This window comes from Pandoraea pneumonica (assembly GCF_902459645.1).
Lineage (GTDB): Bacteria > Pseudomonadota > Gammaproteobacteria > Burkholderiales > Burkholderiaceae > Pandoraea > Pandoraea pneumonica.
This window is the reverse complement of the sequence record NZ_CABPSK010000001.1, coordinates 1,380,261-1,437,603: the sequence shown is the minus strand read 5'-3', so window position 1 is coordinate 1,437,603 and position 57,343 is coordinate 1,380,261. Positions and strand designations below refer to the sequence as shown.

The window sequence follows — 57,343 nt, the reverse complement described above, 5'->3', positions numbered from 1 at the left end:
CGTGTCGGTCAGCGGGACTGGCGCGCCGGTGGCGGCCTATGCGACCTCGGGCTCACCCGCAGGCGGTGCGGTCAGTGCACCGGCCGGTGGTACGGCGGGCTACGCCGGAGCGAACGGCGCGAACGGGATGTCGGGCATCTCGGGCGTGAACGGTGGGGTAGGCGCTCCGCAAAACGGCGCGGGAGCACCGCAAGTTTCGAGCGATGCAATGGGCGCGGAAAGCTGGGAACCCATCCTTCGGCGCGAAGTGGCGCGGCTGTTGCGCTCAGCGTCGCCGGACGTCATGGACCAGTTGACGCGGCGTTTCGAGACGGCGCTGATCAACGAGGCGCTCGACTTCACGCGCGGTCGCAAGGTCGAAGCGGCAAGCCGTCTAGGGATTGGTCGCAACACCATTACCCGCAAGATTCAGGAGTTGGGACTGGAAACCTGACGGTAATCGCGGTAGGCTCCCCTGTTTCACCGATTGGGTCGCGTTGGCCAATTTGATCGGTCTGATTGATTCGATTCGAAACAAGGGAGTCGCACTATGACAAGACGGATCCTGCTGACAGGTGCCACCGGACAGGTGGGCTGGGAGTTGGCGCGTTGCCTGCAAGGCATGGGCGAAGTCTACGCGCCGTCGCGCAGCGAGATGGACCTGCTCGACACCGACAGCGTAGTGCGCACGATCCGCGATTTTTCGCCTGATCTGATCGTCAATCCGGCGGCTTACACGGCAGTCGACCGTGCAGAAACGGAAGAAGCTGCGGCCTTTCAGGTCAACGCCGTCGTGCCCGGCGTGATGGCTGAGCAGGCGAAGCGCCTTGGGGCGCTCGTCGTCCACTATTCCACCGACTATGTTTTCGACGGCACCGGCACCGCCCCTTACCGCGAAGACGAACCCACCAATCCGCAAAACGCCTACGGCCGCACCAAGCTGGCCGGTGAGGCGGCCATTGCGGCGAGCGGTGCCAACCACCTTGTGCTGCGTACGAGTTGGGTCTATGGCACGCGCGGCGCCAACTTCTTGTTGACGGTGCAACGTCTGGCACGCGAGCGCGACGAACTGCGTATCGTGGCCGATCAGCATGGCGCGCCGACGTGGTGCCGCACGATTGCGGAGCTCACCGCACAGACGCTGGCGCAAGGCGCAAGCGAAGCGGGCTTCGATGCCGACTTCTGGCGCGAGCGCAGCGGCGTGTACCACCTGACCGCGGCAGGGCAGACGACGTGGCACGGTTTCACCGAGGCAATTCTGGCGTTGAGCGCGGTGGAGAAGCGTCCGAATGTGGTGCCGATTCCCACTTCGGCGTATCCGTTGCCGGCCAAGCGCCCGGCCTATTCGGTACTCGACAATGACAAGCTCGCGCGCACGTTCGGTGTGCGGGCCCCTGACTGGCACGACGCCCTCGCGCTCTGCCTGGGCTAAATCAGCACCACAGTAAGCACCACGGCAACCAGCCAAAGCGGGCGGCACGGCGAATTTCAACGCCGTGCCGCCCGTTGCGTTTACCGGCCCCTGCTGCCGGCGGTTCGTCTGCGCGTAGATCGCTCACGGCTTCGATCGACTGTCACGCCAAGGCCGCATGTCACGTGATGGCCCACTAATTCGGAAATTGCCCAACGCGCTGCCGGGTTTTCCTTGGGCACCATGATCGCTTTTTGTTCGCGCCGTGCATCCACGTGCGCGACGAGGAGTGCTACATGGTCTTGCTTTGCAACGCGTCGAACCGTTCGCCACGCCTGCCTGCGGGCGGGGAATTTTCCTACCACGATCTCAAGCAAGTGAGTGCGGCACCCCCCGAGGCGCTGAGGTGGCTGATTCTGCGCGCCGGAGAAGACGAACGTCGTGTGTTGGGGCAGCAAGTCGCTTGGTTGATACATGTGCTTGCGCGCGATGCCGACGGTTCGAACGCGTCTCTGGCCTCGTATGATTCGGCGGAACTGACGAGCGGCGGCCTTGCCCACGGGGCGTTGCCGTTCGACAAGTCAGCATTGACGGCTGCTTGGCGCTTGCGTTTCGCGCACTTGGTGCCCGAAGGCAACGTCGTCCCCGTGTTAAGTGCGCTGCTTCGATGGTGCGATGGTTCGCGGGGAACAGAGGCGGCAGCAAAACTGGCGCAGTGGCATTGGCTACCGGCGGTCGATGCGGGGGCGTTCGATATGTCTCTCTGCGATGGGGTGCCGGTGCGCGAGTGGCCGTCCGCAGTGCTGGGTGTCGCGTTGACGATGGCGAATCTACGCAATGCCGCTTTGCCCGATTTGTCGGTGCCGATGGCGGATTTGCGGGGGGTGCGGGCCGCAGGGGCGACGCTCAGTCATGGATGTTTCGATGGCGTGCAGTGGGCGGTGGCGGTACTCAAGGGCGCGAAGCTCGATCGCACGCGCAACGTAGGTGCCGATTTCGAGCACGCCGACTTGCGAGGTGCCTCCTTTCACTCCGCAGATTTGAGCGGTGCCCGGCTCGTGAAAGTGCGCGCGAAGGGGGCCGACTTTCAATTCGCCACCCTGCGCGGCGCAGACTTCAGCGATGCCGATTGCGCTTCGGTGACGTTCGCGGATAGCCCCCTCGATGACGCCTCGATGCAGCGCACCCGATTGCGCAATGCGCGCTTTGTCGACTGCCGCGCCAATGGCTTGCGTTTGACGAGCGCGAACGCAGCAAAGTCACGCTGGGAGCGCGTGACGATGAAAGGCGCTTGCATCGCGGGGGCCGATATGCGCCGCGTGGTGATGCAGGAATGCGACCTCACCCGCATGAACGCTCGCGAGGCAAAGCTCGACGGCGCGCAATTCGTGGCTTGCGATTTGCGCGGGACACAATTCGGCAGTGCGAGCCTTCGCGATGTGCGCATGGGCCCGCAGTGCAAACTGGACGGCACGCAATGGCAAGGGGCGCAGATTCGACTCGACGCCGCTTGGCTGCGCGAACTCTCCCCGGGTTTTTTGAGCGATGTTGTCGAGTCGTGGATGACGCTGCCGCTCGACCAGCCGTCGGTGCGGGCCGATGTCTTCGGGCAGGTGCTTCGCGCCTTGGCGGGCGGTTCGGTCTCGATGCCCTTATCGCTAAGTGAAACCTCTGCGTCGTTACCCCGACTGGCAAAGCTGCCCATCGACGTGCAACGGAGCCTATGGCTGGGCCGCCTTCTGGGTGCCGAACCCGGTATTGGCGGCGTAGGCACGCTCGACGGTTTCTCGGCGCTGCGCGCGCAGTGGCTCGCTCGCCTGGTCGGCGATCTAAAGGGCATGCCGTTGAGCCGCGAGCAGGCGGCGTGGATTCTGCCGTCACTCGTCAACACGTTGCTGGAATGCTGCCTGACGCAGTCGCCCGAGAGCGTATGGCCGCTCGCGGGTGCGGTTTGCCAGACGATGTACTGGGCGGAGTCGGACTTGCGATGCGTGAGCAGCGCGCAAGCCGGGGCGTTGCGAAATGCGTGGCACGCCGTGTTGCCTGCCCACTTGCAGAGCGCGCTGTCCGAAGACGGCACGGACGCATTTGGGCCGAAGCATTTCGTGTTGATTAGCGCCGATGGGCGCATTGCCGCGCGCTTGCCGAGACACCTGTTGGCGACATGTCTTGAAGACGATCGCCGCGATACGGGCGACGCTCGCAGCGATGCCTCTGTCGATCAACCCATCGAGCAAGGCGGGTCGCTCGCCCCACCGGGTGGTGGCGCATCAAGCCATGCCGGAAACACGGCGCGCCGAATGCGTGCGGGCTGGCAATGGCTGGGGGTTCGCGTCGTCACGAGCGAGGGGAGTGGCGATGGTAGGTACGCAGCGGGCGGCACATCGCAGCTTCATGCGCTGATTCGCGACTTCAACAGCCTGCGCGAGGTCTGGCCGACAGAACGCCCGCTGAACGAATTCACGCGCTTGCTTCGCGGTTGGCTAGGGGAGGTGGGCAGCGATGTCGCGCGCGCCTTACTCCATAGCGATGCAGTGCCCAGCGAACCGTGGTGCGGCCCGGCATTGCCGCCGAGAGATCGTGCCGAGGCACTGATGACAACCGCCGAGAGCGCCCGCTATGTCAGATTGCTCAAGAACGCTCATCTCGATATCAACGATGTGTTTCGGTCGATGACGGCTGAAAAGCCTGCTGCCGAGCCGGTCGGTTCGGGTGCCCGCCGAGCGATGCAGGCGCGGCAACGTCCGCGGTTGCTCGCGATCGCTGCCGGTCTGACGTGGCTCGCCGTTCAGCCTGAAACGCAACTTGGCCAAGCTACGCTGGCCCTGCGCGAAGCCCGTCGAGCGCCACCGGGCGAAGGCATGCTTGACCCGTTGGTCGATTGGCTCAAGCGCTTCGCGTTAGCGGCGCTCAACGATGCTTTGAGCGACGAACGTGAGTGGCGAGAACTTCCGCAGAGTCGGATTTTGCGGTCGTGCCTTGCCGATCCCGCTGGCGATCCCGAAACGCTGGCGGGGCGCTCGCCGGATGGCTTGCCCATCCGACGATGCAAGGCGCATCGGGGCTCGCGGCGGCATTGGCGCAGACGCTGCCGTGGTTTTGGGCCGTCAAGCTGCCGCTCACGCCTGCCGATACGGCGGCTCTGGTGTCTGGCCTGAGGCCGGATGATGAGACCGAATTGACGTCATCTTCCCTCGATAATGGATCGTAAGGATCCGTCCGCTTTCGTGGTACAAAGATGAACGCGCAAGGCGCTGTCCGCGAGGGCGGCGCTTCCGGCCGGCCGGAGGCGCGACGTTTGTGTAGGTTGGCGACATTTGTGGGGTGTTGGCCACGGATAACGGTGCGAAGAGGGCCGCCCAAGACGCGGCCCCGTGCGCCGGAATGCGGGGAAGGCCAATGCCTTGTTCCCAGGCTCTCAAGGGGTTAGAAACCCTCCCAGGCATCATGCATTCGACTTGTATTGCGTCAGGCTATCCGGGGTTCGTGGCGGTCAACCGCCGCGAGCTTGACGCACATGTTCCACTCTCCTGGCCTTTGTTCGACGCTGACGGCACGCCATTACTGGCGGCCGGCGAGCGTTTGCCGTCAGAGGCCGATCTCGACTGGCTGTTCACTATGTTTGCGCCGCATCGGCCGCTGCCCGAAGGGGCAAGCACGGGCGAGGCGGCCGGGCGCACCGAAGCGGCGAACTCGGCGTCGCCGCTCGATACGGCTACATCCAGCGCATCCACGGTGTATCTGCATGGCTTGCCTGTGCCGTTGCCGATTGGCGCCTGGTTGCAGGTGCGGGTCGCGCCCGACGCGGAGACCACGCGGGTGCGCGCGCGTTTGATCGGCCGGGCACCGAACGGCATGTTGATCATCACCCCGCCCTCGGCGGGGGAAACGCGGCTGCCGCTCTCGGCAGGCGACAGACTGGCGCTGTGGACCTTTCCCGGCGACAACCTGTACGAGTTCACGTGCGAGGTGCACAGCGTGCATCACGGCCCGTTCGACTACGTGGTGTTGTCGCGGCCGTCGCAGGTGCGCGAAACGCCGGTGCGGCGCACGCCGCGCGTCGATACGCGGCTAGTGGCACGGTTGTCGCCGCTTGACGAGACATCGCGTGCGTCGTTCACGCGCATGCTGGCCGACCCGGAAGACACGCCCGAGTGGTTGGTGCTCGTGCGTGATATCAGCGCCGACGGCGCCGGTATTGTCGCCAAGACGGCGCTGCCTGAGGGGTGTGCCCACGTGGCGTTGCAGTTCCGTGTGCCGATCGGCGCGGATGTCGTGCCGATTCTCGGCATGGCGGCTGTGCGTGGGGCCGAAGGGCCGCGCGCCGATGGCACATGGACCTACGGGCTGGAGTTCATGCAGATGGATACGCGCAACAAGGCGGCAATTCGCTGCTTCGTGTACGAATCGCGTTTGACCGACCCGCGCGCGACGCACTAGCGCTGAACGTGAAGCCAGCGTTGCGGACATAAAAAAACAGCACCGGGTTCCGGTGCTGTTTTCGTTGGCGGTGCGTGAAACGCTCAGTCCTTGAACGTGGCGACGACCGGCGTGTGATCCGAGGGCTGCTCCCACGTGCGCGGCTCGCGATCGATTTCACAGCCCGTGCAGCGCTCGGCGAGCGGCGCGGTCACGAGAATGTGGTCGATGCGCAGGCCCGCGTTGCGGCGGAACGCGCCCATACGGTAATCCCACCAACTGAACGACTTTTCCGGTTGATCGAACATGCGGAACGTGTCGCGCAGGCCGAGCCCTTGCAGGCGGGCAAACGCCTGACGCTCTTGCGGCGAGACGAGATTCTGCCCGACCCACTTCGCCGGATCGTGCACATCGCGGTCTTCCGGCGCGATGTTGTAGTCGCCGAGCAAGGCGAGCTGCGGATGGCGCGAAAGTTCGTCGGAGAGCCAGTGGGTGAGGGCGTCGAGCCAGTTGAGCTTGTACTCGAACTTGTCGGAGTCGACGGCCTGACCGTTCGGGAAGTAACCGCAGACCACGCGCACGCCACCGACGGTGGCGGCGATCAGCCGCCGCTGTTCGTCGGCGAAGTTCGGCAGGTTCATCACGATATCGGTGGCTTCGCCGACCTTGGCGTGATTCACCAACAACGCGACGCCGTTATAGGTCTTTTGGCCCGTGAAGTGCGAGGTGTAGCCCAGCGAGGCGATTTCCGCGATCGGAAAATTCTCGTCCGTGAGCTTGAGCTCTTGCAGGCAGAGCACGTCGACCGGGTTGCTGCGCAGCCAGTCTTGCACGTGGCCCACGCGGACCTTGAGCGAGTTGACGTTCCAGGTGGCTAATTGCATGAATGTCCTTGGGGGTGTCTGGGGGCTGTGGCGGCCTTAGTCGGCATTAGTCGGCGTAAGTCGGCCTTAAGCCTTGGTGTCTGCCGCCGGCAACTTCGGCACCGAAACGAAATCGTCGAGCGACAGCCCCTTTTCCTTGAGCAGGGCTTCGAGCACCGGCTGCAAACGGCCGAGGCTTTCCTGCACGGCTTCGCGCACGGTGTCGACCACCACCTGCGTGCTGCGCTCGATTTCGATATTCAAGCGGGCGCCTTCGAGCTTGTCTTCGAACGTGGTTATGCGGCGCGTTTCCGGAATCAGCCAGACTTCGAACCACCCCTCCTGACGGTTGACTTCCGAGACCGTGAGGCTCGCGCCGTTGATCGCGATATAGCCCTTGGCGAACACGTATTTGCGGAAGGGTTCCGGAATCGCGATACGCAACACGCGATTCGTGTCCGAGGTGCGCACGCTCAGAATCTCGGTCGAGAAGTCGATGTGACCCGAGAGCGGATGGCCGCCGATTTCCGCACCGTCTTTCGCGGCGCGCTCGACGTTGACCTTTGCGCCCACGCCGAAGCTGCCGAGCGTGGTCACATTCAGGCTTTGCAGAATGACGTCGAACGACGCGCCGGTGGGCGAAAGCAGTTGCGTGACGGTGAGGCAAACGCCGTCGACCGAGACGCTGGCGCCCAGGGTGAGGTCTTCGCAAAAGCCCTCGGGAAACGCCAGCGCGAGGGTGCGCATGCCGTCGCGATCTTCGATGGACGACAGCGTGGCCGTGCCTTGAACAATTCCAGTGAACATCGTGATGTCGGTATGAGAGTTGTGGGTTGCTGTGCCGCAGTATTCTACTGCCTGACGACGGTATGCCGCGCGTCGTGCTACGATGCCGCCTTTTTGCGGGATCGACATGGGTTTCGAAGGCTGCCTGCTGGCGGGCGATTTTTACTACTGGGCGGAAACCGCGCCCTTGCCTGATGGGCAGTTTCAGGGGGTGGTGCATTTCACCGGCTGGCGCGACGTGGACGACGTGATCGAGACGCTCGACCCGCCACAAACGCACACCACGCCCGACACGTATCGTTGGGCCGGCGACGCCCTCGAAGCCGCCCATGCATTGGCAAAGACGCTCGTAGAAGACGGCGCGCTCGGCATTGATCTCTAAAGGTCTCCGAGCAACCCCCGTAAAGCTGCACAGGCCTCTGAAGAGAAGGTCACAAGGACATCATCATGACGCTGAAAAAATTCGACCTCGCTAAGCAACAAGGCCTCAAGATCAACTCCGGCGTGCGCCGCGGCCCGCCCACGGGCAATGGCGTCGGCACGCAAGGTAAGCGCAATGCCGCTGGCAGCAAGCTGCTCGGCTCGCTGCTGGGCAAAGCCCCGGCACAGACGGAAGCGGAGGGTGGGGAAGCGGGCGGAGATGCTGGCAAGGCAGCACCTGCCAAGGGCGCGTCGAAGAAAGCGTAAATTCCCAAGGACTGAGGGCCCAGGGGCCCTCAGTTAACACGAATACGACGCACGCTACGTACGGGCACGCGATTACGGCACGATCGCCAGGAACAGGAACGCCGCGAACAGCACGAGGTGCACGGCACCTTGCAGCACTGTCGTGCGGCCCGTGCCGAGCGAGATCACGCTCACCAGCAGTGTGACCGCCAGCAACACCGTTTCCTTGGGCGCCAGGCCCAGCTCGATCTGCTGATCGAGAAACAACGAGACGGCAGCCACCGTAGGAATCGTCAGGCCGATACTGGCGAGTGCCGAGCCGAGCGCCAAATTCAAACTCGTTTGCAGTTTGTTGGCGCGAGCGGCGCGCAACGCGGCCAGCCCTTCGGGCAACAACACCAGCGCTGCAATCACAATCCCGACGACCGCTTTCGGCGCACCGGCTTCGGCCACCGCCTGCTCGACGGCAGGCGAGAGCTTCTTCGCGAGCCCGACGACGGCGAGCAACCCCACGACCAACAAGCCGAGACTCAGCACGGCGGTGCGGCGCGAAGGCGGCGGCACGTGCACTTCTTCACTAGGCGCCTTCGCAAGGAAGTAGTCGCGATGGCTCACCGTCTGCACGAAGACGAACACCATATAAAGCACCAGCGAGATCATGCCCTCGAAGGCCAACTGCGAGGCCGTGAGGCCCGGGCCGATCACCGAACTGGTGTAGTTCGGCAGCACCAGCGTGAGCACCGACAGCGCGCACAGCACGGCGAGTGCGGCGCTTGCCCCTTCCACATGAAAGCCTTGCGTGTGATGGCGCACGCCACCAAAGAGCAGACACAACCCCACGATCCCGGTCGACACGATCATGATGGCCGCGAACACCGTATCGCGCGCCAGCCCCGCTTTATCGGGCCCGCTCGAGAGCATCACCGAGACGATCAGCGCCACTTCGATAATCGTCACGGCCACGGCAAGCACCAGCGTACCGAACGGCTCGCCCACTTTGTGGGCCACGGTTTCGGCGTGATGCACGGCAGAGAACACGGCCCCGGCGAGCGCAATGGCACACACCGTGAGCGAGACACCGTAGGGCATGAGGCCGGCAACAGCCCATACGAGAACGGCCACGATTGGCATGTACATCGTCCAGTGGCCCAGCTTGGCGGTCTTTGAGGAGGACATCGTCGGAGACTCCAGAATTCGGGGGATTCGAGGGATACGGCGGGAACGTTGCCCCGGCAGGAACCCCGAGGCGGCGAATCATGGTCGCAGAAAAGCGACACCCAGACAACAGAAAGGGCGAGTTCGAGAACTTCCACCGGCCGAACGGACGTTCGACGCGAAACGCGCATGGCCAAACGATTTGCGGCCAACCATGCTTTTGACTCGGAGTGCGAAACCAGCGAGAAATTCCATAGGATGAACAACTTTTGGTAGCGAGTTGACATCCGATGGGTGCCAGCCGTATTTTTACGTTCATTGGTCTTACCACTGAACGAATCACTCATGTCATTCGACCCCATCGTGCAGGTCTCCATCTCGGAGCAAGTCGCGCAGCGGCTGCTCACGATGATTCGCACCAGGCGTCTCAAGCCCGGCGAGCAGTTACCGCCCGAGCGCGAGCTTGCCACGATGCTTGGCGTTGGGCGGCCCGCCGTGCGCGAGGCGATTCGCGGTCTCGCGCTACTGGGGCTGCTCCGCATACGGCAGGGCGAAGGGACGTTCGTCGGCACACTCGAGACACGCGAGTTGCTCGAACCGCTCGGCATGGTCATCGAACTCAACGCCGGCACGCTCGAAGCCTTGTTCGACGCGCGGCTGGTCATCGAGCCGGGCGTCGCAGCGCTCGCGGCCAGCCAGATCAGCGATGCCGAACTCGCCCGCCTGCACGCGCTAGTCGATGACGAACAGGCACTGCTAGGCGACCCCGAGACCTTCTCGGCCGCCGACATGGCGTTTCACGAGACGATCATCGACGCGTGCGATAACCCGTTTTTGCAAAGCATTGCCAACAGCCTCTATCTGCTCGGCAAGAAGAGCCGGCGCGTCACGTCGCAAGTCGACGGCGTGCTAGCGCGCAGCTTGCAGGATCACCGCGACATCATGGCGGCCTTGCAGGCCCGCGACCCCGCGCGTGCGGCCGAGGCGATGCGTCGTCACCTATGCCGGGTGCGCGACGCGTATGCAGGCAGCATCGAAGCCACCACCGAACACGACGATGGCGATCAATCAGGAGACACCGATGGCAGGGCGACTGGCGGGTAAGACCGCACTCATTACCGCCGCAGCGCAGGGCATTGGACGCGCGAGCGTCGAAGCGTACTTGCGTGAAGGGGCGCGCGTCATTGCGACGGACTTGAATGCCGACGCGCTGCGTGTGCTCGACGATCATCCGAACCTCGAACGCCGTGCGCTCGATGTCACCGATGCGGCCGCCGTCGAGGCGCTAGCGAGTGAATTGGGGCGCATCGACGTGTTGTTCAACTGCGCCGGGTTCGTGCATCACGGCTCGATTCTCGAGTGCGACGACGCGGCGTGGGACTTCTCGTTCGATCTGAACGTGAAGAGCATGTACCGCACCACGCGCGCTTTTCTCCCGGCCATGCTGGCGGCCGGGGGCGGCGCGATCATCAATATGTCGTCGGCGGCGTCGAGCGTGAAGGGCGTTGCCAATCGTTGCGTGTACGGCGCGAGCAAGGCGGCGGTGATTGGGTTGACGAAATCGGTCGCGGCCGATTTTGTGGCGCGCGGCATTCGCTGCAACGCCATTTGCCCCGGTACGGTCGAGTCGCCGTCGCTGCGCCAACGCATTGCGACGCAGGCCGATACGGCGGGCACGAGCGAAGCGGCGGTGCGTGCGCAGTTCGTCGCGCGTCAGCCGATGGGGCGCGTGGGCTCGCCTGACGAAATTGCTTCGCTTGCTGTGTATCTGGGTTCCGACGAAGCCGCCTTCACCACGGGGGCGATTCATGTGATCGACGGTGGCTGGTCGAACTGAAGCATCGACCCTGCGCCGTCACGGCTCCACTCTGCTCCAATTGGGAGAACTGCTTTGAAACTGCTGCGTTACGGCCCGAAGGGCCAGGAAAAGCCCGGCCTGCTCGATGCGGCCGGCAAGGTGCGCGATCTGTCGAACGTGCTCACCGACATCACCGCTGAAACGCTCAGTCCGGAAGGGCTGGCGGCGCTGCGTGCGCTCGATATCGAGTCGCTGCCGATCGTGGCGGCGCCGGGGCGTCTGGGGGTGCCGTTCGCGGGGCTCGGCAAGTTCCTCGCTGTGGGCCTGAATTACAGCGATCACGCCGCCGAAGCCGGGCTGGCCGCGCCTGCCGAGCCGGTGCTCTTCACCAAGTGGGACAACTGCCTGAACGGTCCCAACGACCCTGTGGTGCTGCCGAAGGACTCGGTCAAAGGCGATTGGGAAGTCGAACTTGGCTTCGTCATCGGTACGACGGCGCGCTATGTGCCGCTCGACAAGGCGCTCGACTACGTGGCGGGCTACTGCATCGTGAACGACGTCTCCGAGCGCGAATATCAGATCGAGCGGGGCGGCACGTGGGACAAGGGCAAGGGTTTCGACACCTTTGGCCCGGTCGGTCCGTGGCTGGTGACGACCGACGAGATTCGCGATCCGCAGCAACTCGGCATGTGGCTCGACGTGAATGGCGTGCGCCGTCAAACCGGCCATACGTCGACGATGATCTTCAACGTTGCGTATCTCGTGCATTACATGAGCCAGTTCGCAACGCTCAAACCGGGCGATCTCATCACCACCGGAACGCCGCCAGGCGTGGGCATGGGGCAGAAGCCGCCGGTGTATCTGAAGGCGGGCGACGTAATGCGTTTGGGTATCGAGGGGCTGGGCGAGCAAGAGCAGCACGTCTACGCTTACGACACGCGCTGGCTCGACTGAATCGACGGTATTGGAGAGATTCGCGATGGAAGATCTAAAGGGCAAGTTCGTTCTGATTACCGGGGCGAGCACGGGCATCGGCGCGGCGGCCGCGACGGCATTTGCTGCGCAGGGTGCGCACGTGGCCGTGCATTACAACCGCTCGCGCGAGAAGGCCGAAGCGGTTGCCGAGGCGGTGCGCGCTTACGGCGTGAAGTCGATGACCGTGGCCGCCGACGTGGCCGACACGGGCGCGATCGATGCGGCGGTAGCGCACGTGCTCGATGGCTTCGGGCGTATCGATGTGCTGATCAACAACGCGGGCAGTTTGGTCAAACGCACGCCGTTCACCGAAGTGACCGACGCGTATTTCGACGACGTGCTCAACGTTAATGCACGCTCGGTGGTGGCGTTCTCGCGCGCGGTGGTGCCAAGCATGCGCAAGCAGGGCGGGGGTGCCATCGTCAACGTGACGTCGATTGCGGCGCGTCATGGCGGCGGCCCGGGGGCGCTGATTTATGCGGCGGCCAAGGGGTTCGTGAGCACGCTCACGCGGGGCATGGCCAAGGAGTTGATGCCGGATCGTATTCGCGTGAATGCCGTGTCGCCGGGCGTGATCATGACGCCGTTTCACGAGCAGTTCAGCACCGAGGCACAGATCGAGGCGTTCCGCCAGAGCATTCCGATGGGGCGTTTGGGCGCGCCTGACGAATGCTCGGGCGCGTTCCTCTATCTGGCGTCGGAACGGCTGGCGAGCTACGTCACCGGCCAGATCATCGAGGTCAACGGCGGGCAGTTGATGCTGTAACCGGTGCGCTGACCGGTGCCCTGAACGGCGCGCTGGCCAGCAGGCGCGGCTCGGAAATTTCCGGGCCGCACCCACCGCCACACTTAAAGCGAGGCCACGTGTGCCTCGTGCAGTACGCATCCTCGCCAAATGCTGGCACACTTGCCCCATTCCAACGAATGTCTCTGCGGCGTCACAGCGCCCGGAGCGCGATGACACGAGGGGCAAATGGAACGATGTCCGTGGAGCGAGGGCTTCGAGCAGTACCGGCAATATCACGATGAAGAGTGGGGCGTGCCGCTGCGCGATTCGCGCGCGTTGTTCGAGTTGCTGATGCTCGAAGGGGCGCAGGCAGGGTTGTCGTGGTCGACGATTCTCAAGAAGCGCGATAACTATCGCAAGGCGTTCGACGGTTTCGATCCGGTGCGCATTGCGGCCTACGGTGAAGCGGACGTCGAGCGGTTGATGGCTGACGCGGGCATTGTGCGCAACCGTTTGAAGGTCAACGGCGTCATCAAGGGCGCGCGCGCCTATCTGGCGATGGAAGCGGCGGGCACGCGTTTCGCCGATTTCGTCTGGCAGTTTGTGGGGGGCGAGCCCTTGCAGAATCAGTGGAAGACGCTAAGCGAGGTGCCAGCGAGTACGGCGGTGTCCGACGCGATGAGCAAGGCGCTCAAGAAAGCGGGGTTCACTTTTGTTGGGTCGACCATCTGTTATTCGTTCATGCAGGCGGCGGGCTTGATCAACGACCATCTGGTCGCGTGCCCGCGCCACAAGGCGGTCAAAGCGCTTGGCGGCAAGGCGGCTCACGCGCTTACCAAGGACGGCCAAAAGTCGCGCAAACGCGCCTGAGGCCGCCGCGTCGGCTACAATCGCGCCTGACGAATCAGGAACTGCCTAATGTTCAGCTACCGCCATGCCTTCCACGCCGGCAATCACGCCGACGTACTGAAACACTTCATCGCCGTCGAATGTATCGATTACATGCGCCAGAAAGACACGGCGTTCTGGTATATCGACACGCACGCTGGCGCGGGTGGCTACGCGCTTGACGGCAAGTGGGCCGACAAGACGGGCGAGTATCACACGGGCATTAGCCGGTTGTGGGACCGCAACGATCTGCCACCGGCGTTGGCCGACTACGTGGCGCTCGTGCGCGAGTTCAATCCGGATGGCAATTTGCGCTACTACCCGGGCTCGCCGTATTTCGCGCTGCAATTGTTGGGCGATCGCGATCGTTTGCGTTTGTTCGAGGCTCACCCGACCGAGCAGGAAGTGTTGCGCGAGAACTTTGAAGCCCAGGGCCGAGAAGTGGCGCGTCGCACGATGATTTTCGGTGCTGACGGCTTTGCGGGCCTGAAGACGATTTTGCCGCCGGCCTCGCGTCGTGGTTTCACGCTGATCGATCCGTCGTATGAAGACAAGCGCGATTACACGCGCACGACGCAAACGGTGCAGGAAGGGCTCGACCGTTTCCCGACGGGGATGTATGCGGTGTGGTATCCGCTGGTGCAGCGTCGTGAAGCCGGTCAATTGCCGGAGCGTATGAAGCGCCTGACGATCAATGGCCAGCCGATCAAGAGCTGGGTGCATGTGGCGTTGACCGTGTGCAACCCGGTGCCGGGCGGCTTGGGGTTGCACGGCAGCGGCATGTTTATCGTGAATCCGCCGTATCAGCTGTACGAAACGCTGAAAACGACGATGCCGTATCTCACCAAAGCGTTGGGTCAGGACAAGGGCGCGCAGTTCTTGCTCGAAGACGACAGTCACCGCGTGACCCAGCCGCGTGGCGGTGCATCGCGCCCGTCGGCGTCGTCCATGGCGCGCACCTCGACGCCGGAGTCGGCAACGCCGGCGCGTCCGGGCGGCCGCACACCGGGACCGCGACGCGGCGGCCGGTAATGTTGGCGTGGTGACATCGCCGCATAAGTCACCCGGCCACTCCGTCGTAAATTCGCCGCGCGGACACTGCGCGGCGATATCCATCGCTCGCTAGCGCCTTTCCTTCCGTTGACCTATCGCTGATCTGTCGCTGGTACTTCGTACGGCAGCGACAGCAATTCATCTGGCGAGAGGTAGCGCCATTCTCCTTCGGCGAGCGTGCCCATCGGCAGGCCGCCGATGGCCGTTCTGACCAGACCTTCCACACGATTGCCCGCGGCGGCCACCATGCGTTTGACTTGGTGGTATTTGCCTTGCGTGATCGTGAGCGCGATTTCGTGCGACGAGGGGCTCATCACGTCGGTCGCCGCTAACGGTTCCGTTTCATCGCGCAGCAGCACACCTTCGCGCAACGCTTGGAGCATCTCGTCGGTCACCGGATGTTTCGTTGTCGCGATGTAGCGCTTGGGCACGTGCCGGCGTGGCGACATCATGGCGTGCAGAAAGGGGCCGTCATCCGAGAGGAGCAGCATGCCCGTGGTGTCCTGATCGAGGCGTCCGGCGGGTTGCACGCCGCGTACGGCCAAGGGCAGGGGCAGCAGCGAGTGCACGCCTTCGTGGTGCGTGGGGCTGGTGGAGCACTCGAAACCGGCGGGCTTGTTGAGCAACACATAGACGTGCTCGCGGTACTCCCAGGTTTCGCCGTCCAGCGTGAATTGCAGGCCGCGCGGGTCGATCGACTCGCGCGGATTGTCGTGCACCACGCCGTCGATGGCGAATGCGCCGGTGGCAACAAGCTTGCGGCACATCTTGCGACTGCCGAAGCCCTGCGATTGCAAAATACGTTCTAGCTCGATGATGCGTTCTCCGTCGGGCGTCGTGAATTCAGGCCGCTATTGTAGCGGCCTGAGCGCACGATGGTCCGGCGGGCGAAACGAATGTCAGAACGTGTACTTCAGCGAGGCAAAGCCTGCGAGCGACGTCGCACCGCGCTCGCCGCCGCCGACCGCGCCACGCAACTCGGCAGTCACCGGGCCGCGCGTGGCTTGCAGACTGAGTTCAGCGGAACCGAACAGACGCGAGTTGTACGCCGCCGTCTGACTGATGCCATACCCCTGAAGCGTGCCAAAGCTGCTCACGGCTGCCGAGTTGAGCGTCTGTTCGACGCCGAGCGTCAGTACCGGGCGAATCGTCCATGCCCCGAGGCTGCGATCTTGGAAGTTGAGATCGACGCGTGCACGGGCGGCGAGCACATGCTGCTTGTTGCCTTGCATATTGAGGGCGAGTTCGCTGCCCGTTTCCTCGAAGCCGGACAAACTGGCCTGCGTGTAGCGCAGACCGATTTGCGGCGTGAGCGTCAGGCCGGGCACGTCGAACGATTTCCCTACCATACCGATGGCGCTGTACAGCCAGCTTTTTGTCGAGCCAGTGGCGGTGCCGAGCCCACTACCAAGACCGCGCGTGCTGTCGTAGTTGCCGCGGCTGCCCATGAGCATGCCATCGACGAAGAGGCTGTTTTTCTCCGGTGCGAAGGCATAGCGAGCGCCTGCGACGAGTTGCATGCTATTGAGCGTCGCCGTGGCATCAGCGGCTTCGGGCCGTTGGTTCTCGTTACCGATCGCGCCGTACACACTCAACTGCGGCGTCAGCGGCTGCGTAATGCCCACCATCACGCCGTTCTCGCGGCTCTTGCTGCTGGCGCTGCCGGCCGAACCACTCGCGCGCGAGGTATTCGTCCACACCGACACCCATACCGGGTCCGGCGCGGGGGCGCCGAACGGTGTTGCCGTGTGGCCACGCAGGGCCGATTCCACGGCGAGCGGTTGCGTGAGCAGATAGGCCACGGCGTCGGCGTGCACTTGCCCACCGATGCGGTTGGCGACGCCGCCGAGCGTGCCGGAATCGATCGCCGATTGAAGATAGTTGTTGAAGGCCGTGTAGTGGCCGGAGAGCGGACTGTTTTGCAGGTTGACCAGCAGCGCAGCGCCGAGGGCGGCGTTGCCGGTGAGTGCGGCTTGGCCCGGCAGCGCGTTGTAGTAGACCATTTTGGCGCGCAGCACGTAGATGTCGGCTTGCGTGAGTCCGAGGCCTTGAATCAGGTAATTCTGCATCGAGCCGTATTGGCTCACGACCGAGTCGAGCGAAGCTTGCAACCAGCCGGACGACACGCCCATGAGCGCGCTGTAGGTATTGGCCATTTGTTGCGCGCCAGCGGCGCCGAGGGTTGGCGTGTACTGGGCGAGGATGGCCTGTTTCATCCCTGCGATGGTGGCGGCCGAGTACGTATTGGTGGCGAGGTAGTCGGTCATGATTTGGTTGGACGACACGCCAGCGATGCTCTCGAGAATGGCGGACGTCCAGCCGGTGCGGTCTTTGCCGGAGGTGCAGTGAAAGAGCACGGCGCCGTTGGCGCTGGCCAGATCGAGCAGGAGGGATTTGAATTGGCTGCGCACCGAGGCGTCGGTGACGAAGCTTTGGTACATCCCGGTCATGTAGGTGTTCACGGCGGCGACGGAGGTGAGCGACGTAGCGCTGCCGGTCACGTTGGCGTTACCGAGGATATCGATGTTGCGATAGGTCGCACCGCTCACCGTTCTGTCGGGACTCGAGGCGATTTCGCTGGCGGTGCGAAGGTCGACGATTTGCGTGATGCCGAGCGAAGTGAGTGTGGCGCTATCGGAGGACGAGAGGCTGGAGAGTGCGTTGGCGCGATAGAACACGCCGGTACGCATGACGCCGTTGTTGGCGACGGTGTTGCTGGTGCCCGTGCCGCCGAGCGAGGCGGCGAGTCCTGCGACATCGCGGAAATTGTCGACCGAGGCGAGTCGCGGCGTGGTGATCGGATACGAGACATCGGCGTATGCAGCGGCGCTGGCGAGGGTGCAGAGCGAGGCGGCGAGTGCGATGTCGCGGAGATTCTTATGCATGTTTTTGGTGTGCCCGATGGAAAAATTGACGACCTGCCGTCGATCGATGTCGATGGAAATGCGAAGAAAGATCGACGGGCAGGCGGGCGCAATAAAAACATACGTAAATGTATGTTTTGTGAAAACGTACGAACTTGTATGTTTTGTGGCGGAGCGACAAGAGAGCCGCCAGACGTGCGAGAGGTCGGTATGGGGGGATTACTGCCCGCTGTCGAAGCGCTGGCTAGCGCGAGCGTGGAGGAGTTTGTCGAGCATCGCGGTCACGCTCGGGGGAACGGGCAGATGGCTGAGCAGCCAGTCGAGTGAAGCGCCGAGTGCTTTGGCGTCGAAATCGCGCCGTATGCTGCTGAGGCTTGCCCCGACGAGGATGTTGAAGAGCGCGAGGACTTCTGGGTCGCGCTCCCCGTCAGGCATGCCGAGCACTTGACCGTCCGCACCATCGAAAAATGGCTGAATGACCGATTGCAGGCGAGTGTCGCCGCGCGATGCCATCCAAATTTCGAGCATGGCGACCGTGGTTGGCGAGGGCGGGCGATAGCGCAGGCTGGCGATGACCAGATACAGGCGCTCTCGTGCCGAGAGCCGTTGCATGGCCTGCATGACGCCCGCATCTTGATTGAGCGCGAACGACACGAAGGCCGGAAACAGGTCGTACTTGCCTTGCGGAAACTGATAACGCAGTGTGCCCCGGCTGCATTCGCAAAGGGCGCACAGGCGGTCTTCACTCCATGCCGCGTAGCCTTCCGCGCTGATGATCTGCGCCGTCGCTTCGAACAGTCGTGCGCGAGTACGCTGAGTTTTCGGACTCAGCGTGTCTTCGGCAGTCGTTCGGGGATCGGCGGGCATGGCGTCGGGCACAGGCAGGAAGACGCGTTCGGCGTGGCAGAGATTCGGGACGCCCAAGGGTACCCGAGTCTGCCGCCCGCGTTCAAGAAAAAGTGCCCGGTGCGATCGCCGCTCACTCGTCGGCGACCGTTCCGCTAAAACGGCGGTAGATGAAGCGCGCTACCCAGTCGAGGGCGAAGCCGAGAACGCCGATGACCAGAATGACGGCGGTCAGCTCCGAATACGCCAGCCGGTCGCGGGTATCGAGAATCAGGTAACCCAGTCCGGCATTCACACCCAGCATTTCCGCCGGGACCAGCACGATCCACAGAATGCCGATCGCCAAACGCACCCCCGTCAGGACATGCGCGGCAATCCCTGGGACGTAGACATGCCATAGCATTTCCCAACGTGTCGCCGCAAGGCTCTCCCCAAGCTGCACCCAGCGCCGGTCGATTTGCGCGACGCCTGCCGCGGTACTCATCACCAGCGGCCACAAGGCGGCGAAGGCGAGCAGAAAGTACACCGCCGGGTCGCCGACGCCGAGCGACATCACGGCAATTGGCATCCACGACAGCGGCGACACCATCCGCAAAAATTGCAGCGACGGCGTGAGCGTCGCGTCGAGCCAGCGGATGCGTCCGATCAAAAACCCGAGCGGCACGCCCAGCACCAGCGCCCACGCGAGACCGACGCCAATACGCCGCAGACTCGCCAGAATGTGCAGACTCAGTTGCTCGTCGCGAAACAGATCGGGCAGGGCGTTGAATGCGGCTGCGGGTGAGAACTGGGCGGCCAGCGAACCCGGCGTCGTCAGCAGGGCAATACCGAGCCACCAAAGCGCGACGATGCCCGCCAGACCTGCCATGCCGAGCCACGCGCGACGACGGGTGCGGGCGGCGTTTGTGCTACCCACACCGCTCACACCATCCACGCCATCCACACCATCCACACCACTCGTAGGATTCACAGTAATCTCACTTGACGCCGTCTGCGTGCCTGACGCGATGGTGGCCGCGCCTGCTTTGGCGGACAACAGGTCAGACAACGATGACCTCCTGACGCGTGAAGCCTTCAGGCAACCCAAACGCTTTCATGCCGCCTGCGGCCGCAATGCTCTTCTTGACGAAGCGGTCGTCCACGAGATCGCGCGCCACAAACGCCGGATCGAGCTTGGCGAGGAACTGCGCATTGCCTTCCACCTGCGTCTTCTGCATGTGGCGGACCAGCGCTTCGGTGTAGCTGGGGTACGGATACGGCTGGAAGTCGATGCGCTTTTCGTGCCAGTCGGCATGCATGATGGCCTTATCGGCCAGGTAACGGCCCTGTTCCGACGCAGCGGGTGCCAGCACGCGCTGCAAGACTTGGAACGGATGCGGCGTGTAGCGATTTTCGCCTTCCTTCGAGAGCAGGCGGGCGGCATCTTCCGGATGCGTGCGCGTCCATGCCTGCGCTTTCACGATGGCGTCGACCACCTTCTGCGTCCATTCGGGGCGTGTGCTCAGATCGCGTTCATGCATCGTGACGACGCAGCACGCATGGTTCTTCCACACGTCGCCAGTAAAGCGCAGCACCTTGCCGACCTTAAGATTCTCGGCGGCGGCATTGAACGGTTCTGCGACGATGTACCCGGCGATTTGCTTGGCAGCGAGTGCGGGCGGCATATCGGAGGGGGCCATCACAATCAGATTGACCTCGTTGGCGGCCGGCGCGCCCGACTTCTTGAGGACCGGCGTCAAACCGTTGGCCGCAAGCAGGCCTTGCAGCACCACGTTGTGAATCGAATACCAGAACGGTACGGCCACCGTCTTGCCGCCTAGATCGCTCACCTTGTTGATGTCGTTCGTGACCGTAATCGCACTGCCGTTGACGTGATTCCACGCCACGACCTTGGCCTGCGCCTGACTGCCGTAGCGGGCCCACACCGTCATGGGCGAGAGCAGGTGAACGACGTTGACCTGACCGGACAGAAAGGCCTCGATCAATTGGGCCCAGCTACGCAGCAGCGTCGGCTTTTCCGCCTTGATGCCAGCCTGCTCAAAGTAGCCGTTATTGTGAGCGACGAGCAGCGGCGTGGCGTCGGTAATGGGCAGATAGCCGATGCGTAGTGGTGCATCCGGTTCGGCGGCGGCGCGTGCCGCAGCCGAGGCCAGCAGCGGTGCGGCACCTGCCACCGTCATCATCGAAGCGAGCTTGAGCCATTCGCGGCGGGAAATTTGGCACATGGGTTAGCGATCCCCGTAGGTCTGGTCGGTGTCGTTGGCCGGTGACGGCGAGCGGGCGTTCGATGTGTCCGCCGCGTCGATTATGCCGGTCGTGTTGGTTGTATGGTTTGTGCTGGATTCGTGGCCCGTGTCGCGCGACATCGCACGTTGCAGGGCTTGCAGAATCTCGATGCGCAGCGCGCCCAGCGCTTCGACTTGCGCTTCGCGCGGTGAAGCGATATTGACGCGCCATTGCGCAAGCGTGCGACCTTGATTGCCGAGCAGCACGATGCGATCGGACACTAGCAACGCCTCGTCGATATCGTGCGTTACCAGCACCGTGGCAGCGCCGGTGTCGCGCACCACGGTCACGAGTAGCCGCTGCATGTCGGCACGTGTCACTTCATCCAGTGCCCCGAAAGGCTCGTCGAGCAAAAGTGCACGCGGTTGACGCGCCAGGCAGCGGGCCAGCGCAACGCGTTGCGCCATGCCGCCCGAGAGTTGTCGCGGGTGCAAATGATGGGCATGCGCAAGCCCGACTTCCGCGAGCGCCGCATCGATGCGTGCGCGGCGCGTGTCGCGCGAGAGCTTGGGCTGGCGTGCGAACGTCAGACCGAATGCCACATTGCGTTCGACCGAGAGCCACGGCAGCAGGCAGGGGTCTTGAAAGGCGAGGGCGATGTCGGGGCGAGGCCCGGCGAGCGGCGTGCCGTCGACGTCGACCGTGCCTGCGCTCGGTGGCAGCAACCCGGCGGCAATACGCAGCAACGTCGACTTGCCCGATCCGCTCGGCCCGAGGACGGACACGAGTTCACCTGGGGCTACGTGCAGATCCACGCCTCGCAATATCTGTCGAGACCCATAGGCCAGACCGATGTCGCGCAGCGTGAGGAAAGGGGCGGCCGTTGCCGCCGACGACGGCTGCGCAGTGCGCGCGTCGTGCGCGTGCGCTGGGGCGATGAACGTATCGGAATGCGCGCGCTGCGTCGCCGTGGGTTGGGTCATGACGCGGTACCGGTCCTCGTAGGGGCTGCGGTGGCCGATGGCTGCGATGCGCCCCGCTGTGCCGCCAACTGATTTTTCAACTGCACGAGACTCGGGGTCACGATCGGTACGAACGCCGCTTCCCGCTGGCGACGCGCCACGCCGGAGAGCCCGCGCAAATAACCGCGACCGCCACCCGTTTGCACTTCGAGCGTCGCCGCATCGTGCACGACGCCTGCCAACGCAATACGCAATTCAAACAGTTTTGCTGGAGCGGTGACGAACTCACCTTGCGCGACACCGGCTTTCAGGCGGGTGGCGAGTGCATCGAGTTGCTCGGCAAGGGCGCCCACTTCGTCGGCTACCGCCGCGCGCGCCCCCGGGCCGCCCTCGTGGGTGCCCGCGAGGCTGCGTCGCGCGAGACCGAGCGACATGCCGCATTGCAAGCCGAGGAAGGCAGGGCGCACCCGCACAAGCCACACCGGTGCATCGTCGGTAATGCGGTCGTTGTCGTCCAGCGGCGTGTCGGTCATTTGTAGCGCAGCCGTGTTGGTGCCGCGCAAGCCGATCAGGTCGAGATCGTCGCTGCGCGTGACGCCCGGTGCGTCGTGGGCAATCGCGAAGATCGACGGCGGACCGCCAGCCTCGTGATCGGCCGCTGCGGCCGCAACAAAGCCTTGCTTGCGCAGGTTGGTGATCCACGGCAAGCCGCCGCTCACATGCCACGCAGGGCTGGCATCGGCATCGGCACGGTCAGTCGCGCGAATTTGCAGCGGTTCGATGGCCGATAGATATTTCATCGCGTTCGACAACCCCGTCGCCCCGGCAAGCTCACCCGTGAGCAACGCGGGCAGCAAACGCTCGCGCAAGCCGCGATTCGGGCTTTGCAGCAGATATTCGATAAACGTGCGCTGGCCCCACAGCACGAATGCCGCGGCGAACGAATGCGCCGCAACGTCGGCAACGCTGTCGATGGCATCGGTAATCGTGCCGCCAGCCCCGCCCAGTGCCGTGGGCACGCCAACGCGCAGCAACCCGGCCTGTGCCAACTGCGGCACCACCTCGGCACTCAGCGTAGCGTCAGTGTCGAGCGTCTCGGCGTGGCTATCGAGCCATGCGGCAAGTTCTGGCGCCCGGACCGAAAGGGCTGAAAGGCCCGATTGGCCTTGCACCGCACCCGCGACAGTGCCTAACGGAGTAGGGCTGGCGTGCGTGCTCATGCCGCCTGATCCTTCGGCTCCCAGCGATACGCCGCCAGTTGCGGATTCAATTCGTTTTGCGAAAGATTGTTCGCGAAGTTGCACAGCGTCGCAAGCGATACCCCGAGCACCACTTCGAGCGCTGCGGCGTCATCGAATCCCGCCGCTTTGAATGCGGCGAACTCGGCGTCGGAAACAGCGCCGCGCGTCGCGATGACGGCGCGCGTAAAGACGGCAACGGCGTCGAGCTTCGCGTCGGACAGCGTCTCTTGATCGCGAATCTCGTTGACCAGCGCCTCGGGAAGCTGCGCTTTCTTCAGCGCCACCGCCGTGTGACCGGCAACGCAAAAGCCGCAACCGTGAATGCCAGCCGCCGTGATCTGTACGACTTCACGCTCCGCCAACGTCAGGCTCGCGCGGCCATTGATCGCGCCCACCGTCAGATAGGTCTCGAGCGCCGTCGGCGCATTCGCCAACGAAGCTACCAAGTTCGGCAAGAAACCGTTTGCTGCGAGAGATTTCTCCAGAAACGGACGGCTCGCCTCCGGGGCGGTTTCAACGGTATGTAATGGCAGTCGGCTCATATCGGGCTCCTCACAATCGAGCCCCCATTGTGCAGAGGCTTGCCTAGGCACTCAATGCGCGCGCGTCTGGAAATACTGCGGATTTGTCTTAGGCAGGGGCGCGTCAGTGTAACGCGTAGTGTGTGACGGTTGCCTCGGCAGACGGCGCGGGGGAGGGCAGTGGAGACGGAGTCGCTGTGCGGCTCTCAGGATGCGCCTGCCGACGCCATACGCCCGGCTGGACACCCGTCACTCGTTTGAATGCCTGCGCAAACGCAGACTCGGATTGATACCCAACCTGCTCGGCAGTCTCCGGTAACGTCGCGCCCGCACGCAGCAACGCTGCCGCCGTCTTCATGCGGACCAACGTCACGAATTGCGCCGGCGGCTGGCCGCCGATTTCGGCGAATTGCTTGCAAAAGCGTGCGCGCGACATGTGAACGAAATCGGCCATGGTGTCGGTTGTCCATCGCTCACCTGGGGATTCGATGATCGCTGCCGCGAGACGGCCGAATGCGTCACGTCGCATCAAGCGCCACACACCCGGCGCAAAGTCCTCGGCATGAACGGCCTCACGCAACGCATAGTAGAAAAGTAAGTCGGTCAGACGCGCGAGTAATGGCGATGGGGCGTCGCCCGGGCGGCGTGCTTCCGCTTGGATCAACGAGAAGACCTGCGTCAGGCCGTCATGGCGGCCGCTGTCACGACGCGCCACGATCGGGTTCGGCAGCATGCCTAAAACCAAACCGTCCAAGTCGGTGCGGAATTCGAAGAAGCCACAGGCTAAAGCGACGGATTGAGTGGGGCGCGTGTTGTGATTGATGTCTGCCTGTGATGGCAGCGGCGTCATCTCGCCTTTTCTTACAGATAAGTCCGACGGCGGTGCGGCATGCGGCGATAAGCAATGCGCTATGTCCGTCAGTAAGAAGACGGCATCACCCTCGTTCAACCAAATCGTGCGCGCCGGGTTTGCGCCATCTGCGCCCACATGCAAATAACATCCCCCACCCAACACCACATGGAAACTCGCACGCTGCCGACCAGCCGTCGTCGCCTGATATTCCCCACAATACTCACCCACATGGAATAACGTGCTCTTTAACTCCAACCCCGATAACAACCAATCCGCTACCCGGTCCGGATTCGCATGTGCCTCCACTGTGCCCACCGCGGACGATGCTCGCATGACTTCCCACTCTCAACGCGTCGTGCCACAACATCTGGCAAAACTCGCATGCTCCCCACACACATCCCCCCCGACAACTATTTTTTTGTTGGATGCTTATGACTGGGATGAGGGGCGGGGAGGAGGAGGGGCAGGCAGGGGGATTTAACTTCTTAACACCGACGGCCCTGGCCCACGCGCAGCGTACCCCCAACCGCCCATACGGCACCTCCGGCGCCGCGAGGACTCGGTCACACTCCGCGCGACCCCGGCATCGCTTGCAAGCGATGCCCTTCGAGTCCCCACGCAATGTGCACTCGCACATTGCTTTCTGGGCGGAGAAAAACAAAAAGCCGGTGATCTTTCGATCACCGGCTTTTTCTTTGTCTTGGTGCCCAGAAGAGGACTCGAACCTCCACGGTGTTACCCGCTAGTACCTGAAACTAGTGCGTCTACCAATTCCGCCATCTGGGCATCGCCAGCTCACTCGTTGTTACTTGCTCGCTGCGAAGAAGTGAGATTATGCCGAGGGGGTGACATGCTGTCAATAGGGTTTAATGAAAAAGTCATCAATCTCCACCCACCTCTTTAACTCCCCCCATAAACCCAACTTCAAGCCGCCCGCCCCATATGCTCCGAACGAATCATGTCGATCAAGTGCCGTAACCCCGGCAACGTCTGACGCCGACTCGGGTAATACATCGACAACGGCGGACCATCCACCGCCCAATCACTCAACACCGCCTCCAACGTGCCCGCCGCTAACTCGGCCCTCACGTTCTGCTCCAATACATAGCCCAACCCCAACCCACCCAACGCCGCCGCCACCACACCATCGGTCTCGTTAATACTCAACGCCCCCGGTACATCCAACTCGATCGCGCTCGACCCATTCCCCAACTCCCACTTGTACAACGTGTTGTCACCCAAACGCATCCGAATGCAATTGTGCGACAACAAATCCTGCGGCACCTTCGGACGACCATGGCGCGCAAGGTACGCAGGCGACGCCACCACAATCCACTTCAACGACGGCGTCAACGGCGTCGCAATCATGTCGCCCGGCACGGTGTCGCCATATCGCATGCCCGCATCGAACCCCTCAGCCACAATGTCCAACATCCGATCGTCAACCGTGATGTCCAACTCGATATCGGGATACGCCGACACAAAACGCGGCAAGATCGGGTCCAATAACAACCGCGCCGCATCGCGCGGCACGTTCAAACGCAATCGGCCCGCAGGCGACGCACGATAGCGATCCAACGCCCCAATCGCCGAGGCAATCTGCTCAAGCCCCTGCTCCAATTCCTTCGCTAACGCCGCCCCCGCCGCCGTCGGTGAAACGGACCGGCTCGTGCGATTGAGCAACTTCACCCCCAAACGGGCCTCAAGGTTGCGCATGGCATGACTCAACGCCGAAGTGGTCACGCCCAACTCCGTCGCGGCCTCCCGGAAACTCTGCCGACGGCAGATAGTCACGAAAACGTTCAAATCGGCAAGCTCGCCACGAGTAAATGCAGGCATGTCATTCCCAACTAGGATCAAGTAACCAAAACCAGAAACGTTGAGCATGTGCAACGAGTTAAGCGTTCGTTGAACAATATTCAATTTTTTATGAGCTAAATTCTACAGAATTACCGGGACGCGAGAGACGCCGCTACGAAGCGAGTGACGGAAACGCGACACATTACGGACGTAGGCTGCTCGCCGGATCCCATCGCGCCGCAGGGATATCGTCAGATGGCACGAGACTGACAGTTTCCTGACGCCTGCAAGTCACTCGCGCTTTCTCTATAGTGCTCGAAAGGATTCGCGGCGCCCCCACCGCCGCCCTCAACGGTTGCCCTCAAAGGAGGCTTCTCGATGAAGGAACACGCTTGTCACCCCTCATGCGCCAGTCATGCCAACGGCGCGCACGACGGCCGTGAGACATCGTCGTCGCCATCCCGGTCCTCAACCCACCCACCATCGCCACCCACCGCCGCCGCCCATGCTGCCGCGGCAGTCACCGATCCCAGCGGCCGCCGCCGCTTTTTGAAGTCGCTCGGCGCGTCGAGCCTGGCCAGCGCAAGCGCTGCCTGGCTACCCGGCGCGCAAGCGCAGACACAAACGCAAACGCAAACGCCAAACGAAGCTGCCGCCGCCAGTGCGAGCGCAGGGGTAGCCGCAGACGGCGAACCCTTGACCCTCTCGGTGAATGGGCAGCGTCGCACGCTCCGGGTGGCGCCGAATGCCATCCTGCTCGACGTGCTACGTGACCAACTGCAACTCACCGGCACGAAGAAGGGGTGCGATCACGGCCAGTGCGGCGCGTGCACGGTCCACGTCAACGGCGTCGCCATTAATTCGTGTTTGTCGCTCGCGCTGATGCACGACGGCGATGCGGTCACGACCATTGAAGGACTGGCGCGTGGCGACACGCTGCATCCCGTGCAAGCCGCGTTCTGGGAACACGACGCGTATCAATGCGGCTACTGCACGTCCGGACAAATCATGAGTGCGGTCGCCGTGCTGGCCGATAAACGCATCGGCCGCGACGACGCTTCTGTGCGCGAAGCCATGAGCGGAAACATCTGCCGTTGCGGCGCGTATCGCAACATCCTCGCCGCGATTCAGGATGCGCGCTCGCGCATGGGAGGCTGATCACCATGCGACAGTTCGAATTCATCCGCCCGCAAAGTGTCGAGCAAGCCATCGCCGTCCACGCGACTGCACACACCACGCCGCAGAACGCCGCGATGCGAGTGGGCGAGGGCGTCTATCTCGCGGGCGGCACGACGCTGCTCGATCTGGTCAAGCTCGACGTGATGCGCCCGGCGCGCGTCATCGATATTCATCGACTCGGCATGAACAGCATCGACCGGCTGCCGGACGGACGGCTACGCATCGGCGCACTGGTGACCAACACGACGCTCGCCTACGACCCCGCCGTCATGCGCGACTACCCCGTGCTTTCTCAGGCATTGCTGAGCGGCGCAAGCACGGCGCTGCGCAACAAGGCGACGACCGCCGGGAACGTGATGCAACGCGTGCGCTGCGGCTATTTTCGTGATGGCGTCTCGCCATGCAATAAGCGCGAACCGGGCTCGGGATGTGCCGCCATCGGTGGACATCATCGAAGCCTGCACGCGGTGCTGGGCGGCAGCGCGCAGTGCATCGCCGCTCACCCCTCAGACATGTGCGTAGCCATGGCCGCTATCGGCGCAACCGTGCACGTGCAAGGCGCAGCGGGTGAGCGCGATATCGCCTTCGCCGATTTCCATCTGCTGCCGGGCGATACGCCCTGGCGCGAACACGCGCTCGCCAACGACGAGATCATCACGCATGTCACGCTCGATGCGCCGCTCGCGAATGCGCGAGGCGGGTATCTCAAGCGCCGCGACCGCGCCTCGTATCAGTTCGCGCTCGCGTCGTGCGCCGTGATTCTTTCGCTCGACGGGGGTACGGTGCGCGAGGCACGCGTAGCACTCGGCGGTGTGGCGACGAAGCCCTGGCGTGCGATCCAAGCCGAGCAGGTGCTGCGTGGCGCGTCGCTCTCGCCCGCGTCGGCCGATGTCTGGCGACGCGCGGCTGACGCTGCCCTCACCGGCGCGCACGACTACGGACAGAACGGCTACAAGATCGCGCTTTGCCAACAGGCGATTGTGCGAAATCTCACACGGCTCGCCGCGGGAGGCACGGTATGACGACACCCAATATCGGTCAGCCCATCCGCCGTATCGATGGCCGCAAGAAGGTGACGGGCGCCGCGCATTACGCCGCGGACTGGCATCCGCCCGGTCTCTGCTATGCGTACGGCGTGTTCTCCACGATCTCGCGCGGCACGATCCGCAATGTCGATACGCGCGACGCACGGCGTGTGCCCGGCGTTATCGACATCTTTCACCACGATCACTTCCCGGCCCTGTTCCGCGTGCCACAGCGCGGCGGCGGGTTCAATGCGATTCTCGACGCGTCGATTACCGACGAGCACCGCCTGCCGTTCGAAGACGACAAGGTGTATTACGGCGGGCAGTTCGTGGCACTCGTTGTGGCCGATTCGTTTGAACACGCCCGCGAAGCCGCCTATCGCGTGCATGTGGATTACGCGAAGGAAGCACCCCTCACCAGTCTTGAGCAAGGCGTAGCGCGCAACGGCACGCAAGACGGCGGGCGAGGGCACCAACGCGGTGACGCCGCCGCCGCGTTCGAGCAAGGCGTGCATCGGGTCGATGCGGTGTATCGCACGCCCGTAGAGACGCATAACCCGATGGAAATGCACGCCACCACCGCACAATGGCGCGACGGCGACCTGCATCTCTATGAAGCAACGCAAGGCGTGACGGTGCATCGCAATACGATTGCCAGAGTGTTTGGGCTCGATCCGGAAAGGGTGGTGGTGGAAGCGCCATTTATCGGCTCCGGCTTCGGCTCGAAACTTTTTATCTGGCCGCATTCGATTGCCGCCGCCGCAGTGTCGCGCGAAGTCGGGCGGCCCGTGAAACTGCTGGTGCCGCGCCCGCAGATGTTCACTACGACGGGCCACCGGCCGCAGACCGAACAGCGACTGCGACTGGCGACGGACGCGAACGGCAAGCTCGTTTCGCTTCGGCATGAATCGATTTCTACCCAAGCGTTTGTCGATAACTTCACGGAAAACTGCGGCGGGATGTCGAAGAGTCTCTATGGCTGCGCGAATGTACTGGTGAGTCATAGAACGACGCGTGTGCATCAAGGCGCGCCCACGTCGATGCGCGCACCCGGCGCGGCACCCGGGTTGTTTGCGCTGGAGTCGGCTATCGACGAGATGGCGCTGGCCGCAGGCGTCGATCCGCTAGCGTTCCGGCTCAGTAATATTTCTACGCACGATGAAAGCGCGAACTTGCCCTGGTCCAGCAATCATCTGCGTGAAGCGATTTTGCAAGGCGCAGATAAGTTTGGCTGGGCGCGGCGGGATCCACGCGTCGGAGCGATGCACGACGGTGATGAGGTGATCGGGATGGGTATGGCCGCGTGTAGCTGGGATGCGATGCGAACCCCGGCGCGCGCGCGTGTGATGCTGCGCGCGGATGGGACGGTTGAAGTCACGTGTGCCGTGCAGGATATCGGCACTGGGACTTATACGGTGGCCGCGCAGACGGTCGCGGATTTGACCGGCGTCGGTGTGGAGAAGATTGATGTGCGGTTGGCTGATTCCGCTATGCCCGCTGCGCCGCTGTCTGGTGGATCTTGGGCGACGGCGAGTGTGATGCCTGCGATTGCGGCGGCTACGCGGAATGCTATCTCGCAGTTGATTTCTTATGCAGTGGCAGGGAAGGGGGCTTTTAGTGAGGCTAAGGCCAGCGATGTGCAGTTTTTGGATGGGGCGCTGGTCTATCGCGGTAAGAAAGTGCCGTTCGGTGATGTACTCCGAGAGTTAAAGCTCGGTCTCGCCATCGGCGACGGCGCCACCGGCGGTGCCCCCGAAGGCAAAGTCTCTTTCCGAAGCTTTGGGGCCCATTTCGTTGAAGTGCGATTTGACCCGGCTATCTCGCATTTGCGCGTTTCGCGTGTGGTGAGTGCTATCGATGTCGGTAAGATCGTCAACCCCCTCACCGCCAGAAATCAAGTGGAAGGCGCCATCGTCATGGGCATCGGCATGGCCCTCTTCGAAGCCACCGACTACGACCCCCACTCCGGTCTCCCCGCAAACAACAGCTTCGCCGAATACCTCGTCCCCGTTCACGCCGATCAACCCGATATCGATGTCATTCTTCTCGATTACCCAGATCTGGCACTGAATGAGTTTGGGGTCCGTGGGATCGGGGAAATTGGGATTACTGGGCTGGCCGCCGCTGTGGCTAATGCGGTTTATCACGCTACCGGGAAACGGGTGCGGGATCTGCCGATTACGATCGAGAAGGTGATGAGGGTTTGAATTTCTTCTCTCAAAACCAAACCGCTAATTCTGGTCCACGCGCACCGAACCCCCATCCGCCCATACGGCACCTCACGGCGCCGCGAGGACTCGGTCACACTCCGCGCGACCCCGGCATCGCTTGCAAGCGATGCCCTTCGAGTCCCCACGCAATGTGCACTCGCACATTGCTTTCTGGGCCGAGAAAAACAAAAAGCCGGTGATCTTTCGATCACCGGCTTTTTCTTTGTCTTGGTGCCCAGAAGAGGACTCGAACCTCCACGGTGTTACCCGCTAGTACCTGAAACTAGTGCGTCTACCAATTCCGCCATCTGGGCATCGCCAGCTCACTCGTTGTTACTTGCTCGCTGCGAAGAAGTGAGATTATGCGTATGCGTGTGGGCACTGTCAACACCTATAGACAAAAAATTTTCAAATCACCCCCTCACCACCCAAGCCAACCCCAAAATCCGCACAGGTGGCGGATTTCGCAAGCTTTGCCGTATGATTGACCTTGTTGTCGACGCCCTCCAAGGCACTCGCACAACACCACGGACCGTCGGGCGCATGGTGCGCCGCTCGGCCGGACTCAACCGGCACAGTAACGCTACCGACCTTTGAGCAAATATCCCTATCCGATTCCGAGCCGCGAAGAAATCCTCGGTGTACTGCGCACCGCCGATTCCGCGCTGTCCGCCAACGATATCGCCGAATCTCTGGCGATCAAAAAGCAAGAACGCGAAGGCTTCTTCAAACGCCTCGCCGCCATGGAACGCGATGACCAAATTCGTCTCGATCGCCGTGGCTACTATCAACTGACTCACCCCTCGAATTTCATCGCCGGCCGCGTCATCGGCCACCGCGATGGCTACGGCTTCGCCGTGCGCGACGACGATGGCGATGACCTCTATCTTCCCAACGAGGAAATGAAGAAGGTCATGCACAACGATCGCGTCCTTCTACGCGTCGCCGGCTATGACCGCCGCGGCCGCCCCGAAGGCCATATCGTCGAAGTCGTCTCCCGCGCAAACACCCACGTCATCGGCCGACTCCTCAACGAGAACGGTGTGATGGTCGTCGCCCCCGAAGATAAACGCATCGGGCACGACATCCTCATCCCACCCCGCTCGCAAGGCAAAGCCAAAGTCGGACAAGTGGTCTCGGTCGAACTCACCGACTACCCCAGCCGCTACAGCCAACCCATCGGCCGCGTCTCGGAAGTCCTCGGCGATATCGACGACCCCGGCATGGAAATCGAAATCGCCGTGCGTAAGTACGGCGTGCCCCACCAGTTTTCCCCCGAAGCCCTCGCCGCCGCCGGTGCACTCCCCGACGAAGTCCGCGCGCCCGATCTGCGCCACCGCGTCGACCTGCGCGACGTACCCCTCGTCACCATCGACGGCGAAGACGCCCGCGATTTCGACGATGCGGTCTATTGCGAACCGGTCAAAATCGGCCGCACGAACGGCTTCCGCCTCATCGTCGCCATCGCAGACGTGTCGCACTACGTCACCTCCGGTGGCCCGCTCGACGCCGACGCGCTCACACGCAGCACCTCGGTCTACTTCCCGCGCCGCGTCATCCCGATGCTGCCCGAGAAACTCTCGAACGGCCTCTGCTCGCTCAACCCCGACGTCGACCGCTGCGTCCTCGTCTGCGACGCCATCGTCACGCCGTCGGGCGACGTGAAGGCCTACCAGTTCTACCCGGCTGTCATCCACTCGGCCGCACGCCTCACGTACACGGAAGTCGCCGCTGTCCTCGGCAACACGAAAGGCCCCGAAGCCCAACGCCGCGCCGCACTGCTGCCACATCTGCAAAATCTCTACGAGCTCTACAAGGTGCTCGCCAAAGCGCGTAAGTCGCGCGGCGCCATCGAGTTCGACTCGACTGAGACGTACATCGTCTGCAACGCACAAGGCAAGATCGAACAAATCCTGCCGCGTACCCGCAACGACGCCCACCGCCTGATCGAAGAATGCATGCTGACGGCCAACGTCTGTGCCGCCGACTTCCTCAAGCGCCACAAGCAACCCGGCCTCTATCGCATCCACGCAGGCCCGAAGGGCGAGAAGCTGCTGGTGCTGCGCACGTTCCTCAAAACGCTCGGCCTCACGCTCGGCGGCGGGGACGAACCGGCAACCTCGGATTACTCGGAGCTGATGACGCAAATCGAATCGCGTCCCGATGCGCCGATGCTCCAGACAATGCTGCTGCGCTCGATGCAACAAGCGGTGTATAGCCCCGATAACATTGGCCACTTCGGCCTCGCTTACCCGGCTTATACCCACTTCACGAGCCCGATTCGCCGTTACCCGGACTTGCTCACGCACCGCGCGATCAAGGCAGTGCTCGCCGGGCGCAAGTACGAGCCCGAGATTCCGCCGGGGGTGGACATGACCACCGGTATCTCGCCGCACGCCCGCAAGCTGCAAAAGGACGACGAGGCCGCGAAGAACAAGAAGACGCCGTCGGCCAAGAAACGCGACGCCATTTGGGAAGAGCTCGGTCTGCATTGCTCGGCCAACGAGCGCCGCGCTGACGAAGCGTCGCGCGACGTGGAAGCCTGGCTCAAGTGCTACTTCATGCGCGACAAGCTCGGCGAGGAATACGGCGGCACGGTCAGCGCCGTGACGTCGTTCGGCATCTTCGTGCAACTCGACGACCTCTTTATCGAAGGCCTCGTGCACGTGACGGAGCTGGGCAGCGACTACTTCCAGTTCGATGAAGTGCGCCACGAATTGCGCGGTGAACGCACCGGTATTCGCTACCGCCTGACGGATCGCGTGCGCGTGCAAGTGAGCCGCGTCGACCTGGATGCACGCAAGATCGACTTCCGTCTGGTGCGCGAACCGAATGCCCGCAGTCTCGCGAAAACATCGGGACGCACGGAACGCGGCGGCGCCCCCGTGCCTGCACCGGCTGCCGGTGCCCCCGGCGTTGCTGGGACGGCAGGCGCGGGCGCAGGTCCGTCGATTCGCCAACTGCCGAAGGGCGGCGCGCTGCTCAACGGCGTGCAACCGGCGCCGGCGGGCAAACACCCCGCCAAGCCGAAGACGGCAAAGGTGAAGGCGGCGCGCGCCGAACGCGGCGCAACACCGCCCGTCAAGCGCTCCGGCGGCAAGACAGCCTCGTCTAAGCGCACCGGCGGACCTGCGAAGAAACCGCGCCGGTAATCGTCGCAAATCGTGATTGGGCGTGGTTAGGTGTGGTTAAGCGTCGCTAGTCGCGGTTAGGCGTGCTCAAGCACACGGTTTTCTGGTGCAAAGCGCACCGGAAAACCGGGGCGAGGCAAGGTTTGCAGTAAGATGTGCGCCTCGCGCCGATTGCCGGCCTACGCAAGGCAACGCTGAAGACTGCGTAGGGCTGCGGCGGCGGACACCCGGTGAGGGTGCCGCCGCCGTCGTACTTTGTACGGGGCCCGCCTCGGCGCACGCTATTTTGAGGATGTGAAATGAGTCAATTGAAAATGCTGTTCGGCTTCCACGCCGTGACCGCCCGCCTGCGCCACGATGCGAGCAGCATCGAAGAAATCTACTACGATCCGACCCGCCGCGATCGCCGCATGACGGACTTCCTGAAAGCCGTCGAATCGGCCAAGGGCGTGCCCGGCGTAAAGATCAAAGTCGTGCAGGCCGACGGCAAACGCCTCGACGGCATGGCCGGCTCTTCGCGTCACCAAGGTGTGGTCGCGCGCGCACAAGAAGTCTCGCTCGCCCTGAACCTCGACGAACTGCTCGACGGCATCTCCGGCGATCCGCTGCTGCTCGTGCTCGACGGTGTGACCGACCCGCACAACCTCGGCGCCTGTCTGCGCGTCGCCGACGGTGCTGGCGCACACGCCGTGATCGCGCCGAAGGACCGCGCTGTCGGTTTGAACGCGACGGTCGCCAAGGTGGCCAGCGGCGCCGCAGAAACGGTGCCCTACATCATGGTGACGAACCTGTCGCGTACGCTGCGCGAACTTAAGGAGCGCGGCATCTGGGTGGTGGGCACGTCTGACGACGCACCCGCCGACATCTACGGCACAAAGCTCACCGGTCCGATGGCGATCGTGATGGGTGCGGAAGGTGAGGGTATGCGCCGCCTCGTGGGCGAAAACTGCGACATGCTCATGAGCATTCCGATGGCCGGCGGCTGCGAAAGCCTGAACGTCTCGGTCGCCAGCGCCGTTTGCCTCTACGAAGCCGTGCGCCAGCGCAAAGTCGCCGTTAAAGGCAAGTAAGCGAAGTAAGCGAAGTAAGACTTGCCGCCACGGCTCGCGTGGCAGCAAAAGCAAAAGCCGGCGTTGCAGCCGGCTTTTTGCTTTTCATCCGATTCGACGTTCGCTTAAGCTGCGCCGTACGACCCGGTCGCTGCGTTGGCTTACCGCGCCGCTTCAATCAATGCTTCGAGCTTGACGGCATCGGCGGCAAACGCGCGAATGCCTTCGGCCAATTTCTCCGTCGCCATGGCATCGTCGTTGAGTTGGAAGCGGAACGAGGGCTCGTCCGTCTTCACGCGATCCACCGTGGCTGCGCGCGCCTCTTTGACGTCGAGCTTGCGCGGGGCTTCGCCTTCGGTGGTGTGCAGTTGTTCGAGCAACGCCGGGCTGATGGTGAGCAAGTCGCAGCCCGCCAGCGCCAGAATCTGGCCGGTCGAGCGGAAGCTCGCACCCATCACTTCCGTGTCGTAGCCGAAATGCTTGTAGTAGCGGTAAATCGCCGCCACGGATTTCACACCCGGATCGTTGTCGCCCGCGTTCGCGGCTTCATCCCACTTGGCCCCGGCGCTCTTTTTGTACCAGTCGTAAATTCGCCCGACAAACGGCGAAATGAGTTGCGCACCGGCCTCGGCACAGGCGGCGGCCTGCACAAGCGAGAACAGCAGCGTCATGTTGCAGCGAATGTTGTCGCGCTGAAGAATTTCAGCCGCACGAATACCTTCCCACGTTGAAGCGATCTTGATGAGCACGCGATCGCGCTCGATGCCTTCGGCTTCGTACATCGCGATGATCTTGCGTGCGCGGGCAACGGTGCCCGCCGTGTCGAACGAGAGGCGCGCATCCACTTCGGTGGAAACACGTCCCGGCACGATGTCGAGAATTTCGCGGCCGAAGGCGATCAACAGGCGGTCGATGATTTCGTCGGTGGTCTCGGCACGATGCTCGCCGACGACGCGCGTGAGAATGGGTTTGTAGGCGTCCTTCTGGACGGCGCCGAGAATCAGCGACGGATTGGTGGTCGCGTCCTGCGGCTTGTAGGCATCCATGGCCTGAAAGTCGCCGGTGTCGGCAACGACGATGGTGCTGCGCTTGAGCTGGTCGAGCTGATTCATGGTAGCGGGCCTTACAAGTAATGCACTGCGTGACATGATGCCGCCTGCGCGGGGCAGGCGGTTGGCGCGGGACGGCTGGCATGCCGTGCGACGAAAAACGACGCGGCACGCCCGACTCCGGTAAACTTCCGACTTTACCAAACTTTGCCGGAATTCCCCATGACCCAAGACGAACTCAAACGCCTGGTCGGCCAGGCAGCTGCCGACTATGTGAACCAACACGTGCCCGAAGGCAGCGTGATCGGCGTGGGCACTGGGTCCACGGCCAACTGCTTTATCGATGCGCTTGCCGCCCACAAGGGCCGCTATCGCGGCGCGGTATCGAGCTCGGAAGCGAGCACCGAGCGCCTGCGCAAGCACGGCATCGAAGTGTTCGATCTGAACCAGATCGACAGCCTGCCCGTGTATGTGGACGGCGCCGACGAAATCAACGCACTCGGTCACATGATCAAGGGCGGTGGCGGTGCACTGACGCGCGAAAAGATCGTCGCCTCGGTCGCCAAGGAATTCGTCTGCGTGGTCGATGCTTCCAAACTCGTGGCCGTGCTGGGTGTGTTCCCGCTGCCGGTCGAAGTCATTCCCATGGCGCAAGCGAGCGTCGCACGTGCCCTCACGGCAATGGGCGGCAAACCGCAAGCGCGCGTGCGTGCCGACGGCAGCCCGTACGTGACTGACAACGGTTGCGCCATTCTCGACGTGCACGGTCTGCAAATCCTCGACCCGGTGGCCTTCGAGACGCAGATCAACCAACTGCCGGGCGTGGTGACGGTGGGCTTGTTCGCGCAACGCGGTGCCGACCTCACGCTCATGGGCACGCCCGAGGGCGTCCAAACCATCGATTACAAGTAACTCACTCGCCCTGGAGGGCAGGATGGCTCAATCGCGTCGTCTTCCCGAAACCTGGTTCCGCCGTGGGTTGTGGCTGATCGCCGTGTTGTTCGCGGCGTTCTTGATTGGCCTTGGCGGTCTTGTCGTCGACAAACTGCCGGGCGTGGCCCCGGCCCCGACGCTCGATTCGTTCATCGATCCGGCGCAGGCCACGCGTGCCGACGCGGCCATCAAGCAGGCGCAAGCGCAGGCCGAAGATATCCAGAGTCAGCTAGAGACGGCGCGCCTGCAACTCAAGGCGCGCAGTACGGCGTATCGCAATGCGCGCGAGTCGTTCAACGACTGGGTGGCAACGCGCACCGCGACGGCGCAGGCGAGTCAGGATGCCGAGCTGGTTTCGCGCACGCGTGCGCTCGACACGCTCAAGTCTGCCGAGCGCGACGCGCAGACGCAGGTCGATACGCTGGAAAACAAGCAGCTTGAGGCGTCGCGGGCGGTGGAGTCGGCGCGCACGGCGCGCTTTGCGCTCAATGCGGCCGCGAGCGAGCGGTTGGCGGCGGTGCAGCGTTCGCAGGACTTGAAGGTCTTCGGCATTCGCTTGGCGATCACGTTGCCGTTGCTGGCGATTGGCGGATGGTTGTTCGTGCGTCAGCGCAAGAGCACGTGGTGGCCGTTCGTGTGGGGCTTCATCTTCTTCGCGCTGTTCGCGTTCTTCGTCGAGTTGGTGCCGTATCTGCCGGATTACGGCGGTTATGTGCGCTACTTGGTGGGGATTGTGCTGACGGTGCTGGTCGGCCGTTACGCGATTGTCTCGCTGCAACGCTACTTGGCGCGTCAAAAGGCGGAGGAGCAGTTACCAGATCAGGAGCGCAGGAAGGCGCTGTCGTACGATTTGGCGCAGGCGCGGATTTCGAAGGCAGTGTGTCCGGGGTGTGAGCGTCCGGTGAAGTTGGATGATCCGGAGCGCGACTTTTGCATGCACTGTGGCATCTGTCTTTTCGACCACTGCGGCGCGTGCAAGACGAGAAAGAATGCGTTCGCGCATTACTGTCACCACTGTGGGACGCCGTCCAAGGGTGGGATGACGGAAGGTGGCACGGCACCGGCCTGAAGCAAAGAGCGCGAAGCAAAAAGAACAAAGGCACACGATTAACGAAATCGTGTGCCTTTTTCACATGAGCGCGTGAGGCATGGAGGCCAACGGGCAAATGCGGGGGGAGGTTTTACTCCGAAGGCGGCGGCACATAGCCTTGCGCCACATCAGCGCCTTCACCGAAGAAGTACTTTTCGGTTTGCTTGACCAGGTACTGACGCGCACGCGGGTCGGCCATGTTCAGGCGGTTTTCGTTGATGAGCATGGTCTGTTGCTTGAGCCAACCGGCCCAGGCTTCTTTCGAGACGCTTTCCCAGAGGCGTTTGCCCAGTTCGCCGGGCATCGGCGGGAAATCGAGACCTTCGGCTTCCTTGCCGAGTTTGACGCATTGGATCATGCGAGCCATGGGGAACTCCTTCGTAATCTTGGGTATGGCGTGAAAAGAACGGCCACGCGGGAGCGTAATGCAACTGAGACGCAGCGTGTCGTGGCCGATGTCCGGATATGGGGGCAAGGCGCGTGAGACTCAAGATGTCGATGCAACATCGATCTCAAGCCGCACAGCCTGTCCCCGGTGTCGTTACAGCTTCTTGATCAGCACCAGCGAGCGGCGCTGCCAGTTATAGAGTCGGCGGCGGTCAGCAGGCAGATCGTCGACGCCTGCTTTGACGAAGCCGCGCTTGAGGAACCAGTGTTCGGTGCGCGTGGTGAGCACAAACAGGCGTTCCAGTCCGCGAGCGCGTGCGCGTTGCTCGATATGCTTGAGCAGTCGCTCGCCGTCGCCCGAGCCCTGTGCTTCGGGGTCCACCGTGAGGCAGGCCATTTCGCCGATGCGCTCGCTCGGGTAGGGGTAGAGCGCGGCGCAGCCAAACAGGCGTCCGTCGTGCTCGATGACCGAGAAGTGATCGATATCGCGTTCGAGTTGGTGGCGCCCGCGGCGTACCAGCGTGCCGTCGGATTCCAGCGGTTCGATGAGCTGCAAGATCCCGCCGACGTCGTCAACGGTCGCTTCGCGCAGACTTTCCAGATTCTCGTACGAGATCATGGTGCCCACGCCATCGTGCGAGAACAGTTCGAGCAGCATGCTGCCATCGAGTGCGAACGGCACGATGTGTGCGCGGCCTACGCCTGCACGGCAAGCGCGCGTTGCGTATTTCAGATAGAACGCCGAATCGCGGTCGATTGCGCCTTGCGACTGCATGCGCTGCGCGTCTTCGAGCGTCAGTTCGCGCTGCAACTCGTTGTATTCGTTGAGAATGCCTGCCGTCTCGGTAATGAAGATCAGCTTGTCCGCACGCAAGGCGATCGCTGCCGACGACGCCACGTCTTCCATCGTCAGATTGAACGACTGCCCCGTCGGCGAGAAGCCCAGCGGGGAGAGCAGCACGATCTTGCCGTTGGCCAGCGACAGGCGAATCGATTCTGCATCGACTTTGCGAACCACGCCCGTGTGCTGGAAATCCACGCCGTCGACGATGCCCACCGGGCGCGCCGTCACGAAGTTGCCCGACACCACGCTGATGCGCGCATTGCCCATCGGCGTGTTCGGCAGCCCTTGGCTGATCGACGCTTCAATGTCCAGACGCAGTTCGCCCGCCGCTTCCTTGACCGCTTCGAGCGCGGCCGCGTCGGTCACGCGTAATTGTTGGGCGAAGTGCGATTCGATATGTCGCAGGCGCATCTGCTCTTCGACCTGCGGTCGCGAGCCGTGCACCAGCACGATATGCATGCCCATGGCACACAACAGCGCGACATCCTGAATCAGGGTGTCGAGCCCGCCGGCCGCGACCAGTTCACCACCAAAGGCGACCACAAAGGTCTTGTCGCGAAACGCGTGGATATAGGGGGCGACCGATCGCAGCCAGTCCACGAACTGGGCTTGGTGGGCGGTCTCTTCGTCTTGTAGGGCGGGATCGGGTTCGGTCAGCATGGGTGTACGTGCGCAAACATGCGCAGATTATATAATGCGCGCCCATGGCAAGTGATGAACGAAATCGACAATCTAAGCCCCCGAAGCCGACAGTGACGGCAGCGGGACCTAAACGCGTACGCGAGAATGCCGGCGAGCGCCGCATGACGGCCGCCCAGCGGGCCGAACGCGACGCCGAACGGCTGGCCGCCAAGCAGGCCGCCGCCAACCGCGTTCCCGAGATTCAATTCCCCGAGGCGCTTCCCGTCTCCGGACGCCGTGAAGAGATCGCCCGCGCGATTGCCGGCCATCAGGTCGTGATCGTGAGCGGCGAAACCGGCTCGGGCAAGACCACCCAGCTACCCAAGATCTGCCTCGCGCTCGGTCGCGGGCTGGGCGCTGGCGGCACCGGCCTGATCGGCCACACGCAGCCGCGCCGTATCGCAGCCTCGGCCACGGCGCGCCGAATCGCCGACGAACTGAACACGCCGCTCGGCGAAATCGTCGGCTTCAAGGTGCGTTTCAACGACACGCTCTCGAACGGCGCGTCGGTCAAATTGATGACCGACGGTATTCTGCTGGCCGAGACGCAGACCGACCCGCTGTTGCGTGCGTACGACACCATCATCATCGACGAGGCGCACGAGCGCAGTCTGAACATCGACTTCCTGCTCGGCTACCTCAAGCAGTTGCTGCCGCGCCGCCCCGATTTGAAGGTGATCATCACCTCCGCGACGATCGACGCCGACCGCTTCGCCCGTCACTTCGGCACGATGGACGGCGGCGAGGTGCGCCCCGCGCCGGTGATCGAAGTGAGCGGCCGTCTGTATCCGGTGGAAGTGCGCTACCGCCCGATTCAGGACGACGCCCGTATCGCCAATGCGGAAGGCCGCGAGGGCAGCCGTGCCAGTGCCCGCGACCGGGATCGCGATTTGATGGATGGCATCGTCGATGCCGTCGATGAACTGTGCCGCGAAGGCTCGGGCGACGTGCTCGTCTTCCTACCCGGCGAGCGCGAGATTCGCGAGGCGGCCGAGGCGCTGCGCAAGCATCATCCGCCGCACACCGAAATTCTGCCGCTCTTCGCTCGGCTCTCGGCGACCGATCAGGAGCGTGTGTTCAAGGCATCGAATGCCCGCCGGATCGTGTTGGCCACCAACGTGGCCGAAACCTCGCTCACCGTGCCCGGCATTCGCTACGTGGTCGATGCGGGTACCGCACGCGTGAAGCGCTACTCGTACCGCAACAAAGTCGAGCAGCTTCAGATCGAATCGATCTCGCAAGCGGCGGCCAACCAACGCGCCGGGCGCTGCGGTCGTGTGGCTGACGGCATATGCATCCGCTTGTACGACGAAGCCGATTACCAGTCGCGGGCGCGCTTCACCGATCCGGAAATTCTTCGCTCGTCGCTCGCGGCGGTGATTCTGCGCATGCAGTCGCTGCGTCTGGCGAAGGTCGAGGAATTCCCGTTCATCGAGCCGCCGCCGGGCCGCGCCATTGCCGACGGCTATCAGTTGCTCAACGAACTCGGCGCCGTCGACGACACCAATCAACTCACGCCGCTCGGGCGCGAACTGGCACGTCTGCCGCTCGACCCGCGCGTCGGTCGCATGATTCTTGCTGCCCGCGATCAGCAATCGCTGCGCGAAGTGCTGATCATCGCTGCTGGTCTGGCCGTGCAAGACCCGCGCGACCGGCCCATCGAAGCCCAAGACGCCGCCGATAACGCCCATCGCAAGTTCGCCGACGAGAAGTCTGAATTCCTCTCGTGGATCAAGATCTGGCGCTGGTTCGAAGAGGCCATCGCACACAAGAAGTCGAACCGCTTGCTGGCCCAGGCGTGCCGCGAGAATTTCCTTTCGCAGTTGCGACTGCGCGAATGGCGCGACGTGCATAGTCAGTTGCTCACCGTGGTGCGCGAGCAGGGCTGGCGCATCAACGAGTCGGACGCCACTTACGAGCAAGTGCACCTGGCGTTGCTCGCGGGCCTGCTCGGCAACATCGGTTGCAAGGCCGACGACGATCCGCATTTCCTCGGCGCGCACGGTATCAAGTTCCATATCTGGCCGGGGTCGTCGCTGGTGAAAAAGGCGGGCCGCTGGGTGATGGCGGGCGAACTGGTCGAGACGAGCCGCCTGTACGCGCGCTGCATTGCACGCATCGAGCCCGAGTGGATCGAGCGCGTCGGCAAGCATCTGGTGAAGACGTCGCTGTCCGATGCGCACTGGGAGAAGAAGGCCGCGCAAGTCACGGCATTCGAGCGCGGCACGCTCTATGGTCTGACGATCTATTCGCGCCGCCGCATGAATTTCGGCCCGCGCGATCCGCGTCGTGCGCGCGAGATTTTCCTGCGCAGCGCGCTCGTCGAAGGCGAATGGGAAACCAAGCTGCCGTTCTACGCGCACAACCGCAAGCTCATTGCCGACATCGAGCAACTGGAACACAAGTCGCGTCGGCAGGACGTGCTGGTCGACGATGAACTGATCTACGCGTACTACGACGCGCATGTGCCGGAAGGGCTCTACGACGGCATCAGCTTCGAGCATTGGTATCGCGAGACGGTCAAGGGCACGCCGAAGCTGCTGTATCTGGTGCGCGACGACCTGATGCGTCACGAAGCGGCAGGCGTCACGACCGACTTGTTCCCGAAGAAGACGGCCATCGCCGGGATCGAGATGGCGTTGACGTATCACTTTGAACCGGGTTCGCCGCGCGATGGCGTGACGCTTGCCGTGCCGCTCTTCGCGCTCAATCAGGTGGATGCGCGCCGATGCGAATGGCTCGTGCCCGGCATGCTCAAGGAAAAGACGCACCTGATGATGAAGTCGCTGCCGCAGAAGTTGCGGCGTCACTTCGTGCCGCTGCCGGAATACGCGGCCGGGTTTGTCGAGCGTGCGACGTTCGGGCAGGGTGCATTGCTCGATGCCGTCATGGCCGATGCGCGCGAGCAGACCGGCGTCATGCTCAAACCCAGCGACTTCAAGCTGGAGATGTTGCCCGCGCACTTGACGATGAACTTTAAAGTCATCGACGAACATGGGCGGCAACTCGGCATGGGTCGCAACCTCGCGCAATTGCGCGCCGAGTTGGGGCAGCAGGCGCAACGCACGTTCCAGGAATTGGCTGCGAAGAGCGGCGCCACGCCGACGGGCGTGCTGGCTGAGGGCGGGCAGGGCGCTGGCGCTGGACGCCAATCGGCGGGGCAGGCTGGCAAGGGCGACATCTCGGGCGCGGCAGGCGGCGCGAAGGGGGCCGCAAACGCCAAACGTCCGGGCGCGCAGCCGAGTTCTGGCGGCGCTGCCGTGGAGCCCGGCCGCTACGACAACCTCACGACGTGGAGCTTCGGCGAGTTGCCGGAGATGCTCGAAATTCGGCGGGGCGGTCAGACGCTGTTCGGCTACCCGGCGCTTGTCGATCGTGGCGATCACTGCGATCTGGAAGTCTTCGACGACCCCGACGAGGCGCAGCGTCAGCATCGCGCCGGGTTGCGGCGTTTGTTCGCCATTCAATTGCGCGAGCAGGTGAAGTATCTGGAGAAGAACATTCCAGGCCTGCAACAGATGGCCATGCAGTACATGAATCTGGGCACGCAGGAGGAATTGCGCGACCAGATCGTCGATCTCGCATTGGAGCGTGCCTGTCTGCAAATGCCGTGGCCGAGCGACAACGCGTCGTTCGTTGCGCGCAAGGACGAAGGGCGGGGCCGCCTCACGCTGCTGGCGCAAGAGATTGCACGGCTCGCGGGGCAGATTCTTGCCGAGTACGCCGCGTTGCAGAAGAAGCTCGCGCAGGCAAAACCCTTCGCGCAACCGTACGCCGATCTCACTGCGCAGTTGCAGCGGCTGGTCGGCAAGCGTTTCTTGATCGATACGCCGTATGCACAGTTGGCGCATTTCCCGCGCTATCTGAAGGCCATGGCGGCGCGCATCGACAAGCTCAAGGCCGACCCGGCACGCGATGCACGGGCCATGAGCGAGCTAGGGCCGCTGCTGCAAAACTGGCAGCGTGCGACGTCGCAACGCCGCGACCACGGTGACGCTCGTCTGGACGAGTTCCGCTGGCTGCTCGAAGAGCTACGCGTGTCGCTCTTCGCACAGGAATTGCGCACGCCCATGCCTGTGTCGGTCAAGCGCCTGCACAAGGTCTGGGAGGCATTGCAGCGATAAGGCGGGTCAGCGGGTCGAACACGCATCGCGCCGGTTTGCGCTACGTCAGAAACCGGCGCGATAGTGTTTCGCCAGATCAAAAAAGCAGCGCCGAGGCACGCTCGTGGGCGATTTCCCAGCCTACAATAGCGAAACTTTTTTGCGACACCGCCGCCGTTTTTGCGCCGACCTCGCTGTGACTCGTCGTGACTTTTTTCCCCGAGAGATTTCGCAATGCGTAAATTCCTGATCGCCGCCAGTCTGGCGGCTTCCTTCGGCTTGAGCGCGCTGGCCGGCCCCGCCGCTATGGCCGCGCCGACGGCGCCCGCAGCGCCCGCTGCCGACGGCGTCGTGGTGGTGCTCAATTCCGGTGACGCCAGTGTCAGCCTGATCGACAAGGCCAGCCAGAAGGTGATTCAGACGTTCCCGGTCGGCAAGGAGCCGCATCACTTGATGGCCACGCCCGACAACCAGTCGCTGATCGTGGCGAATTCGGTGGGCAACAATCTCGTCTTCCTCGATCCGAAAACCGGTCAGATTCAACGCAAGATCGAAAACATTGAAGACCCGTACCAGATTGGCTTTTCGCCGGATAAGAAGTGGTTCGTCGCCAACGGTCTGCGTCTGGATCGTGTCGACGTCTACAAGTTCGACGGCAAGAACTTGAGCGTGGCCTCGCGCATCCCGCTCAAGAAAATGCCGAGCCACCTCGTGTTCACGCAGGACAGCAAGATCGTCTTCATCTCGCTACAAGAGTCGAATGAAGTGGCCGCGATCGATCTGGCCACGCAGAAAGTGCTCTGGAAGATGAAGGTCGGCGACAGCCCGGCCGGTGTGTGGCTCACGCCCGGCGATAAGTATCTGTTGGTGGGTATGACCGGCGCGGATTACGCGGCCGTGGTCGACTGGCGTAACCAGAAGATCGTGAAGACGATTCCGACGGGCAAGGGCGCGCACAACTTCCGCTCGCTCGCCGACGGCAAGCACGTGCTGATTTCGAACCGCGTGTCGAGCACGATCAGCATCATCGATCAGGATGCGCTCACCAATGTGGGCAACATCACCGGCCTGCTGCCGGGGCCCGACGATATGGAGCTCTCAGCCGATCGTAAGACGCTGTGGGTGACGTTCCGCTGGGCGCGCAAGGTGGGCATTATCGATCTGGCGTCGCGCAAGCTGATCAACACCATTCCGGTCGGACGCTCCCCGCACGGGATCTACTTCTACGACCGCGCGCCGGTGCTGTAACATCGGGGCATTGCCGCAACGGCTTCTCTGACCGGGTGTCCTCGCGACACCCGGCCCCGCTCCATGTTCGAATCGCTGGTCGACGGTTTTTACGCCGCCTTCTCGGCGGCGCAGACCGAGATCTACACCCGCATCGTGCAGCCCGTGCTGTTCGCCACCGGGCTGATGTCGTTCGCCGACGACGCTTACGACGCCGTGCAGTTTTTCCTCATCGGCGTACTCCAGATCGTGCTCATGCTGGTGCTGCTGCGCCCGCTCGAAGCCATTGCGCCCGCCGAAGCGTGGCGCGAGCGGCGAGCGGTGCGTGTCGACGTGATTTACACGCTCGTGCACCGTCTGGGCCTGTTTAATCTGGTATTTTTCTTCGCCTTCCGCCCGCTGTTCGACGCTTTGCAGTCGTGGCTGCGTCTGATGGGCTTCGTCAATCTGAATCTGGAAGACGTTTGGCCGGGTGTGACCGACAACGCGTTCGCGAGCTTCCTGATCTATCTGGTGATTCTCGACTTTGCCGGTTACTGGTATCACCGCTGGGGACACTCGTTTCGCTGGTGGTGGGCGCTGCACGCCGTGCACCACAGCCAACGGCAGATGTCGCTATGGACCGATAACCGCAACCATTTGCTCGACGATCTCATCAAGGCGGCGTTTTTTGCGACCATCGCCATCCTGATCGGCGTGAGTCCGGTGCAGTTCGTGCTGCTCGTGGCGGTGTCGGAGTGGCTGCAAAGCCTGCAACACACCAATACGCGGCTGCGCTTCGGCTGGCTGGGCGAGCGCTTGCTGGTGAGCCCGACGTTTCACCGCCGCCATCACGCCATCGGGGCAGGGCATGAAGGGCGCCATCGCGGCTGCAACTTCGGCGTGCTGTTCCCGTGGTGGGATATGGTGTTTCGCACCGCAGACTTTTCCGCCGCCGGTGTCGCGACCGGCATTCGCGATCAACTCCCGCCGCCGGCTGGCCGCTCGGCCGACTACGGCGAGGGCTTCTGGGCCCAGCAATGGCTCGGGCTCAAGCGCATGGCGGTGAGTTTGAAACTGCATCGACCCAAGCGACCCAACCGACCAAACGACCGTCCCCCGGCTTCTCGTACTGACCGCACCGAATCTGCATGAACGATATTCTTCGCGCGCTTGGCCGCGCGCTCGTGAGCCTGTTGCACCCGCGCATGTTGTGGCTCACTGCCATGCCTTTCTTCGTCTCCGGCCTGATCTGGGGCGCAGTGATCTGGTTCGGCTGGGAGCCCTTTACCGACTTCCTGCGGCTCTGGCTCGAACAGTGGGAATTCACACACTGGATCTACCGGTTCTTCGGCTATTTCGGCGTGGACAGCGTGCGCATGGCGCTCGCGCCGTTCATTCTCGTGGCGCTGCTCGTGCCACTTATCGTGGTCACCGCGTTGTTACTCATCGCCGGGTGGTCGATGCCTGCGGTACTGCGGCACTTGTCGCGGCGGCACTTCATCCATCTGGAGGCGCGCAAGGGTGGCTCGTTCTGGGGCAGTCTTGGGCAGTCGCTCGGTGCGACGGTGATTTTCCTCATCGCCGCGCTCGTGACCTTGCCGCTTTGGCTGGTGCCTCCGTTCTTTGCCATCGTGCCGCCGTTGCTTTGGGGGTGGCTCACGTATCGGGTGATGACCTACGACGCGTTGGCGTATCACGCGAGTGCCGAAGAACGTAAGCGCATCGTGCGCGAACGGCGTTTGCCGTTGCTGGTGATCGGCGTGGCGACCGGGTTGCTGGGGTCGCTGCCCACGCTGCTATGGGTCTCGTCGGTCATCATGATCGTGCTGTTCCCGGTGATTGCGCTGGTGGCGATCTGGCTGTACGTGGTGATCTTCGTGTTCTCGGCGCTGTGGTTTGCGCATTACTGCCTGCGCGCCTTGTCGCGGTTGCGCATCGAGGAGGCGGGCCGTCACGAGCCGACGCTCGATGCGACCGTGCTGCCCGCCGCGGCAAGCCCGGCGCCGGAAAGCGGCGATGCCACGAGCGCGGTGCCATCGGGCGCGCCGCCGTTATTGCCGCCGCCCGGGGAGCATTGAGCCGCCCCGTCGAACGGTGGGCGTGAGTGCATAGCGGTTAGTAACGGTTGGCAACGGCTGGCAACGGTTGGCTGCGAAAGTGGCACAATCGTTGATCTGCGGCCAACCGGTGTGCCGGGCGGCCGCGATCCGAATTCAAGACCTTCCCCCAAGCGCTGACGGCGCGATGCTCCGGGCAAAACGAGCAACGCGGGCGCGTCGGCAAGACAAGACAAAGGACGCATCATGGCGGTCGGCATCATCATCATCGGCGACGAAATTCTCTCCGGTCGTCGCCACGACAAACATCTGCCCAAGATCATCGAATTGCTGACCGAGCGCGGCATGCAATTGGGCTGGGCCGAATACGTGGGCGACGATCCCGAGCGCATTACGGCCACCCTGCGCCGCACGCTGTCCACCGACGACATCGTGTTCGTGACCGGCGGCATTGGGGCCACGCCCGACGATCACACGCGTCAGTGCGCGGCGGCGGCGCTCAATGTGCCGCTTGCGCTCACGCCGGAGGCCGAAGCGCTGATCATGGAGCGCATCGCGGACACGAGTCCCAATGGTCAGGCGGATATGACGAACCCGGATAACCGGCACCGTCTGAAGATGGGCGAGTTTCCGGTCGGCGCGCGCATTCTGCCGAACCCGTACAACAAGATTCCCGGCTTCTCGGTCGAGCAGCATCACTTCATGCCGGGTTTTCCGGTGATGGCGTGGCCGATGATGGCTTGGGTGCTCGACACCTATTACGCCGATCTGCACCATCTCACCCGGCACGCCGAGCGTTCGGTGCTGGTGTTCGGGCTGGCGGAATCGACGCTGACGCCGCTGATGGAAGTGATCGAAGCCGAGTACGACGGCATCAAGGTGTTTAGCTTGCCGAGCGTGGGCGATGCGGAGCGCGGTGCAGTCTACGCACGCCGTCATATCGATCTGGGTGTGAAGGGCGATCCGGCGCAGGTGGGGGCAGCGTTCGAGCGGCTGGTAGCGGGGGTGAACGCGCTGGGCGGCGAGATCATCCATCCGGCGGAAGCCGTCGCTTTGCCGGAAGGGACGGTGCCGCAGACGAAATAAGGCGCGCCGTGAAGGGCGCGCCTTGGTACGAGTGCTGGTGCGAGTGCTGTTAGAACCCGGCCAGCACGAGCTTCCCGATGGTGCGCCCGCCTTCGAGTTGCGCATGCGCGCGGCGTAGGTTCACGGCGTTGATCGGCCCGATGACTTCACCGACCGTCGTACGCAGCGTGCCCGCGTCGACCAGCCGTGCGACTTCAGTGAGCAGCTTGTGCTGCGCAATCATGTCGGGCGTCTCGAACATTGCCCGCGTGAACATAAATTCCCATACGAACGTGGCGCTCTTGCTCTTGAGCAGGCCAATCTCCAGCGGCCCAGCGTTCTCCACGATCGAACAAATCTTGCCCTGCGGTGCGACCGCCTCGGCCATCGCCGGGAAGTGCGTGTCCGTATCGTTCAGACACAGCACGAAATCCACATGGCGCAGGCCGAGTGCTTCCAATTGCGACGGCATGTCTTGGTAGTGGCTGATGACGTGCTGCGCCCCCAACTGACGGCACCAGTCCGCCGACTCGGGGCGTGATGCGGTGGCCACGATATTGAGTCGAGCGAGGCGGCGCGCCAACTGAATCGCAATCGAGCCGACACCGCCAGCACCGCCGACGATCAGGATCGATTTGCCTTCGTCGCTGCCGTCCGGCGCAATGCCCAAGCGGTCGAATAAGGCTTCCCATGCCGTGATCGTCGTCAGCGGCAGCGCAGCGGCGTTCGCGAAATCGAGGGATGCGGGCATGTGGCCGACGATGCGCTCGTCCACCAGATGGAACTCGCTGTTTGCCCCGGGGCGCGTAATGCTGCCCGCGTAGTACACGGGGTCGCCCACCTTGAAAAGCGTAACGTCAGGGCCGACGGCGGCGACGGTGCCTGCGGCGTCCCAACCCAGCACGCGCGGTGTGTCTTCGATCCGGTCTTTCGGGGCGCGCACCTTCGTGTCGACCGGGTTCACGGAAATCGCTTCGACCTTGATCAGCAGGTCACGTCCCGCCGGGGTGGGCGTCGGCAGGTCGATATCTTCGAGCGACTTGGGGTCGTCGATAGGCAAATAACGGGTCAATCCGACAGCTTTCATCTGTTTTCTCCTGGAAAGGGCTCGGCGCTCGGCGTGTTGCCATCTGGCGCCTCACATCATGACGAGAGATTACGACTGGTCGATTACTTTGATAATCCGCATAATGAGGAAAAGATTTTTTTGAAAAGGCGATAAATGTCGTTGGACCTCGAGACGGTGGCGTTGTTCGTTCGCGTGGCGGCGCTGGGGAATGTGTCGGCGGCCGGGCGCGAGCGCGGGTTGTCGCCTGCTGCCGCCAGCACGCGGCTCGCCCAACTCGAGACGGTGCTTGGCGCGCGTCTGCTTCATCGTACGACTCGCCGTGTTGCGCTCACACAGGAAGGCGACATTTTTCTCGTGCAGGCGCAGGCGCTGCTCACTGCCGAGGCGCAAGCGCTGGCCTCGGTCGGGCAGGGGCTGGCGGCGCCACAAGGCCGTTTGCGGGTGTCATGTTCTTCGTCGTTCGGTCGACAGCATGTGTCGCCGGCGCTGCCCGCTTTTCTGGCCCAGTATCCCGGCATCTCGCTGGATTTTCGGCTGACCGATCGCGTCGTCGATTTGATCGAAGAGGGCGTGGATCTGGCGATTCGCGTGGGTGCGTTGCGCGACTCGACGTTGGTGGCCCGCAAACTTGCTCCGAATCGCCGCGTGTTGTGCGCGTCACCGGCGTATCTCGCCGCGCACGGCATGCCCCGGCACCCCGCCGAGTTGGCCGGTCACGATTGCTTGACGCTGGGCGATCAGCGCGACTGGCGGTTTATGACGTCCGGGGGCGCACTGAGCGTGCGCGTGAGTGGGCGCTTGTCGTCGGATAACGGTGAAGTGCTGCGCGACGCCGTGGTTGCCGGGCTGGGGATTGCGCCCAAGTCGACGTGGGACATCGGGGCGTATTTGCGCAGCGGTGAACTGGTGGAGGTGCTGTCGGCGTATCCGCTAGCCGACGACATTGCGATTTGGGCGGTGTACCCAAGCCGCGCGTTCGTGCCGCCGAAAACGCACGCGTTCATCGATTTCTTACAGGTGCGCTTCGGGCCGGAGCCGTATTGGGAGAAGGGTTAGCCTGCCGAGCGCGCCGGTCCGCTGAAAGACGGGACCGGGCGCAGCGGTGAAGTTCTTGCTTAGTGTGTCGACGCCAGCAAGGGCGCGGTCGTGGAGGCGGAGGGCATCGATACGCCGACTTGGCTAATACCTGCGTGGTTTGCGCCGGTAGTACTCAAACCCTGAACGAATTGCTCAAGCCGGGACGTTGCTGGCGCATGCGGCGAAGCTATCGGCGGTTGTTCACTATTCATTTGCCACTCTGCGACGAGGGGGGCTGGCTCTATCTTCGGCGTTACCCCAAACGTCGAAAAGATCGCCGTCTTGAATTCGCCCATATCGCGAAACCTGCGCAATTCGTCCCCGCTGTAGCCGTGGACCTTCTTGAGTTTGTTATCTCTGCCAAACTCCGCAATCGCCATCAGTTCCGGGACGCCATCGCGCCAGTGGCCGTCAAAAAGGACCTCCACCACCCCCGTTTCGCACGGCATGATGCGCCTCGTTTGACCGAGCGAGAGGTCTTGCGAGAAGACGGCGATGGACTGTTTGAGTGTCTGAACGACCACGTCCCGAAGTTGCACCAACTTCTCGGTTTGGCGCTTGCCCTCGGGGGAGGATGTGTCCGGAATAGCATCCAACTTTTGCGTGCAGACGAAGAATCCGTTCGTCCATTTCAGTAAAAGTTTTACGGGCATGAATTCCTCGAATGCCTCGCGAATCCCTGGGCCGTACTGCTCGATTCCCTTCAAGCCAGTGAACACGCGTGCTAATTGCCGCACGGTGTCGGCACCCAGCGCTTCGAGATGATTCGCGCTTGCCCCGGCGTTGAGGGGCTGCCCTAACCATTCCGAAACCTGCTTGATGTCTTCCACTAATCCCGATTGATTCGTATCGCCGACGTTCGACATAGCGCTTTCTCCAGTTGTGTCAGATGGACCCGCAAGACGGAGCCGCCAAACGGCGCGGCAAAACGCGGGCAGGCACCAATCTTTCACAACATCGGAATTGCGAAGGCGAAGTCGCCCGGATCTGTGACGCATCACAAGCGTGATGGGATGAATCACTTGCCGAGTCGCAATGAATCGCCCATTTGTGGGCGTGCCCAGCGAGGGTGGCTAGGATCCGGGCGCGGGGAGGGGCGCTTCAGTGCAGGCGATGCGAGTGCTGCGACGGCGTGCGGGTGTCTTCGTGACCGATCGCGGGGCTTGCGTGGTGAAGCACCAGCCGCCAGCCGTCCGCTTCCTTGAGATAGACGTTGGTGGCCAGCACGAACGCGTAACGCGCTTCGGGATGCGTTTCCACCAGAATCTGTTCGAGCACGTTATGGACGGCGCACAGCGGGTTATGCGCCACTTGAAGATGACTGACGGCCACTTGCAAGCCGCCCTTGCCCAGAATCTGCCGCCAACTGGCGCGCACGGCCGCCGGGCCCACATGGCGTGGACCGGCCGGATGAATGCAGACGATTTCTTCGTCTTCCGACCATACGTCCATCACGATGTCGATGTCACCGGCACGAAGCGCCTCGTAATAGGCGTGCTCGGCATCTTCCGGACTCAGATATATGGCTGCGGGCATAACGGCGGCCTCCGTCGGTGTGATGCGCCGGACCACAGGTGGCAGTCCGGCGAACGCGCAGATTATGGAGGGTTTGCCCTTGCTTGTCGAACGGATGCCCCGGCCCCCGGCCACCGCGCGACTCTTGATCTGGCGCAAGGCAGGCGGGCCGTGAGGCCGGTAGCTTATGGGTATGCGCGGGTGGTGCTCCACCCGCAGTGGTCAGCAGGGGGCGCCGGCCAACGTGCGCAGCGCCGTGGCGTCGATGATTTTGACGTGGCGCTGGCGGATTTCGATCATGCCGTTCTGGGCAAAGCGCGAGAACAGGCGGCTCACGGTTTCGAGCTTGAGACCGAGGAAGCTGCCGATCTCTTCTCGGCTCATACGCAGCACGAACTCGTTAGCCGAGTAACCGCGTGCGGCCAAGCGCTCGGAGAGGTTGAGCAGGAAGACGGCAAGACGCTCTTCGGCACGCATGGTGCCGAGCGCCAGGAGTTGCTGGTGCTCGTTACGGATTTCCTGACTCATCAGGCGGTGCATTTGCCGTTGCAGCGAGGGCACTTGGCGCGAGAGCGTCTCAAGTTCGCCGAAGCGGGCGATGCACAATTCGCTGTCTTCGAGCGCGACGGCGGTGCTCGGGTGGTGGTTGTCAGCCACGGCGTCGAGGCCGATGAGTTCGCCTTGGAGGTGGAAGCCGACGACTTGTTCGCGCCCGTCAGGCGCAGTGACGCAGCTCTTGAGGGAGCCGAAACGAATGCCGTAGACGGCGTTAAGCGTATCGTTGGCGTGATAGAGCACTTCGCCTTTTTTAAGGCGGCGGCGCTCGCTCACGAGTGCATCCAGTCGTTCCAGTTCGGGTGCCGGAATGCCGACGGGCAGGCAAAACTGCCCCAGCGAGCACGTGGAACAACGGGGCTGAGCGACTGGAATGCGTCCGATATCGGTGGTCATGGAAGCCCTTGAAGTTATTTCAGAAGTTTACCATGGGGCGTCTACTCGCCGTTTTAGCCGCCGAGCCCGCTTGTTGGGCTCGATAGGGACTCGATACGGGTTCGGAACGCGTGTTTGAGGGGCTGCGTCGGGTCGGGCGTGGCTTGCCTGCGACATGACGCCGCAGGCTGGGGATGCGCCTGTAGGGTGGGGCGGCAGGGGGATTCTCCCGGGGGATCCCGACCGATCAAGGCAGGCGCGGGAGGCTGAGATATCGACGACGCTTTACGGGCGACAGGGTTTCAGTAATAATTGCGCACATACCGGACGTCCGTCTCGCCGCACTATCGGCCTGGGCGTTTTCCCGGCAGGTCGTTTCGAAGCATCCAGGTCGCGCCGCCGTCACTACGACCGAACACAAAAGGGCGCGCGCTTATGCGAAGCGGTTGTTTTTTCGATCTACGACCGTTTCTCGTGTTCCAAGCATCCATTTATTCCTGATACCGGGTTGCCAAGCCCCCGGTCTGCTTAGTCGCACATGAATACCCAAGAGGCGAAACTCGTCCTCGAGACCGCGTTGATTTGCGCGCAGGAGCCGCTTAAGGTCGGCGATCTGCGCAAGCTTTTCAATGACACCGTGTCCGGCGATACGGTGCGCGCGCTGCTCGAGGAAATCCGCGTGCAATGGGATGGCCGAGGTGTGGAATTGGTGGCGCTGGCCACCGGCTGGCGTTTCCAGAGCCGTCCGCGCATGCGTGAATATCTCGATCGCCTCAATCCGGAAAAGCCGCCGAAGTACTCGCGCGCTGTGATGGAGACGCTGGCGATCATTGCATACCGTCAACCGGTTACGCGTGGCGATATCGAAGAGATTCGCGGCGTGACGGTCAATACGCAGATCATCAAGCAGTTGGAGGACCGAGGCTGGATCGAAGTGATCGGCCATCGCGACGTGCCGGGACGCCCCGGCTTGTACGCGACGACCAAAGATTTCCTCGACGATCTCGGTTTGCGGGCACTCGACGCGCTGCCACCGCTGGAAGACCCGGCGGCACAGGCGCAAATCGACCTGCTCGCGCAGCAGAACATCGAATTCGGCGAACGTGCCGAGGGCGAAGAAAGCAACGACGAGGCGATTTCGGACGATGTGCCGGTCGCTGACGCCGACGCGCTGGCCCGTTTGGCCGAAGCGCGTGCCGACGATCTTCCGCTCGCGCAAGGCGTGCCCGAAGATCAACGGCCGGTGTCGGATGCCGCATTGGCACTCGCCGACGACGCACTGCTCGATGCGGTGATCGCCGAAGGCGAAGATGGTGGATTGTCGGCCGCGACGGAACTCCCGGACGCGGCGCACGTCAGTGAGCAGGTTGACGTTGCGGACGCCGCCATCGAGCAAAACGAGGAATATTCCGATGAATCGGAACCTGCGGCCCCGGTCGACGACGATCCGCCGCAAGATATGCAGCACGTGACGACGCCGGCGGACGATCCCGCCGCGACGGCATCGCAGGAAGTGACCCCGCACGCTGCCGACACGGCGGCGAACGAAGCCGCAGCTGGGCAGCCCTTGCCCGGTGCGGACGAGGACGACGACGAGAACGGCGGGGACGACAAGAATCTCGTCACCGGTACCTGAGGCTCCGGCGCATTGCGCCGGGTTCGCACAGGGCCGTTAGCGACAAAAACGAAGCCGCGGCATCAGTTTGCCGCGCATTCATGGTGCGAACACGGATCAGGGCAGCGATAGTTGCCTGCCCGCCACGATCCCGTTTTCCAATGAGGTTGTGTTGAAACAAAACGAAGAATCCCAGGACCTGCACGCACGCGATGCCGGTGCCGATGCACGCGCGTCGGAAGGCGAGGGCGGCGATGATAAGGCGTCGCGCCGCGGTTTGCGCCGTGGTCCGCGTAGTCTGATCGCCCGCCGTCGCGCGGCCCAGCAAGCCAAGCGCGAGGGCGACGAAGGTGGTCCGGGCGAAGCTGCCTCGGCCGATGCGCCGCATGGCGACGCGCCGCAAGGTCAGGACGCCGCTGCCGAGAGTCCCGCTGCCGCGCAAGGCCGTGGCCGCGCCGCCCCCCGCAAACCGCGCGGTGCCAAGCGCGATGGCGCGGGGCAACGTGCGCAGCCTACCGATAACGCAGGGAACGCAGCGAATGGCGCTAACGCAGGGGCCGCTGGTAACGGTGCCAACGCGGGCAGGGGCCAAGGCGCCCAGGGTGCCAAGGGGCGTGGCCGCAAGGCGCCGGGTGGTGCTGGTGGCGGTCCGCGCGGTGCGAAGGGTGGCGACGACGATTTGTTCGCCTTCGTGACGTCGGGTGGTTTCGACAGCGAAGACGCGGAAGGCGATAAGGCTGGGGCCAAGCGCGGTGCGCGTAAGCCGGCCGACCGCCGTGTGCTCTCGCCGGACGACGAGGCTCCCAAGCTGCATAAGGTGCTTGCCGAGGCAGGCATGGGCTCGCGCCGCGAGATGGAAGAACTGATTCTGGCCGGGCGCGTGTCGGTCAATGCCGAACCGGCGCACATCGGTCAGCGCATTCTGCCGACCGATCAGGTGCGTATCAACGGCAAGCTCGTCAAGCGCCGGATCACCAGCAAGCCCCCGCGCGTGCTGCTGTATCACAAGCCGTCGGGCGAAATCGTCAGCCATGCCGATCCGGAAGGCCGTGCGTCGGTGTTCGACCGTCTGCCGCCGATGAAGACGGCAAAGTGGCTGGCCGTGGGCCGTCTCGACTTCAATACGGAAGGTCTGCTGATCCTGACGACGTCGGGCGATCTGGCCAACCGATTCATGCATCCGCGTTATGGCATCGAGCGTGAATATGCCGTGCGTACGGTCGGTCAGTTGAGTGAGTCGTCGCGTCAGCAATTGCTGCGCGGCATCGAACTGGATGACGGCCAGGCCAACTTCCTGCGCTTGCAGGACGGTGGCGGCGAAGGCTCGAACCACTGGTATCACGTGGCGCTGACCGAAGGGCGTAACCGCGAAGTGCGTCGTATGTTCGACGCGGCGGGCCTCATGGTGAGCCGTCTGATCCGTACGCGTTACGGCCCGCTCACGCTGCCGCGTGGTCTCAAGCGCGGTCGTTACGAAGAGCTGGACGACGCGCAAGTGCGCTCGCTCTTCGCGGCCGTCGGCATGAAGGTGCCGGGCGCCAGCGAGGCGGAGAAGGGTGGCAAGGGTACGCGTGGCGGCAAGGCCGGTGCGCCGAAAGAGCCGCGCCGTCAGCCGGATCCGATGCAAACCGCATTGGGTGTGTTCGGCAAGGAACAAGGTTACGGTCAGTCGCGTCGTCCGCGTGCCAATCCGTTGACGGCGTTTGTCGGTCCGAGCGGTGGCTTCCCGAGCCCGACCGGCTCGCCGCGCGGCGAAGGCCGCCGCTTCGGTGGTGGTAATTCGGCGGGTGGTGGTGGCTTTGGCGGTCAGTCGCGTGGCGGGAATTCCGCTGGCGGTGGCGGCTTCGGCGGCCAATCGCGTGGCGGCAACGGTGGCGGTGGCAATGGCGGGAATGCCAACGGCAATCGCAGCCGCGGCGGCAATCGATCGGGTGGCGGTGGCGGGGCTGGCCAGGGGAATTCTGGCGGCAACCGGGGCAACCGCGGCGGGAACCGGTCGCGCTGATTTATTGCATTGCAACGGCGTTGTGTAGATGCCCGTCCTGCGGGCATTTGCCACGCCAAGCGTTGCAAAATGGCCGAAAACCATATAAAATCAGTGAATAAGCTGGTTAGCGCGTCGGACTTTCTGTTGCGGCGCGCACCTCATGCGCAATGAGGACGTAAGAAATGGGCGTTTCGCCCATTTTTTTTTGCCGCGAGCGTTTTGCGCGGCCGATGCCGCCGCGTTTGGGAGTGGGTGTGTCGACACAGGCACGCCGGCCCTGACGGTCGAGGCAGGTATCGTGCGGCGTCCCATGCGGGGCGCGCAGACATGTCGGGCGCTGATGCGCGCGAGTTTTTCTAGGGTGAGCAAAGTTGCAATTGCCAGAACTGATCGAGACCACGGTCGAAGGCCTGGGTTACGAGCTGGTCGATCTTGAGCGCGCCGGCGGCGGTTTGCTGCGCGTTTATATCGACAAGCCGGAGGGCATCGCGATCGATGACTGCGAGACGGTGAGCCGTCAACTCTCGCACGTGCTGATGGTCGAGAACGTCAACTATGACCGACTTGAAGTGTCATCGCCGGGGCTGGATCGTCCGCTGCGAAAGCTGCGCGACTTCGAGCGTTTTGCCGGTGCGGAAGTGAGTCTCACGTTGCGTGTGCCGCTTGAGGGCCGTAAGCAGTTCCGCGGCATCTTGCAGGCGCCGCAAGGCGAAAATCTGAGCCTCGAGTTCGAAGGCAAGGGCGGCCCGGCGCTGCTCGAATTCACCCTCGCGGATATTGACCGTGCGCGCCTTGTGCCGCAGATTGATTTTAGGAGTCGCAAACGATGAGTCGCGAAGTATTGCTGTTGGTCGATGCGCTCGCGCGCGAAAAGAACGTCGACAAGGATGTCGTGTTCGGCGCGCTGGAAGCGGCATTGGCTTCGGCCACCAAGAAGCGCTACACCGAAGACGTCGACATTCGCGTGCACATCGACCGTGAGTCGGGCGAGCACGAGAGCTTCCGTCGTTGGCTGGTAGTGCCCGACGAAGCCGGCCTGCAAGAGCCGGACAAGCAAATTCTGCTGTTCGAAGCCAAAGAAGAAAACGCCTCGATCGAACTCGGC

The 57,343-nt window shown here is 63.2% G+C and carries 49 protein-coding genes and 2 tRNA genes (2 of these 51 only partly in view); 29 read left to right on the top strand and 22 right to left on the bottom strand.

Going from position 1 to position 57,343, the window contains the following annotated elements; all coding sequences use genetic code 11:
* From ntrC to PPN31114_RS06200, 4 genes are all read left to right on the top strand, one after another.
* Window positions 1-433, top strand: the 3' portion of a protein-coding gene (gene ntrC, locus PPN31114_RS06215) for a nitrogen regulation protein NR(I) (protein WP_150678564.1). Its footprint begins 1,157 nt before the window's first position; 433 of the gene's 1,590 nt are visible here — the last part of the coding sequence; its start codon lies beyond the left edge, outside the window; its stop codon occupies window positions 431-433.
* Window positions 434-529: 96 nt separating this feature from the next.
* The gene (gene rfbD / locus PPN31114_RS06210) at window positions 530-1,411 is read left to right on the top strand and encodes a dTDP-4-dehydrorhamnose reductase (protein WP_150678563.1); all 882 of its coding nucleotides are present in this window, start codon (window positions 530-532) and stop codon (window positions 1,409-1,411) included.
* 275 nt (window positions 1,412-1,686) lie between these two features.
* Window positions 1,687-4,548, top strand: a complete 2,862-nt coding sequence (locus PPN31114_RS06205; protein ID WP_150678562.1) for a pentapeptide repeat-containing protein — start codon at window positions 1,687-1,689, stop codon at window positions 4,546-4,548.
* A gap of 289 nt (window positions 4,549-4,837) precedes the next feature.
* On the top strand, window positions 4,838-5,830 hold the full coding sequence (locus PPN31114_RS06200; RefSeq protein WP_174987730.1) for a flagellar brake protein: 993 nt from the start codon (window positions 4,838-4,840) through the stop codon (window positions 5,828-5,830).
* A gap of 83 nt (window positions 5,831-5,913) precedes the next feature.
* Here PPN31114_RS06200 and xth read toward each other — a convergent pair whose 3' ends face one another.
* A complete protein-coding gene (gene xth / locus PPN31114_RS06195; protein ID WP_150678560.1) occupies window positions 5,914-6,693 on the bottom strand; it encodes an exodeoxyribonuclease III in 780 nt (259 codons plus the stop codon).
* A 66-nt stretch (window positions 6,694-6,759) separates the two neighbouring features.
* Complete coding sequence (locus PPN31114_RS06190) at window positions 6,760-7,479, bottom strand: riboflavin synthase subunit alpha (protein WP_150678559.1); 720 nt, start codon at window positions 7,477-7,479, stop codon at window positions 6,760-6,762.
* Window positions 7,480-7,585: 106 nt separating this feature from the next.
* On the opposite strand from PPN31114_RS06190, the gene PPN31114_RS06185 reads away from it, so the two are divergent.
* Entirely contained in the window at window positions 7,586-7,840 is a 255-nt protein-coding gene (locus PPN31114_RS06185; RefSeq protein ID WP_150678558.1) for a hypothetical protein, read from the top strand.
* Between the two features lie 65 nt (window positions 7,841-7,905).
* Window positions 7,906-8,145, top strand: coding sequence for a hypothetical protein (locus PPN31114_RS06180; RefSeq protein WP_150678557.1), 240 nt, complete (start codon window positions 7,906-7,908; stop codon window positions 8,143-8,145).
* A gap of 72 nt (window positions 8,146-8,217) precedes the next feature.
* Here the strand turns inward: PPN31114_RS06180 and PPN31114_RS06175 are convergent, their stop codons facing one another.
* The gene (locus tag PPN31114_RS06175) at window positions 8,218-9,300 is read right to left on the bottom strand and encodes a calcium:cation antiporter (RefSeq protein ID WP_150678556.1); all 1,083 of its coding nucleotides are present in this window, start codon (window positions 9,298-9,300) and stop codon (window positions 8,218-8,220) included.
* A 324-nt stretch (window positions 9,301-9,624) separates the two neighbouring features.
* On the opposite strand from PPN31114_RS06175, the gene PPN31114_RS06170 reads away from it, so the two are divergent.
* The 6 genes from PPN31114_RS06170 to PPN31114_RS06145 all read left to right on the top strand — a co-directional run bounded on the left by PPN31114_RS06170 (window position 9,625) and on the right by PPN31114_RS06145 (window position 14,699).
* The gene (locus PPN31114_RS06170; RefSeq protein WP_150678555.1) at window positions 9,625-10,383 is read left to right on the top strand and encodes a FadR/GntR family transcriptional regulator; all 759 of its coding nucleotides are present in this window, start codon (window positions 9,625-9,627) and stop codon (window positions 10,381-10,383) included.
* Window positions 10,361-11,116, top strand: coding sequence for an SDR family oxidoreductase (locus PPN31114_RS06165; RefSeq protein WP_150678554.1), 756 nt, complete (start codon window positions 10,361-10,363; stop codon window positions 11,114-11,116). The genes PPN31114_RS06170 and PPN31114_RS06165 overlap by 23 nt, the downstream gene beginning before the upstream one ends.
* 54 nt (window positions 11,117-11,170) lie before the next feature.
* Complete coding sequence (locus tag PPN31114_RS06160; RefSeq protein ID WP_150678553.1) at window positions 11,171-12,031, top strand: fumarylacetoacetate hydrolase family protein; 861 nt, start codon at window positions 11,171-11,173, stop codon at window positions 12,029-12,031.
* 25 nt (window positions 12,032-12,056) lie between these two features.
* A complete protein-coding gene (locus tag PPN31114_RS06155; protein ID WP_150678552.1) occupies window positions 12,057-12,818 on the top strand; it encodes an SDR family NAD(P)-dependent oxidoreductase in 762 nt (253 codons plus the stop codon).
* Window positions 12,819-13,025: 207 nt separating this feature from the next.
* Entirely contained in the window at window positions 13,026-13,649 is a 624-nt protein-coding gene (locus tag PPN31114_RS06150; protein ID WP_150678551.1) for a DNA-3-methyladenine glycosylase I, read from the top strand.
* A 48-nt stretch (window positions 13,650-13,697) separates the two neighbouring features.
* A complete protein-coding gene (locus tag PPN31114_RS06145) occupies window positions 13,698-14,699 on the top strand; it encodes a 23S rRNA (adenine(2030)-N(6))-methyltransferase RlmJ (protein ID WP_246182412.1) in 1,002 nt (333 codons plus the stop codon).
* A 113-nt stretch (window positions 14,700-14,812) separates the two neighbouring features.
* Here the strand turns inward: PPN31114_RS06145 and PPN31114_RS06140 are convergent, their stop codons facing one another.
* From PPN31114_RS06140 to PPN31114_RS06090, 11 genes are all read right to left on the bottom strand, one after another.
* Window positions 14,813-15,535, bottom strand: coding sequence for a pseudouridine synthase (locus PPN31114_RS06140; RefSeq protein ID WP_150678550.1), 723 nt, complete (start codon window positions 15,533-15,535; stop codon window positions 14,813-14,815).
* A gap of 84 nt (window positions 15,536-15,619) precedes the next feature.
* A complete protein-coding gene (locus PPN31114_RS06135; RefSeq protein WP_150678549.1) occupies window positions 15,620-17,605 on the bottom strand; it encodes a tyrosine-protein phosphatase in 1,986 nt (661 codons plus the stop codon).
* A 198-nt stretch (window positions 17,606-17,803) separates the two neighbouring features.
* On the bottom strand, window positions 17,804-18,508 hold the full coding sequence (locus PPN31114_RS06130; RefSeq protein WP_150678548.1) for a TetR/AcrR family transcriptional regulator: 705 nt from the start codon (window positions 18,506-18,508) through the stop codon (window positions 17,804-17,806).
* A 55-nt stretch (window positions 18,509-18,563) separates the two neighbouring features.
* Complete coding sequence (locus PPN31114_RS06125; protein ID WP_150679184.1) at window positions 18,564-19,298, bottom strand: ABC transporter permease; 735 nt, start codon at window positions 19,296-19,298, stop codon at window positions 18,564-18,566.
* Between the two features lie 172 nt (window positions 19,299-19,470).
* Complete coding sequence (locus tag PPN31114_RS06120; protein WP_150678547.1) at window positions 19,471-20,655, bottom strand: ABC transporter substrate-binding protein; 1,185 nt, start codon at window positions 20,653-20,655, stop codon at window positions 19,471-19,473.
* 3 nt (window positions 20,656-20,658) lie between these two features.
* Window positions 20,659-21,639, bottom strand: coding sequence for an ABC transporter ATP-binding protein (locus PPN31114_RS06115; protein ID WP_150678546.1), 981 nt, complete (start codon window positions 21,637-21,639; stop codon window positions 20,659-20,661).
* Window positions 21,636-22,838, bottom strand: coding sequence for an acyl-CoA dehydrogenase family protein (locus tag PPN31114_RS06110; RefSeq protein ID WP_150678545.1), 1,203 nt, complete (start codon window positions 22,836-22,838; stop codon window positions 21,636-21,638). The genes PPN31114_RS06115 and PPN31114_RS06110 overlap by 4 nt, the downstream gene beginning before the upstream one ends.
* Window positions 22,835-23,401 carry a carboxymuconolactone decarboxylase family protein gene (locus PPN31114_RS06105; protein WP_150678544.1) on the bottom strand — a complete coding sequence of 189 codons (567 nt, stop codon included), beginning with the start codon at window positions 23,399-23,401 and terminating at the stop codon, window positions 22,835-22,837. Before PPN31114_RS06105 ends, PPN31114_RS06110 begins: the two co-directional genes overlap by 4 nt.
* A 103-nt stretch (window positions 23,402-23,504) precedes the next feature.
* Complete coding sequence (locus tag PPN31114_RS06100; protein WP_150678543.1) at window positions 23,505-24,566, bottom strand: AraC family transcriptional regulator; 1,062 nt, start codon at window positions 24,564-24,566, stop codon at window positions 23,505-23,507.
* 368 nt (window positions 24,567-24,934) lie between these two features.
* Window positions 24,935-25,019, bottom strand: a tRNA-Leu gene (locus tag PPN31114_RS06095).
* Between the two features lie 138 nt (window positions 25,020-25,157).
* A complete protein-coding gene (locus PPN31114_RS06090) occupies window positions 25,158-26,072 on the bottom strand; it encodes a LysR substrate-binding domain-containing protein (RefSeq protein WP_150678542.1) in 915 nt (304 codons plus the stop codon).
* Window positions 26,073-26,411: 339 nt separating this feature from the next.
* Between PPN31114_RS06090 and PPN31114_RS06085 the strand changes: the two genes are divergently transcribed.
* From PPN31114_RS06085 to PPN31114_RS06075, 3 genes are read left to right on the top strand one after another with little or no spacing between them, the layout of a single operon-like run.
* The gene (locus PPN31114_RS06085; protein WP_150678541.1) at window positions 26,412-27,191 is read left to right on the top strand and encodes a (2Fe-2S)-binding protein; all 780 of its coding nucleotides are present in this window, start codon (window positions 26,412-26,414) and stop codon (window positions 27,189-27,191) included.
* Window positions 27,192-27,196: 5 nt separating this feature from the next.
* A complete protein-coding gene (locus PPN31114_RS06080) occupies window positions 27,197-28,234 on the top strand; it encodes an FAD binding domain-containing protein (protein WP_150678540.1) in 1,038 nt (345 codons plus the stop codon).
* The gene (locus tag PPN31114_RS06075) at window positions 28,231-30,444 is read left to right on the top strand and encodes a xanthine dehydrogenase family protein molybdopterin-binding subunit (protein ID WP_150678539.1); all 2,214 of its coding nucleotides are present in this window, start codon (window positions 28,231-28,233) and stop codon (window positions 30,442-30,444) included. Before PPN31114_RS06080 ends, PPN31114_RS06075 begins: the two co-directional genes overlap by 4 nt.
* A gap of 232 nt (window positions 30,445-30,676) precedes the next feature.
* Here PPN31114_RS06075 and PPN31114_RS06070 read toward each other — a convergent pair.
* A tRNA-Leu gene (locus tag PPN31114_RS06070) sits at window positions 30,677-30,761 on the bottom strand.
* Window positions 30,762-31,040: 279 nt separating this feature from the next.
* On the opposite strand from PPN31114_RS06070, the gene rnr reads away from it, so the two are divergent.
* Both rnr and rlmB read left to right on the top strand, forming a co-directional pair.
* Window positions 31,041-33,599 carry a ribonuclease R gene (gene rnr / locus PPN31114_RS06065; protein WP_150678538.1) on the top strand — a complete coding sequence of 853 codons (2,559 nt, stop codon included), beginning with the start codon at window positions 31,041-31,043 and terminating at the stop codon, window positions 33,597-33,599.
* A gap of 278 nt (window positions 33,600-33,877) precedes the next feature.
* Window positions 33,878-34,648, top strand: coding sequence for a 23S rRNA (guanosine(2251)-2'-O)-methyltransferase RlmB (rlmB, locus tag PPN31114_RS06060; RefSeq protein ID WP_150678537.1), 771 nt, complete (start codon window positions 33,878-33,880; stop codon window positions 34,646-34,648).
* A 140-nt stretch (window positions 34,649-34,788) separates the two neighbouring features.
* On the opposite strand, the gene tal is transcribed toward rlmB, so the two are convergent.
* Window positions 34,789-35,739, bottom strand: coding sequence for a transaldolase (gene tal, locus PPN31114_RS06055; protein ID WP_150678536.1), 951 nt, complete (start codon window positions 35,737-35,739; stop codon window positions 34,789-34,791).
* A 159-nt stretch (window positions 35,740-35,898) separates the two neighbouring features.
* On the opposite strand from tal, the gene rpiA reads away from it, so the two are divergent.
* Together rpiA and PPN31114_RS06045 are read left to right on the top strand one after the other, a co-directional pair.
* Entirely contained in the window at window positions 35,899-36,588 is a 690-nt protein-coding gene (rpiA, locus tag PPN31114_RS06050) for a ribose-5-phosphate isomerase RpiA (protein ID WP_150678535.1), read from the top strand.
* Between the two features lie 22 nt (window positions 36,589-36,610).
* Window positions 36,611-37,678 (top strand): serine endopeptidase, encoded by a 1,068-nt coding sequence (locus tag PPN31114_RS06045; RefSeq protein WP_150678534.1) that lies wholly within the window; start codon window positions 36,611-36,613, stop codon window positions 37,676-37,678.
* A 112-nt stretch (window positions 37,679-37,790) separates the two neighbouring features.
* On the opposite strand, the gene PPN31114_RS06040 is transcribed toward PPN31114_RS06045, so the two are convergent.
* Both PPN31114_RS06040 and argA read right to left on the bottom strand, forming a co-directional pair.
* Window positions 37,791-38,066 (bottom strand): oxidative damage protection protein, encoded by a 276-nt coding sequence (locus PPN31114_RS06040; protein ID WP_150678533.1) that lies wholly within the window; start codon window positions 38,064-38,066, stop codon window positions 37,791-37,793.
* 174 nt (window positions 38,067-38,240) lie between these two features.
* Window positions 38,241-39,590 (bottom strand): amino-acid N-acetyltransferase, encoded by a 1,350-nt coding sequence (gene argA, locus PPN31114_RS06035; protein WP_150678532.1) that lies wholly within the window; start codon window positions 39,588-39,590, stop codon window positions 38,241-38,243.
* A 44-nt stretch (window positions 39,591-39,634) separates the two neighbouring features.
* Here argA and hrpA point away from each other — a divergent pair, with 44 nt between their 5' ends.
* The 5 genes from hrpA to PPN31114_RS06010 all read left to right on the top strand — a co-directional run bounded on the left by hrpA (window position 39,635) and on the right by PPN31114_RS06010 (window position 48,066).
* Window positions 39,635-43,735, top strand: a complete 4,101-nt coding sequence (hrpA, locus tag PPN31114_RS06030) for an ATP-dependent RNA helicase HrpA (protein WP_150678531.1) — start codon at window positions 39,635-39,637, stop codon at window positions 43,733-43,735.
* 213 nt (window positions 43,736-43,948) lie between these two features.
* On the top strand, window positions 43,949-44,962 hold the full coding sequence (locus PPN31114_RS06025; protein WP_370865835.1) for a YVTN family beta-propeller repeat protein: 1,014 nt from the start codon (window positions 43,949-43,951) through the stop codon (window positions 44,960-44,962).
* A gap of 63 nt (window positions 44,963-45,025) precedes the next feature.
* The gene (locus tag PPN31114_RS06020) at window positions 45,026-46,075 is read left to right on the top strand and encodes a sterol desaturase family protein (protein ID WP_150678530.1); all 1,050 of its coding nucleotides are present in this window, start codon (window positions 45,026-45,028) and stop codon (window positions 46,073-46,075) included.
* Entirely contained in the window at window positions 46,072-47,001 is a 930-nt protein-coding gene (locus PPN31114_RS06015) for an EI24 domain-containing protein (protein WP_150678529.1), read from the top strand. The genes PPN31114_RS06020 and PPN31114_RS06015 overlap by 4 nt, the downstream gene beginning before the upstream one ends.
* Window positions 47,002-47,226: 225 nt before the next feature.
* Window positions 47,227-48,066, top strand: coding sequence for a competence/damage-inducible protein A (locus PPN31114_RS06010; RefSeq protein WP_150678528.1), 840 nt, complete (start codon window positions 47,227-47,229; stop codon window positions 48,064-48,066).
* Between the two features lie 49 nt (window positions 48,067-48,115).
* Here PPN31114_RS06010 and PPN31114_RS06005 read toward each other — a convergent pair whose 3' ends face one another.
* Window positions 48,116-49,132 carry a zinc-binding alcohol dehydrogenase family protein gene (locus PPN31114_RS06005; protein ID WP_150678527.1) on the bottom strand — a complete coding sequence of 339 codons (1,017 nt, stop codon included), beginning with the start codon at window positions 49,130-49,132 and terminating at the stop codon, window positions 48,116-48,118.
* Between the two features lie 135 nt (window positions 49,133-49,267).
* On the opposite strand from PPN31114_RS06005, the gene PPN31114_RS06000 reads away from it, so the two are divergent.
* Complete coding sequence (locus PPN31114_RS06000) at window positions 49,268-50,170, top strand: LysR family transcriptional regulator (protein ID WP_150678526.1); 903 nt, start codon at window positions 49,268-49,270, stop codon at window positions 50,168-50,170.
* A 59-nt stretch (window positions 50,171-50,229) separates the two neighbouring features.
* On the opposite strand, the gene PPN31114_RS05995 is transcribed toward PPN31114_RS06000, so the two are convergent.
* From PPN31114_RS05995 to fnr, 3 genes are all read right to left on the bottom strand, one after another.
* On the bottom strand, window positions 50,230-51,057 hold the full coding sequence (locus tag PPN31114_RS05995) for a hypothetical protein (RefSeq protein ID WP_150678525.1): 828 nt from the start codon (window positions 51,055-51,057) through the stop codon (window positions 50,230-50,232).
* Window positions 51,058-51,292: 235 nt separating this feature from the next.
* A complete protein-coding gene (locus tag PPN31114_RS05990) occupies window positions 51,293-51,727 on the bottom strand; it encodes a YybH family protein (RefSeq protein ID WP_150678524.1) in 435 nt (144 codons plus the stop codon).
* 201 nt (window positions 51,728-51,928) lie between these two features.
* Entirely contained in the window at window positions 51,929-52,657 is a 729-nt protein-coding gene (gene fnr, locus PPN31114_RS05985) for a fumarate/nitrate reduction transcriptional regulator Fnr (protein ID WP_150678523.1), read from the bottom strand.
* A gap of 517 nt (window positions 52,658-53,174) precedes the next feature.
* Between fnr and scpB the strand changes: the two genes are divergently transcribed.
* From scpB to nusA, 4 genes are all read left to right on the top strand, one after another.
* Complete coding sequence (gene scpB / locus PPN31114_RS05980; RefSeq protein WP_150678522.1) at window positions 53,175-54,272, top strand: SMC-Scp complex subunit ScpB; 1,098 nt, start codon at window positions 53,175-53,177, stop codon at window positions 54,270-54,272.
* A 151-nt stretch (window positions 54,273-54,423) separates the two neighbouring features.
* Window positions 54,424-56,256: a pseudouridine synthase gene (locus tag PPN31114_RS05975; protein WP_370865834.1), complete on the top strand. Its 1,833-nt coding sequence runs from the start codon at window positions 54,424-54,426 to the stop codon at window positions 56,254-56,256.
* Between the two features lie 353 nt (window positions 56,257-56,609).
* Entirely contained in the window at window positions 56,610-57,068 is a 459-nt protein-coding gene (gene rimP, locus PPN31114_RS05970) for a ribosome maturation factor RimP (protein WP_150678520.1), read from the top strand.
* A protein-coding gene (nusA, locus tag PPN31114_RS05965; RefSeq protein WP_150678519.1) for a transcription termination factor NusA crosses the window boundary here: on the top strand, window positions 57,065-57,343 show its beginning. Its footprint extends 1,197 nt past the window's final position; 279 of the gene's 1,476 nt are visible here — the first part of the coding sequence; its start codon is at window positions 57,065-57,067; its stop codon lies beyond the right edge, outside the window. Before rimP ends, nusA begins: the two co-directional genes overlap by 4 nt.

What these genes read in the sequence shown, in the direction of transcription:
- PPN31114_RS06000 (WP_150678526.1), top strand. Translation starts at nt 49,268, where the DNA reads ATGTCGTTGGACCTCGAGACGGTGGCGTTGTTCGTTCGCGTGGCGGCG.
- PPN31114_RS06145 (WP_246182412.1), top strand. Translation starts at nt 13,698, where the DNA reads ATGTTCAGCTACCGCCATGCCTTCCACGCCGGCAATCACGCCGACGTA.
- argA (WP_150678532.1), bottom strand. Translation starts at nt 39,590, where the DNA reads ATGCTGACCGAACCCGATCCCGCCCTACAAGACGAAGAGACCGCCCAC.
- PPN31114_RS06165 (WP_150678554.1), top strand. Translation starts at nt 10,361, where the DNA reads ATGGCAGGGCGACTGGCGGGTAAGACCGCACTCATTACCGCCGCAGCG.
- PPN31114_RS06105 (WP_150678544.1), bottom strand. Translation starts at nt 23,401, where the DNA reads ATGAGCCGACTGCCATTACATACCGTTGAAACCGCCCCGGAGGCGAGC.
- PPN31114_RS05990 (WP_150678524.1), bottom strand. Translation starts at nt 51,727, where the DNA reads ATGCCCGCAGCCATATATCTGAGTCCGGAAGATGCCGAGCACGCCTAT.
- PPN31114_RS06075 (WP_150678539.1), top strand. Translation starts at nt 28,231, where the DNA reads ATGACGACACCCAATATCGGTCAGCCCATCCGCCGTATCGATGGCCGC.
- PPN31114_RS06120 (WP_150678547.1), bottom strand. Translation starts at nt 20,655, where the DNA reads ATGTGCCAAATTTCCCGCCGCGAATGGCTCAAGCTCGCTTCGATGATG.
- PPN31114_RS06150 (WP_150678551.1), top strand. Translation starts at nt 13,026, where the DNA reads ATGGAACGATGTCCGTGGAGCGAGGGCTTCGAGCAGTACCGGCAATAT.
- PPN31114_RS06020 (WP_150678530.1), top strand. Translation starts at nt 45,026, where the DNA reads ATGTTCGAATCGCTGGTCGACGGTTTTTACGCCGCCTTCTCGGCGGCG.
- PPN31114_RS06170 (WP_150678555.1), top strand. Translation starts at nt 9,625, where the DNA reads ATGTCATTCGACCCCATCGTGCAGGTCTCCATCTCGGAGCAAGTCGCG.
- PPN31114_RS06190 (WP_150678559.1), bottom strand. Translation starts at nt 7,479, where the DNA reads ATGTTCACTGGAATTGTTCAAGGCACGGCCACGCTGTCGTCCATCGAA.
- PPN31114_RS06185 (WP_150678558.1), top strand. Translation starts at nt 7,586, where the DNA reads ATGGGTTTCGAAGGCTGCCTGCTGGCGGGCGATTTTTACTACTGGGCG.
- PPN31114_RS06040 (WP_150678533.1), bottom strand. Translation starts at nt 38,066, where the DNA reads ATGGCTCGCATGATCCAATGCGTCAAACTCGGCAAGGAAGCCGAAGGT.
- rfbD (WP_150678563.1), top strand. Translation starts at nt 530, where the DNA reads ATGACAAGACGGATCCTGCTGACAGGTGCCACCGGACAGGTGGGCTGG.
- PPN31114_RS06010 (WP_150678528.1), top strand. Translation starts at nt 47,227, where the DNA reads ATGGCGGTCGGCATCATCATCATCGGCGACGAAATTCTCTCCGGTCGT.
- xth (WP_150678560.1), bottom strand. Translation starts at nt 6,693, where the DNA reads ATGCAATTAGCCACCTGGAACGTCAACTCGCTCAAGGTCCGCGTGGGC.
- PPN31114_RS05995 (WP_150678525.1), bottom strand. Translation starts at nt 51,057, where the DNA reads ATGTCGAACGTCGGCGATACGAATCAATCGGGATTAGTGGAAGACATC.
- PPN31114_RS06080 (WP_150678540.1), top strand. Translation starts at nt 27,197, where the DNA reads ATGCGACAGTTCGAATTCATCCGCCCGCAAAGTGTCGAGCAAGCCATC.
- PPN31114_RS06005 (WP_150678527.1), bottom strand. Translation starts at nt 49,132, where the DNA reads ATGAAAGCTGTCGGATTGACCCGTTATTTGCCTATCGACGACCCCAAG.
- PPN31114_RS06180 (WP_150678557.1), top strand. Translation starts at nt 7,906, where the DNA reads ATGACGCTGAAAAAATTCGACCTCGCTAAGCAACAAGGCCTCAAGATC.
- PPN31114_RS06085 (WP_150678541.1), top strand. Translation starts at nt 26,412, where the DNA reads ATGAAGGAACACGCTTGTCACCCCTCATGCGCCAGTCATGCCAACGGC.
- PPN31114_RS06200 (WP_174987730.1), top strand. Translation starts at nt 4,838, where the DNA reads ATGCATTCGACTTGTATTGCGTCAGGCTATCCGGGGTTCGTGGCGGTC.
- hrpA (WP_150678531.1), top strand. Translation starts at nt 39,635, where the DNA reads ATGGCAAGTGATGAACGAAATCGACAATCTAAGCCCCCGAAGCCGACA.
- PPN31114_RS06155 (WP_150678552.1), top strand. Translation starts at nt 12,057, where the DNA reads ATGGAAGATCTAAAGGGCAAGTTCGTTCTGATTACCGGGGCGAGCACG.
- tal (WP_150678536.1), bottom strand. Translation starts at nt 35,739, where the DNA reads ATGAATCAGCTCGACCAGCTCAAGCGCAGCACCATCGTCGTTGCCGAC.
- PPN31114_RS06100 (WP_150678543.1), bottom strand. Translation starts at nt 24,566, where the DNA reads ATGCGAGCATCGTCCGCGGTGGGCACAGTGGAGGCACATGCGAATCCG.
- PPN31114_RS06090 (WP_150678542.1), bottom strand. Translation starts at nt 26,072, where the DNA reads ATGCCTGCATTTACTCGTGGCGAGCTTGCCGATTTGAACGTTTTCGTG.
- fnr (WP_150678523.1), bottom strand. Translation starts at nt 52,657, where the DNA reads ATGACCACCGATATCGGACGCATTCCAGTCGCTCAGCCCCGTTGTTCC.
- PPN31114_RS06045 (WP_150678534.1), top strand. Translation starts at nt 36,611, where the DNA reads ATGGCTCAATCGCGTCGTCTTCCCGAAACCTGGTTCCGCCGTGGGTTG.
- PPN31114_RS06175 (WP_150678556.1), bottom strand. Translation starts at nt 9,300, where the DNA reads ATGTCCTCCTCAAAGACCGCCAAGCTGGGCCACTGGACGATGTACATG.
- PPN31114_RS06015 (WP_150678529.1), top strand. Translation starts at nt 46,072, where the DNA reads ATGAACGATATTCTTCGCGCGCTTGGCCGCGCGCTCGTGAGCCTGTTG.
- rpiA (WP_150678535.1), top strand. Translation starts at nt 35,899, where the DNA reads ATGACCCAAGACGAACTCAAACGCCTGGTCGGCCAGGCAGCTGCCGAC.
- PPN31114_RS06110 (WP_150678545.1), bottom strand. Translation starts at nt 22,838, where the DNA reads ATGAGCACGCACGCCAGCCCTACTCCGTTAGGCACTGTCGCGGGTGCG.
- PPN31114_RS06115 (WP_150678546.1), bottom strand. Translation starts at nt 21,639, where the DNA reads ATGACCCAACCCACGGCGACGCAGCGCGCGCATTCCGATACGTTCATC.
- rlmB (WP_150678537.1), top strand. Translation starts at nt 33,878, where the DNA reads ATGAGTCAATTGAAAATGCTGTTCGGCTTCCACGCCGTGACCGCCCGC.
- scpB (WP_150678522.1), top strand. Translation starts at nt 53,175, where the DNA reads ATGAATACCCAAGAGGCGAAACTCGTCCTCGAGACCGCGTTGATTTGC.
- PPN31114_RS06125 (WP_150679184.1), bottom strand. Translation starts at nt 19,298, where the DNA reads ATGGCAGGTCTGGCGGGCATCGTCGCGCTTTGGTGGCTCGGTATTGCC.
- PPN31114_RS06025 (WP_370865835.1), top strand. Translation starts at nt 43,949, where the DNA reads ATGCGTAAATTCCTGATCGCCGCCAGTCTGGCGGCTTCCTTCGGCTTG.
- PPN31114_RS06135 (WP_150678549.1), bottom strand. Translation starts at nt 17,605, where the DNA reads ATGCATAAGAATCTCCGCGACATCGCACTCGCCGCCTCGCTCTGCACC.
- PPN31114_RS06205 (WP_150678562.1), top strand. Translation starts at nt 1,687, where the DNA reads ATGGTCTTGCTTTGCAACGCGTCGAACCGTTCGCCACGCCTGCCTGCG.